Origin of the sequence: Streptomyces sp. NBC_01537 (assembly GCF_045040445.1) — a bacterium.
GTDB lineage: Bacteria > Actinomycetota > Actinomycetes > Streptomycetales > Streptomycetaceae > Actinacidiphila.
Genome location: NZ_CP109392.1, coordinates 1416320 through 1472645, shown reverse-complemented (window position 1 = coordinate 1472645; position 56326 = coordinate 1416320). Strand labels below are relative to the sequence as shown.

Here is a 56326-nt window from a genome sequence, read left to right as displayed (position 1 = left end):
GCGCGAAGGGCTGCAGGATCTCGTAGTCCGCGAACAGGGCGGACCAGACAGCCAGCGCGTCGCCCAGGTGCAGCGGGTGGGCCAGCCGAACGGCCGCGGCGTCGGGCATGGCGAACTCGTCGTCGGCAGCATCGGCGAAGGTGCGGTCCTCGGCCACCCGGAAGGCGGTGACGGCTCCGTCCGTCTCGCTCAGCCACACCAGGCGGCGCACCAGATGCCACAGCAGCGGGTGCCCCACGAACAACTCGCGGAACTCGGCCGCCGTCCACGAACGGCCGCCCACCATCGCGGACTCCAGCCGGCGCACCTGGTCGGACGCGATCGTCCGCACGTCCTTCTTCAGGGCCATGAAGCGCTTGCGTTCGGCGGGCGCCAGCTCCGCGTCGTCCCGGGCACCCGGCTGCGGCAGATCCTTGCGCCGCTTGCCGTCCTCGTCGAGGACATACGGGCGCAGTTGCTCGTCGAAGCCCACGGTGAAGCGACGGGTGCCGTAGTCGATGACCGTCGAGCCGTCCGGACCGAGCCCGAGGTCGGGCACCAGACGGTCGGCCAACTGCTCACCGGTCAGCCCGAGTCCCTCGGCCACCTCGGCGATCTTCTCCTGGGCGCGGACCTTCAACGCCTTGAACTTCACGCGCTGCGCGACCCCGTGCAGATGGAGCAGCGCGACATCCGTGCCGATCGCGGCCAGCACATCGAGCCCCTCCACCGCCCGGTGGTGCGCGCCCACCCCGGGCCATGTCCGCAGTACCGGGGTGAGCCGGCGCACGGTCCCGTCGTCGCCCAGCAGTCCCAGGCAGTGCAGTGCCCAGCTCTCCTTCGCCGGCATCCCCGCGAGCCGCCACTGCTCGAACAGCGCCCACCCGAACTCGGCCAGCGACCCGGCCTCACAGAGCTCCTTGAGCGCCGCGACCCCCGGGAACACCTCGCCCGGCTTGGAGATGGCCAGCATCGTGATCGCGTGCCGGGTCGCATCGGCGGGCAGCGCCCCTCCGGTACGCACCCGTATCTGCGGCAGCAGCACCGGCTCGGCCCACTCGACCGGCGCCGGCATCCGGGCGGGCAGCGCGCTCTCCAGCGGGTCGGCCGCGAGCAGCCCGTCGATCACGGCCGCCGCCTCCGGACCGTACCCGGCAGCGGCGGCGCGCACGGTGTCGTCGCCGTGCGCACCGGCGATCACCCGCAGCGCCTGCTCCGCGCGGCGTCGCGCGGGGCCGGCCTTGCCCACGGCGTCGGGCACCAGCAGCGCGGCGGCGTCCACGCCGTGCCGTACGAACCAGCTACGGGCCGTGGCGGCGGTCGACTTGAGCCGGATCAGCCAGTCGGCCATCAGCCGGGCGACCTCGGTATCGACATACGGCAGGAGCAGCGGCGCGAGGGCGCTCGGCTGCCGGGCGGCGACGCGCCGGAGGACGGGCAGCGCTTCCAGCTCGTAGGAGGCGGCAAGGGGCTTCAGCGCCGCCTCGCCGTCGTAGACGCTCTCCGGGTCCCACAGGCCGAGCATCGGCCGGATCAGTTCGACCGGTCCGTCGACGAAGAGCGCGGCCGATCTGACATCGCCGCGCAGCAGTTCGGATCGCAGCGTGGCCTTGTCCCAATTCGTCTTCTTGGACTTGATCCAGGACCAGTACCAGGACCGCGTGGCCGCCCACTCCTCCCGCTCGCCCGGCAGCCACGCGATACGCGGCTCCGCCATCGCGTCGAGCCCGCCGACCACCTTCGCCTTTCCGCCGGTGCGCTCGCGCGTCCACGGCGGACTGGTCAGCAGCGCGGGCAGCGAGTCGGCGGGCGCGTCCTCGATCCGGCCCTCGCGGTCTGCGGCCGCCGCGACGACGGCGGCGGTCCGCTCGTCGAGCAGCGGCAACGCGGCCTGCGCCAGCTCGTGATGGACGCCGATGTGAGCGGTGAGGAGCTGCTTCGCCATTGATCCGGGCGCCCCGGCCAGCATGCGCAGAGCGCGTACGGGATAGCGATGCGTCGCCTTGACGAGGGAGGGGCGGACGCGCTTGTCGTCCATGTGGGAGAGCAGCAGACCGAACGCCTCGTCGGCCGGCAGCTCCACGAGCGCGTTGGCCACCAGCTTGGCGCTGTCCGCGGTGAGATACGGATTGCCCAGCGGTTCGGCCAGCAGAGGCACGACGGCGGGGCCGATGCCCTCGGTGACGGTGGCGATCATGTCGAGCGGCCAGTCGAAGCCCGCCCGACCGCCCAGCAGGTCGACCTGCTCGGGGGAGTTGAGCGAGCAGAACAGCATGGACCGCACGGTGGCGTCGCCCTCGCCGCTCACCCCGGGATCGGCGCAGCACTCGGCCACCCAGTCCGCCTCACCGGGCACGAGATAGGACGCCACGATCCGCCGCCGCGCCCCGTCCCTGCGCTTCGCCAGGGCGGCCACCGACTCCCGGTACGTCTCCTCGTCGGCCTCGGCCAGCAGCGCGCGGATCCGGTCGGCCGGCGGGCGGTGCTGCCAGGACGCGTACCGCTGCGCCGACTCGGCGCGTTCGCCGAGCCAGGGGTCGTACCGCCTCGACCCGGACTGCGTGTAGTGCACCTCGATCTCGAAGTACTCCACCACGGCCTGGGCGGCGAACGCCAGTCCGTGGGAAGCGACCCAGGCGTCCGCCCAGATCTCCCTCGGCATCGGGTGGACGCCGACCACCGAGGCGAGCACCGCGGCACCGACCGCATCGCCCCTGCCGTCCAGCTGCGCCTGTGCCGCCTCGGCGAGCCGCGCATCGCTGCGTGGATCGGCGATGAACTCCCCTATCCACGACCTCTCCTCGGCGATCCGGCGCCCGGTCAGCTCCACCGCGTCCGCAACGGGCGGCGCCGCCGGGCGCCGTATGCCACCGCGCCTGGGATGTACGTGGCGCTGCCACGCACTGGGCATGCTGAACGAGTCCTCATCCGGGAACTGGGTGAACTCGCTCTCCCCGACAGCATTCCGCACGCGCAGCACGGTCCCCTCCTTGGTGGCCGACCCCGATTGACCCCGATTGATGATCAGTGGCTTCACCGTAGCGAGGGCCACTGACAATCGGCCGCGGCGGAGGCCGGCGGACTGCCGCACAATGGGCGCATGCCTCGACGTTCCGCCCTGCCGGCGACTTCGCCCTGCCCCTGCGGTCTGCCCGCCGCCTACGGCGACTGCTGCGGGCGCCTGCACAGCGGCAGGGCCGCAGCACCGACCGCCGAGGCGCTGATGCGCTCGCGCTTCAGCGCTTTCGCGGTCCGGGACGAGCCGTATCTGCTGCGGAGCTGGCACCCGGACACCCGCCCGGGGCAGGTGGACTTCGATCCAGGGATGCGGTGGGTGGCACTGGAGATCCTGGAGACGACGGAGGGCAGCGCGTTCCACTCGACGGGGACGGTGACGTTCCGGGCCAGATACAGCCAGGACGGGGCGAAGGGCGAGCTGGTGGAGCGGAGCCGTTTCGTGAGGCACGAGGGCGCGTGGGTCTACGTGGACGGGGTCTTCCCGGAGGGCGGGAGCTGACCGAGGGTCTGTCGCCGGACAGGCCCCAGGGGCAGGGTCACGGTGAAGACGGTGCGGCCGGGCTCGCTGGTGACGTCGGCGCGGCCGTGGTGGGCGGCGGCGACGGCGGTGACGATGGCGAGGCCGAGACCGCTGCTGCCGGCGGCGCGGGAGCGGGAGGCGTCGCCGCGGGCGAAGCGTTCGAAGACGCGGGGGAGGAGGGCCTGCGGGATGCCGGGCCCGTCGTCGGTGACGCGGATGAGGGCCTGGCCGTCGAGGCGGACGACGGCGGCGGTGACCGTGGTGCCGGGCGGGGTGTGGACACGGGCGTTGGCGAGAAGGTTGGACACGGCCTGGTGGAGGCGGTCGGGGTCGCCGGTGATGTGGACCGGGTCGTCGGGGAGCTCGATGAGCCAGTGGTGGCCGGGGGCCGCCGCGTGGGCGTCATGGACGGCGTCGGCGACGAGCGGGCCGAGGCCGACGTCCTCGCGTTCCAGCGGCCGGCCCGCGTCGAGACGGGCGAGCAGCAGCAGATCCTCGACCAGGGCGCTCATGCGTACGATGCCGGACTCGATCCGGCGCAGGGCGAAGGCCGTTCGCGGGCCGATGTCCTCGGGGCCGTCCCCGGTGCCGTCCACGGTGCCGCGCCGCACCAGCTGGGCGTAGCCGGCGATGGAGGCGAGCGGGGTGCGCAGTTCGTGGCTGGCGTCGGCGAGGAAGCGGCGCATGCGGGTCTCGGTGGCGTAGCGGGCCTCCAGGGCGCTCTCGACATGGCCGAGCAGCCGGTTGAGGGCGGCGGCGACCCTGCCGACCTCGGTGCCGGGGCCCGCGTCGGCGGCCGGGACACGTTCCAGGGCGGTGACCTCGCCGTGGTCCAGGGGCTGGCAGGAGACCCGGGTCGCGGTGGCCGAGACCCGGCTGAGCGGGCGCAGGTTGTAGCCGATGATGACGGCCGCCGCGATCGCCGCGAGCAGCAGCCCGCCGGCCGTCACGACCGCCTCGACGGCGACCAGCCGGCTGACGGTGCGGTCCACGTAGTCGAAAGGCAGCGCAGTGGTCACGGTGACCGGGCCGGCAAACGTGTCGGCGTGCACCGTCTTCACCCGGTAGGCCCCGAGCCCCGGCAGGATCAGCGTGTAGTGGTGGCCGTCGGCGTGCACCGACGACAGCACGGCCTGCTGGCGCGGCGAAGGCTCCAGCACCGCCCCGTCGCCCGCGACCATCCCGGCCTCGCGCACGACGCCGCCGGACCTCGCGACGCCCACCGTGCCGTCGGGCACGCCGAAGGCGGTGAGGTACGGCAGCTCCGTGTCCCGGGGCCCGAGGTCGCAGCTTCTGGGAGCCATCGAGTGGTCGGCCAGGGCGTCGAGCCGGTCGTCCAGACCGGTGATGAGATACGACCGCATGGCGAGCGTGGTGATCACGCTGACCACCACGCAGACCACGGCGAGCAGCAGCGTGCTGGACACGATCAGCCTGGTGCGCAGGGTCCGTGTCCGCGGAGTCCATGCCCTCATCCGGCGGGCTTGAGCATGTAGCCGACGCCGCGCACGGTGTGGATCATCGGGTCGTGGCCGCGGTCGATCTTGCGCCGCAGGTAGGAGATGTAGCTCTCCACCACATTGCCCTGGCCGCCGAAGTCGTACGACCATACGCGTTCCAGGATCTGGGACTTGCTGATCACCTTGCGCGGATTGCGCATCAGATACCGCAGCAGCTCGAACTCCGTACCGGTCAGCCGCACCGGAACGCCCGCGCGGTGCACCTCCCGGCTGTCCTCGTCCAGGGCCAGATCGCCGACCACGAGCACGGACTCGGAGCGGGCGGCGGCCCCCGAGCGGCGCAGCAGGCCGCGCAGCCTGGCCATCACCTCGTCGATGTTGAAGGGCTTGGTGACATAGTCGTCGGCGCCCGCGGTCAGGCCGCCGACGCGGTCGTCGACGCCGTCCCGCGCGGTGAGGAAGAGCACCGGGACATCCGGCTGCTCCTCCCGCACCTGCCGGAGCACTTCGAGGCCGTCCATGTCCGGCAGCATGATGTCCAGCACCATCGCGTCGGGCCGGAACCTGCGGGCGCAGCGCAGGGCCTCCGCACCATCCGCCGCGCGAGCGGGCTCCCAGCCCTCGTAACGCAGTACGACCGACAGCAGCTCGGTCAGATCCGCCTCGTCGTCGACCACCAGGATCCGCAGCGGAGCGCCGTCCGGTCTGCGGAGCGTTTCGCGGATCTGGCCGGCTGCGGGACCGGCGACGCTGCCGGAGGTCAGAGGTATACGCGAAGCCATGTGCCGGGACACTGCCCCTCTTTGCTGTGAATTCCCTGGGTCCGGGCTGTGGGTGGGCTGCCAAGGCGGCCCGAAGGCCTCGTCACTCGCCGCAGGAACCAGTGAAGACATCCACCGCGCCATCACTGCTGGCGGCCACTGCCACGTCCGCCACCCCGTCCCCGGTCAGATCGGCCGCCGTGGCGTCGTACGCGCCCGAGGCGGTCAGCTCGGCGAGCTGCGACAACTCGCCCCCGGCCGCGCCCTGATAGACGGTGACCGAGCCGCCCTTGAGCGAGGACACCAGCAGGTCCGCGCTACCGTCGCCGTCCAGGTCGGCGGCGCCTACCGCCACCGGGAGGGCGGGGGTGGCGTAGGTCGTCGCGGGCGCGAACGTGCCGTCGCCGTTGTCCAGGAGGACGTCCAGGGAGTTGGAGCCGTTGCTGACCGCGGCCAGGTCCGCGTCGCCGTCACCGTCGAAGTCGCCCGTGGCGAGGGAGTACAGGCGCGCGGTCGCCGAGTTGGCGGTGGCGGTGCCCAGGCCTCCCGACCCGTCGCCGGACAGCACGCTGATCCCCGCGCTGCCCGAGCTGGCCGTGGCGACGTCCGCCGATCCGTCGCCGTCGAAGTCGGCCACGACGATGCCGTGCGGCGACGATCCGGTGGCCGTGTCGCCCAGGTCGGTGAAGGTGCCGTCGCCGTCGCCGAGCAGCACGCGCACCGAGCTGGTGCTCTGCTGGGCGACGACGAGGTCCGGGTTTCCGTCCCCGTCCAGGTCGCCGGTGGCGATGGCGCGCGGGGACGCGTCCACGTCCAGGTTCACCGCCGCGCCGAAGGTCCCGTCGCCCTGGTTGATCAGGATGCTCACCTGCGCGCCGCCGAAGTCTGCCGTGGCCAGGTCCGGATGGCCGTCGCCGTCGAAGTCCGCCAGGACCGTCTGGTACGGATTGGTGCCGACCGCGTAGGCGGCTCCGGCGGCGAAGGTCCCGTCGCCGTTGCCCGGCAGGACCGTCAGGGAGTTGCCGCCGAGGTTGGTGGCGACGGCTTCCGTAGCGCCGTCGCCGTCGACATCACCCGTCGCCACATGGCGGGGGTTGCTCCCGGCGGTGCCTGAGGTGTCGAGCTTGGTGAACGACACCCCGTTCGCGCACGCGGCGGCCGGCCCCGGGGAGGCGGCGACCAGCCCCGCTATCAGTAAGGCTGCGCCGGCCACCCTGCGGCTCGTGGTCATGGCGTTGTCGTATCTGTCATGCCGAGGAGCGTCGTCCCGGAACCTGTGAGGACCATTGAGAGAACTTCCCGAGTCCATACGAGAGTTGTGAGCGAAGTGTCGTGTGAACCTCGTGCGCGCGGTTCACGCGAGCAGGCCCTGGACCGCCCGGCCGAACATCCGGCGCCCTGCCCATGCCGTCGGCCGGTCGAGGAACGAGGGGAGGAGCCGCAGTCGCAGATCCTCCGTCCAGGTGATCTCGGAGCCGTTGGCGGTCGCCCGTACGTCGATCTCGGCCCAGCCGGTGACGAAGGTGCCGCGCTTTTCGAGGCGGCAGTGGGCTGGCGGAGCCCAGCTGACGATCTCCATCGGGTCGTCGAAGGCCAGCCGGCCGATGCCGGTGCGGGCGACGAATCCGGATGGCGTCACGGTGATCGTGGTGAGCGGTACGTGGGCGGCGTGGCGGGGCCAGTCCGTCAGGCGGTGCCAGGCCTCGGCGGCGGGCAGAGGGGTCCGGGCCTGGATGCGGAAGGCGGTCACGGGGTGATCATAGAAGCGGGCTGGGGCCGTCGAGGATCCAGCTGTTGACCCACCGGTCCCGTACGGCGGGCCATTCGGTGGCGACGAGTGAGTAGTAGACGGTGTCGCACCAGGAACCGTCGACCCGGCGGAAGTGCCGGCGCAGCACGCCCTCACGGATACCGCCGATGCGGGAGACGGCGTTCTGCGAGGCCTGGTCGAGATCGTCGAGCTGCCATTGGACGCGGCCGAAGCCGAGGTCCTCGAAGGCGTGGTGGAGCAGGATGAAGTGGGTTTCCAGGTGGGCGGAGGTGCCCCACAGGGAGCGGTCCAGCCAGTTCCAGCCGATGTCGACGCGCTCGTCGGCGAGGGAGATGTCCAGATAGGCGATCCAGCCGGCCGGCCTTTCGGTGGACCGGGGCAGCACGGTGAACACGACGGCTTCGCCGGCCGCCTGCTGGGCGAGCCGCTGCTCGGCGATCGCACTCATCTCGGCCATGGAGCGGGGGGTGGTCGTCGGCAGCCATCGCCACACCGCGTCGTCGCCCCCGCCGGCGAGGTAGAGGTCCGGGACGTGGCTCAGCGCCAACGGAACCAGCCGGACGTACCGGCCGTCGAAGGCGACAGGAGCGGGGAACCGAACTGCCATGCCCGAACGCTAGGCCGAAAGTGCTCGGAGTTTGGTGGACTCGCGTATTTCCATGCACCCGACGATACGACCCGGAGGTTACGGGATCTCGCGAAGCACCCGGCAGGGGTTGCCCACGGCGACGACGCGATCCGGCAGGTCACGGGTGACGACGCTGCCTGCTCCGACCACCGTGTTCTCGCCGATCGTCACCCCGGGGCAGACGATGACCCCGGCGCCGAGCCAGGCGCCGTCGCGGATGGTGATCGGGGCGGTGGTCTCCCAGCCGGCGCGGCGGTCAACCGGGTCCAGGGGGTGGATGGCGGTGGCCAGCTGCACGCGCGGGCCGAGGGCGACCTCTTCGCCGATGGTGATGGGACCGCAGTCCAGGAGGATCGCGTCGTAGTTGATGAAGCTCCGGGCCCCGATCCGGATGTTGTATCCGTAGGCGCAGGTGAAGGGCGCCTTGACGTAGGCGCCTCCGGCGAGCTCGCCCAGCAGTTCGTGCAGCAGTTCGCGGGAGCCGGGCGCGTCCGCCGGGGCCGTGGCGTTGAACCGCGCGGCCATGTGCTCGGCGGACTGCCGGTCGGCGGTCAGCTGCGGATCGTCGCAGCGGTAGCGCTCGCCGCGCACCATGCGTTCCCGGTGGTCGCTCACTGTGTGCCGCTCCTGTCGCCCGGTGGTCGGTTCCCGGTAAGCCTGCCATTGACGGCCACCGGCACGCGGGCCGCCAGGAAGGACGTCCTGCGGCGCAGCCGGAATCCCAGTGCCTCGTAGAGCCGGATGGCGTTGGTGTTGTCCGCCGCCGCGTGCAGGAACGGGATCTCACCGCGCTCCCGGATGCCGTGGGCGACGGCAAGGACGAGTCGGCCGCCCAGGCCCTGCCCGCGATGGGCGTCGTCCGTGCACACCGCGCTGATCTCGGTCCAGCCCGGCGGGTGCAGCCGCTCGCCCGCCATCGCCACCAGCCTGCCCTCGCGGCGGATGCCCAGGTACACGCCCATCTCCACGGTGCGCGGCAGGAAAGGGCCCGGCCTGGTGCGCTCGGTCAGCGCCAGCATCTCGGGCACATCGGCCGGGCCGAGGCGTACGGCCTCCGGGTCCGGCGCGGCCGCGAGGCCGTCGTCGACCAGCTGAACGCCTTCGAGGTGGAACTCCACCTCCCAGCCGTCCGGCGGCGGCACGTCGACCGCGGCCAGCGGCACCAGTCCGCCCGGACCCGCGAGCGCCGCGATGTCGTCCCAGTCACGGGCCTTCGGCCGGTCCGGCAGCGCGGCCCAGGGAGACACGTCGAGCGGGTAGCGCAGTGTGTCGCCGAGTCGTTCGGCGAAGTGCGCGTGCGGGCCGGTCAGCGAGGAACGGGCGGGGTTGTCCAGCGGATGTGGCGCGCTCGTACTCATGGGCGGCCTGGCCTCCTGGGGTGTGATCATGCCGACAGGAGTGCCAAGCGTGCCCGGCGCGCGACTATTCCGGCCCCCTCGCTCGCGGCCCGCGCGAGACCAGCCGTATGAGCCGGGCCGTGTGCCCCCGGCGTCCCCAGGCGACCAGGCCCACCAGCACCATGACGATCAAGGGCGTGGCGGCGTTCTCACCGTCGAACACAGTGACCTGGGTGATGAACGCGCCGGTCATCAGCCCGATGAAGGCCAGCCCGGCCAGGCCGGACAGCAGCGGGATCAGCAGCGCGATCGCCCCGGCCAGCTCCAGTGACCCGATGAGGTACATGAACCAGTCGCCGAAGCCGATTCTGTCGAAGCCCTCCGTCGCCGAGGGATGGGCGATCAGCTTGGGGAGCGCGCTGGCCACCCCGAAGAAGAGCGCGAGCAGGATCTGCAGCACCCGCAGTCCTATGTCGGCGCGCCGCGCCCGGGTGGTGCCGGTCAGCGGTACCGCGGTTCCGGCGGCGGCGGTTGTCTCGGACATGGTGGTCTCTCCTTCTTCCGGCGTGCTGAGGTGGGGTGTTCACAGGGGCAGACGACCCCGCGGCACGGAACTCATCGGTGGCGGCCGCCACCGCAGCGGCACTGGCCGCAGTGCTCCTCCCAGGGCGCGCATGACGCACCGCAGCATGCGCAGACCGGCGGCGGGCTCAACGGCCCGCCCTGGGCGAGCAGTTCGTTGAGGCGCCGGACCACGGCGGTCTCGCCGGCGGCGGTGTCGGTGGGAGAGAGGCCGCCGAAGTCACCCAGGCGCAGCAGAGCGGAGCGCAGTTCGCGCAGCGTCCCGGCGTAGGCCTCCGCGTCCGGCAGCGCGAGGAGGGCGACGTCGGGGAGGGGGCGGAGCAGACCGGTGAGGGATCGCCCCGTGAGGAAGGCGGCGGCGATGCGGGGGAAGAGACCGTCGGGCCCGCCCGGCAGGGTGAGAAGCCGCCAGAGGGCGGGACCGTCGGCGGGCCAGGGGGCGTCGGCGGCGGGACCGGAGCCCGCGGCCATGCGGGCGGCCTGCCACTTGGCGGTCAGGGCCACCGGCCACTGGGCATACAGGCCGCGGTGGCCGGCGAGGGCGCCGGCAGCCGCCGTACGCCAGGCGGCCAGCGCGTGCGGGATCTCGCCGGGAGCGGGGCCGCCGAGATCCTCCCAGGCGGGCAGCAGCGGCAGCCGCCCACGCCCCGGGGCCGCGCCGCCGTCGGCCGCGGCCTCGACGGCGTCGCGCAGCAGGCGGCGGCCGGGCGGGGTCACCGGGACGGCCGTGCGGTACTCGCCCACGGTCCCGTCCGCGTACGCGGCCAGCCGGGCTGTCTCCCATCCGCCCGCCTCCGGGGCCTGGGCGAAGCGGACCGAGGCCAGTGGCGGCACGGGATCGCGGCCGAGGACCGGCGTGGTGACGACGATGTCGACCTCCCCGGCGGCCAGCCGGCGCAGCTGTTCGAGCCGGACGGCGGACGGCAGCGACTCGTACAGCACGGTCGCCGTACGCCCCGCGTCCAGCAGCTCGCGGTGCAGCGCGTGGACGCAAGCGCGGTCCCGGGCGACGACCGCCGTGCCGGGCGGCACCTCGCCGGGCCCGGCGGCGGGGACCAGGGGCAGCGGCGCGGCCCGCCGGTGACCGACGATTTCGAGGCGGGCCGACCCGGCCAGACAGACCCCGAGCAGCGCCTCGTCCCGGGGCACGCCGGTGACATGGACCGTGCGGTGCGCCCCGGACAGCAGCAGCCGGGCCAGTGCGTCCCCCTCCACGGCGTCGACGACCAGCACATCCCCCGTCGGCCGCACATGCCGGTCGGTGCAGCACAGCACCCGGGCCCGCCCGTTGACACTGCCTCTGTCGGTGGTCAGCCCGACCTGCTCCGGGCCCAGCCGGGCGCGCAGCAGCCCGTACGCCTGCAGGGCGTGCCCGGGCCGGGCCGTGGCGTACACCCCGGTGCCCGGGTGGGCGGCCAGCACCTCCACCACGGCACGGGTACGGCCCGAGCGCGGCGGTCCCAGATGCAGCACGGCCCGCTCGGGCGGTGCCGCGCCCAGGGCCCGTGCGGGCACCCGGGCCCGCACCCGTGCGGCGGCGGCACGCCGCAGCTCGGCCTGCCGCCGCCGTACGGCCTCCCGATCCCGGGCCTGCGCGCTGCGCCGCGCCGACCGGGAGCGGGCCCGGGCTTCCCGCGCGGCCGTCAGCGCGGCATGGAAGGGCTCGGGCCGGGCGACGATCTCCCGCAGCTGGGCTGGGTCGAAGGAGCGGGTGCCGGGATCCCTGCTCAGCAGGCCGTAGTCGACGGCGAGCTGGAGTTGCGGCCGGGAGAGGCCGAGGACTTCGCAGGCCTGTGCAAGGCCGAGGTGGTTGATCAGGTCCATGGTCGTGTCGCGCCGGGCGCCCGTCGACGGGAGCGGCCCGGCGCACCCCCCTTCGTCACACGATGTGCGGGACAGTGCTGCCGACATCACTCACCGTAATCGGAGGGTCTGACAATGCCCCCAGGCAAGCCGCCAGGCAAGCTGCCAGGCAAGCCCCTCGGGGTGTTGGCGCGAACACCTCCTGGCGACTGCCAGGCGCGCCAACTGGCGTGTTTTGTGGCACCTGTTAACAAAGTCTTGACATGAGCACAGCTTGAACTCGACACTCACGCACGCCAGTCATGTTCGCGCAAACACCGGATGGGACACCGTGATGCCGTTCAGCTTCCCCCGCTCCACCAGATCGCGCGCCCGGCTGCGTCTCGCAGCGCTGGCCGCGCTCCCGCTCATCGCCTCCGCGGTCACCGCCGGCCCTCTGGTCACCGAGGCGCAGGCCGCCACCTCGGCGCCCGCCCTCGTCACCACCCAGGCCCAGACCGTCGACGGCTTCGCGGCCTCGGGCGCCTGGTGGGTCAACGACCTCGCCGACTTCTCGTCGAGCGTCAAGAGCCAGGTCGGCGACCTCCTCTTCGACGAGTCCGGTCTCGATCTGAGCATGTACCGCTACAACATCGGCGGCGGCGGGACCGGCGTCACCGACCCCACCCGCGCCCCGCAGTCGCTGATGACCTCGGTCGGCGCCTACGACTGGACCCGCGACCCCGGCGGCAGCTACTTCCTGCAGTCCGCCTCCGACCACGGCGTCCCCACCCTCATCGGCTTCGTCAACAGCGCCCCCAAGGACTGGACCAGCAACGCCCAGAGCTGCGGCGGCACCCTGGTCTCCGGCACCGAGAGCGCCTACGCGACCTACCTCGCCGACATCACCGCCCACTGGGCCGCGAACGGCGTCGACCTGGACTACCTCAGCCCCATGAACGAGCCCGACAGCTCCTTCAGCGGCTGCGGCCAGGAGGGCATGGCCGTCCCCGTCTCCCAGCGCGCCGCCGTCATCAAGGCCCTGGGCTCCACGCTGGCCGCCCGTTCCCTCACCTCGACCGGGATCATCGCCGACGAGACCAGCCAGACCACCAACTTCGTCGCCAACACCCCCACCTGGATGAGCGACTCGACCGCCGCCGGCTATGTCAGCGCGCTCGCCCACCACACGTACGACTTCCCCGGCGACACCGCCCTGCGCAACGTCGCCGCTGTCGGCAGCACGTACAACAAACCCCTGTGGGCGAGCGAGATCTGCTGCCAGAAGACCGGCACCAGCGGCTGGGGGCAGCAGTACGACCCCACCATCGACGGCGGCCTCGACCTGGCCAACTACGTCTACCGCGACTTCACCCTCGCCAACGACCGCTCCTTCCAGTGGTGGACGGCGCTGTCCTCCGTGATCGGCTGCGACGTCGGCTCGGACGCTTCCTGCGCAAGCCAGGTCAACACCAGCGGCTGGAACGACGGCCTCGTCTACTACGACCCGGACTACGCCACCGACGGCAATCAGTCGCTCTACATGACCAAGCGCTATTACGCGCTGGGTCAGTACAGCAAGTACGTACGGCCCGGAGCCGTCCGCTACAACGTCAGCGGAGCGCCCGCCGGAGTCCAGACCATGGCCTTCTACAAGGACGGCGCCTGGAGCGTGGTCGCCACCAACACCAACACCGCCGCCTCCAGCCTGATCCTGGACACCAACAGCGGCACCCTCACCCCCACCGCCACCCACCGCACCAGCGCCACCGAGAGCCTGGCGAGCGTCACCAACCCCACCGTCAGCGGCTCGGTCCTCACCGCCGCCCTCCCCGCCCGCAGCGTCACCACCTTCCAGCTCACCAGCTCCGGAGCCCCCGGCAGCGGCGGCAAAACCAGCACCAGCACGCTGATCGGCGCCCAGTCCGGCAAGTGCCTGGAGGACCCGGCGTACTCCACCACCAACGGCGTCCAGGTGACCATCTACACCTGCAACGGCGGCACCAACCAGAACTGGACCCTCACCGCCGCCGGTGAACTGCGCGGCTACGGCAGCAAGTGCCTCGACGCCAGCGGCCAGGGCACCGTGAACGGCACCGTCGTCGACCTCTACACCTGCAACGGCGGCGCCAACCAGAAATGGACGGTCACCGACGGCGGCACCGTCGTCGGCCGGCAGTCCGGGCTCTGCCTGGACGTGACCGGCCAGGCCACCGCCAGCGGCTCACCGCTGGAGCTGTACACCTGCAACGGCGGCTCGAACCAGAAGTGGACCCGCGGCTGACCCGTTGAGCCCCGGCTCACCCCCGGTAGGTGTAGGGCCTGCGCGGTCCGTCTCAGGGGGTGAGCTTGGGGTCCTCGCCGTAGCGGTTGGCGCCCGGATCCCCTTCACGGACCAGGAGGATGATCAGAACGAGCGACCCGATGAAGGGGACCAGGTACAGCAGTACGAACACCCCGGAGCGGCCGTTGTCGTGGAGCCTGCGGGTGGTCACGGCGAAGAAGGGCACGAGCAGCGCGAGCGCGTAGATGCTGGTCAGGACCGAGTAGCTCCACACGAAGCCCTCCAGGAGTCCGACGAACCCCAGGGTGATCCAGGCGATCACGAGGAACAGCCAGAACTCCTTGCGGCGGGCGCGGCCGCTGAATACCGCGTACTTCTTCAGTGCTGCCAGGTACCAGTCCACCGTTGCGCCGTTCCTTTGTCGTTCCGCAGGAAACGCACATGCTAGCGGCGAAAAACCGGCAAGACGATCATCGGACCGCTGGTCGGCCGACCGGTGTCCGCCCTACGACGCCCCCAGGGCGGCCACCGTGCCGGTCGCGAGCCGGTCCAGATAGCCCTTGGGCAGCGGGGTGCGCATGACGGCCACCCGCCAGTAGAGCGGACCGGTGATGAGGTCGAGGGCGAGGTCGAGATCGGTGCCGACGGGGAGCTCGCCTCGGTCGACGGCCCTGCGCACGACGATGTCGGTGATACCGCGCTGCGTGCTGCGCAGGGCGTCCTGGAGGGTCTGCGCGATGTCGGGGCTGCGGGAGGCCTCCGCGAGCAGGTCGGCGATGATCTGCGCGGCCACCGGGTGTTTGAGGGCGCGGGCGCAGACCCCGAGCAGCATGCGCACGTCGCCCAGCAGGCTGCCGGTGTCGGGGGTGGGCAGGCCGAGGGTCGCGACGGCGGACACGACATCGAGGACGAGCGGCAGCTTGGAGCTCCAGCGGCGGTAGACGGCGGCCTTGCCGACGCCGGCGCGGCGGGCGATGCCCTCGATCGACATGCGGCCGTAGCCGACGGCGGCGAGCTCCGCGAAGACGGCGGCGCGGATGGCCTCGGTCACGTCGTCGCGCAGCACGGCGGCGCCCGCCGGGGTGCGACGTGGGGTTGGGGTCTCCGTTGCCATGTCTTGAGGGTAGCGTGATCCGGCGTGGGGACGGAACGGTTGCGTTCCATCGACTGAGTGGTCTAGCGTCGGTCCCGCGACGATACGGCACCGTTCCATCGAGCTGTTTCGAACTCTCCCCCCTGGATTTCCTGCCTCGCACGAAAGGCACCCCACGTGAGCCTTGACCTCGATGAGTCCCCTGCGGGGCTCGTCCCCGATCCGGGGCCGAGCGCACAGGAACTGGCGGCCCGGTACGGCCTCGCCGTCAGCGGCGCACGACCGGGTCTGCGGGTCTACGTACGGCAACTGTGGGCGCGGCGGCACTTCATCACCGCCTATTCACGGGCCAAGGTGAGCGCCCAGTACACCCAGGCCAGACTCGGCCAGCTGTGGCAGGTCATGACCCCGCTGCTCAACGCGGCGGTCTACTACCTCATCTTCGGCCTGCTGCTCGGTACCAGCCGGGGTGTGGACAACTACATCCCCTTCCTGGTGACCGGCGTCTTCATCTTCACCTTCACCCAGTCCTCGGTGCTCGCCGGCACCAAGGCGATCTCCGGCAACCTCGGCCTGGTCCGCGCGCTGCACTTCCCCCGGGCCTCGCTGCCGATCTCCATCACCCTCCAGCAGCTCCAGCAGCTGCTGATGTCCATGGGCGTGCTGCTGGTCATCGTCGTCATGTCGGGCGAGGTGCCCTCCACGTCCTGGCTGCTGGTCATCCCCGCGCTGATCCTGCAGAGCGTCTTCAATGCCGGCCTGGCGATGGCGATGGCCCGCCTGGGCAGCAAGATCACTGACCTGTCGCAGCTGATGCCGTTCCTCCTGCGCACGTGGATGTACACCTCGGGCGTCATGTACAACCTCAGCGCGAAGCTCCACGACGCCCCGCACATCGTCAAGTTCCTCCTGGAGATCAACCCGATCGCCATCTACATCGACCTGATGCGCTTCGCCCTCATCGACAGCTTCACGGCCGCCCAACTGCCCCCGCACGTCTGGCTGCTGGCCGGGCTGTGGGCGCTCTTCGCGGGCGTCGGCGGCTTCGTCTACTTCTGGAAGGCCGAGGAGGAGTACGGACGTGGCTGAGACACCGAAGGCGCAGAACGGCAAGGTCCCGACCGTCATCGTGGACAACGTGCACATCGTCTACACGGTGCGCGGCGCCGGCGCCCCCAAGGGCAGCGCAGTCTCCGCCCTCACCCGGATCGTCACCCGCAAGGGCAACCCGAACGTGCGCAAGGTGCACGCCGTACGCGGCGTCAGCTTCGTGGCGCACAAGGGCGAGGCCATCGGCCTGATCGGGTCCAACGGCTCGGGCAAGTCGACCCTGCTGCGGGCCATCGCGGGCCTGCTGCCGGCCGAGAGCGGCAGGGTGTACACGGAGGGCCAGCCCTCGCTGCTGGGTGTGAACGCCGCGCTGATGAGCGATCTGACGGGGGAGCGGAACGTCATCCTCGGCGGGCTCGCGATGGGCATGACCCAGGAGGAGATCCGCGAGCGCTACCAGAGCATCGTGGACTTCTCCGGCATCAACGAGAAGGGCGACTTCATCTCGATGCCGATGCGCACCTATTCCTCCGGGATGGGCGCCCGGCTGCGCTTCGCCATCGCCTCCGCCAAGAACCACGAGGTCCTGATGGTCGACGAGGCGCTTGCCACCGGCGACGGCAAGTTCCGCAGGCGCTCCGAGAAGCGGATCCGCGAGCTGCGCCAGGAGGCCGGCACGGTCTTCCTCGTCAGCCACAGCAACAAGTCCATCCTCGACACCTGCGACCGGGCCATCTGGCTCGAATCGGGGACCCTGCGCATGGACGGTCCGGCCGAGGAAGTTGTGGCCGCCTACGAGGAATTCACCGGTCAGAAATAGCGCACCCGAGTGGCATTGACCACAGAACGGGCACCCGGGCGGGGCCCCGCGACCTCACGGTGGCGGGGCCCCGCACCCATTCCGACCAGCGATGACGCGGCCAGGTCAAGGCGTCCGGCGCGGGCCGGCGGCCGGGCGGGGTGCACGGCGTTCAACAGGCGATTACGGTTAACGGTGGGTAAACTCCCTGTTCGCCGTGCGCGGAACGGGGATTCGCAGCGCACTCCACACGACCTACGGAGAGTGAGAGATGCGTACCTACGTCGCCGCCGAGCACCGGATCAGGGCCCTGACACCCGGCGGAAGGCGGCCCACCGCATGAGTGTGGCCACCGAGACCCCGGCGCTCCCCGATCCGCTCCTGGCCCCCGTCCCGGCCGTTTTCAGCGCCGCCGGAGCCGCCCCCGAGCGCACCCTCCTCGACATCCTCGACGCCACCGCCGACCGCCATCCGGACGCACTCGCCGTCGACGACGGCGTCACGCCGCTCACCTACCGTGCCCTGCTGGCCGACGTGGAGTCGCTGCGCCTGCGCATGACGGCCGAGGGCATCGGCACCGGCGACCGGGTCGGCGTGCGCGTGCCGTCCGGCACCGCCGACCTGTACGTGTCGATCCTCGCCGTCCTGGCCGCAGGCGCCGCCTACGTCCCGGTGGACGCCGAAGACCCCGACGAGCGCGCCGAGCTGGTCTTCTCCGAGGCCGCGGTGAGCGCCGTGATCGGCGCCGGCCGTGAGATCACGCCGTTCGCCCTGCCCAGCGGCGCCACGGGCCGCCCCGGCCCCGACGACGACGCCTGGATCATCTTCACCTCCGGCTCCACCGGCAAGCCCAAAGGCGTCGCCGTCACCCACCGCAGCGCCGCCGCCTTCGTGGACGCCGAGGCCGGGCTCTTCCTCACGGACGCGCCCCTGGGCCCCGGCGACCGGGTCCTGGCGGGCCTGTCCGTGGCCTTCGACGCCTCCTGCGAGGAGATGTGGCTCGCCTGGCGGCACGGCGCCTGCCTGGTGCCCGCCCCGCGCTCCCTGGTGCGCACCGGCCTCGACCTGGGCCCCTGGCTCATCGAGCAGGGCATCACCGTCGTTTCGACCGTCCCCACCCTGGCCGCCCTGTGGCCCGCCGAGGCACTGGACGACGTGCGCCTGCTGATCTTCGGCGGTGAGGCCTGCCCGCCCGAGCTCGCCGAGCGCATGGCCGTCGACGGCCGCGAGGTCTGGAACACCTACGGCCCCACCGAGGCCACCGTCGTCGCCTGCGCCGCCCCGCTGACCGGCGAGGGCCCGGTACGCATCGGGCTGCCGCTCGACGGCTGGGAGCTGGCCGTCGTGGACACCCGGGGCAAGGTCGTGCCCATGGGAGAGACCGGCGAGCTGGTCATCGGCGGCGTCGGCCTCGCCCGCTACCTGGACGCAGCCAAGGACGCCGAGAAGTACGCCCCGCTGCCCGCCCTCGGCTGGGCCCGCGCCTACCGCAGCGGCGACCTGGTCCGCGCCGAGGAGGAGGGCCTGCTCTTCGTCGGCCGCGCCGACGAGCAGATCAAGCTCGGCGGCCGCCGCATCGAGCTCGGCGAGATCGACGCCGCGCTGCAGGCCCTGCCCGGCGTCGCGGGCGCGGCTGCCGCGGTGCGCACGACGGCCGCAGGCCACCAGCTGCTGGTCGGCTATGTCGCCCCGGCCTCCGACGGCTCCTACGACCCCGCCGACGCCGTGGCCCGCCTGCGCAAGGAGCTTCCGGCCGCCCTCGTGCCGCTGCTGGCCCTCGTGGACACCCTGCCCACCCGTACCTCCGGCAAGGTGGACCGGGCCGCGCTGCCCTGGCCGCTGCCCGCCCTGGAGGAGGGCCCGGAGGCCGTCGCCGAGCTGACGCCCACCGAGGAGTGGCTCGCCGGGCAGTGGGGCGAGATCCTCGGCGCCCCGGCCACCACCCCGGGGGCGGACTTCTTCATGAGCGGCGGCGGCAGCCTGGCCGCCGCCCAGCTCGTCTCGCGGATCCGGGAGCGGTTCGCCGCCGGGTCGGTCAGCGACATCTACCAGAATCCGACCCTCGGGGCCCTCGCCCGGGTGCTCGACGCCGCGACGACGGGCGGCGAGGCCAGCCTGCGCAAGGTGCGTCCCACGCCGCGCCGCGCGGGCGTCGCCCAGGTGCTGCTGACGCTGCCGCTGCTGACGGTGGCCGGACTGCGCTGGGGCGTGGCGGCCGTCGCCGTCAGCAATGTGCTCCACCTGCCGTGGGCGCCCGCCGTGTCCTGGTGGTGGGTGGCGCTCGGCTGGCTGCTCGTCGTGAGCCCCGCCGGGCGGATCGTCATCGCCGCCGGGGGCGCCCGGCTGCTGCTGCGCGGGCTGCGCCCGGGCACGTACCCCCGGGGCGGCAGCGTGCACCTGCGGGTGTGGACCGCCGAACGCCTGGCGGAGCTGAGCGGCGCCACCAGCCTGGCCGGGGCGTGGCTGACGTACTATGCCCGGGCACTGGGCGCGCGGGTCGGCGAGGGCGCGGACCTGCACTCGCTGCCGCCGGTCACCGGCATGCTCCGGCTCGGCAGGGGCTGCGCGGTCGAGCCCGAGGTCGACCTGTCCGGGCACTGGCTCGACGGCGACCTGCTGCACCTGGGCACCATCCGGATCGGTGCCGGAGCCACGGTCGGCGCGCGCAGCACGCTCTTCCCCGGCGCCCGCGTCGGCAAGCGCGCCGAAGTCGCCCCCGGATCGGGCGTGACCGGCGCGGTGCCCGCAGGGCAGCGCTGGTCCGGCGTCCCCGCCGCCCGTGACGGCAAGGCCGCGCACCGCTGGCCCGACGCCCGCCCCGCGCTTCTGCGCCGCTGGACCGCCGCCTATGGGTTCACCTCGCTGCTGCTCGGCCTGCTGCCCGCGCTCGGCGCGCTGCCCGGCCTGCTGGTCATCAAGGCGTTCCTCGACCGCGAGCCGACGCTCGCCACCGCCCTGACCGCCGTGCCGCTCGCCACCGTCGTCAGCATGCTCGCGTACGCCCTGCTGATCCTGGGCGGCGTGCGCATGCTGGGTATCGGCCTGCGCGAGGGCTACCACCCCGTCCACGGCCGGGTCGCCTGGCAGGCCTGGGCGACGGAACGGCTGATGGACATGGCCCGCGTGCACCTCTTCCCGCTCTACGCGAGCCTGTTCACGCCCGTGTGGCTGCGGGCGCTCGGTATGAAGGTCGGCCGCCGGGTCGAGGCCTCCACGGTGCTGGCGCTGCCGACGATGACCACCGTCGGCGACGAGGCCTTTCTCGCCGACGACACCATGGTCGCGTCCTACGAGCTCGGCGGCGGCTGGCTGCGCATCGCAGAGGCCAGGGTCGGCAAGCGGGCCTTCCTCGGCAACTCCGGGATGACCGCCGCCGGACGCCGGGTGCCCAAGCGCGGCCTGGTCGGTGTGCTGTCCTCGACACCCAAGGGCGCCAAGGCGGGCAGCTCCTGGGTCGGCATGCCGCCCATGAAGCTGCCCCGGGCCGCCGAGCAGGGCGACCAGAGCCGCACCTTCGAGCCGCCCCGTCGCCTGATGTGGGCGCGGGCGGCGGTCGAGCTGTGCCGGATCGTGCCGGTCATGTGCGGCGTGGCGCTGGCCGTGCTCGCACTGGCCGCCTTCGGGACCGTCGCGGACCGGGCCGGCCTGCCGGCCGCCGTGCTTACCAGCGGGCTGATCCTGCTCGCGGGCGGAATCGCCGCATGCGCAGTGGCCATTACGGCGAAGTGGCTGCTGGTGGGCCGCTTCCGGGCCGTCGAACACCCGCTGTGGTGCTCCTTCGTGTGGCGCAACGAGCTCGCCGACACCTTCGTCGAGGTGCTCGCCGTGCCGTGGCTCATCGGGGCCGTCGGCGGCACCCCGCTGATGAACCTGTGGCTGCGCGCGCTGGGAGCCCGGATCGGACGCGGCGCCTGGTGCGAGACATACTGGCTGCCGGAGGCCGATCTCGTACGCGTCGGCGACGGCGCGAGCGTCAACCGGGGCTGTGTCGTGCAGACCCACCTCTTCCACGACCGCATCATGCGCATGGACGAGGTGGTCGTCGGCGACGGCGCCACCCTGGGCCCGCACGGCATCGCCCTCCCCGGCGCCGTCATCGGAGCGCGGGCCACGGTCGGCCCCGCGTCGCTGGTGATGCGCGGCGAGAACGTGCCCGAGGCCACCCGCTGGCTGGGCAACCCGATCGAGGCATGGAAGCAGGACGCACAAGCGTGCTGATGTCTCCCGGGGAGCGACCCCCCGTTCCCTCACGAAAAGCCAGGGTGCCGGTCCGGTCCGGCGTGACAACGCGAGGTGCGAGCACTTGAAGAACGGCGGCAAGCGGGGCGGCGTCGCGGCGGTGGCCGCGACGCCGGGGGCTGCCACCTCGGGCGACCCGTACTTCCCCCAGCACGGCAACGGCGGCTACCGGACCGCCGAGTACGACCTCGAGCTGGACTACCGCCCGCACAGCGGACGGCTCTCCGCCCGGGCCCGGATCACCGCCGTCGCCGAGCACGCGCTGTCCGAATTCGCCCTCGACCTGGGCCCGTTCCGCGTCGACCGGGTGCTGGTCGACGGCGCCCGCCCGGCCCGCTACACGCACCGCGCCGACAAGCTCCGGATCCGCCCGGCCCGGCCGCTGCCCGCCGGGGCGTCCTTCACCGTCGAGGTGCGCTACACCGGCGTGCCCAAGCCGGTGCGCACCCGCGACTGGGGCGACCTGGGCTGGGAGCAGTTGGAGGACGGCGCCCTGGTGGCCTCCCAGCCGACCGGCGCGCCCTCCTGGTTCCCCTGCAACGACCGCCCCGGCGACAAGGCGGCGTACCGGATCACGGTGACCGCCCCGTCCCCGTACACCGTGGTGGCCAACGGCACGCTCATCGCCCGTACGATCAGCGCCTCCGCCACGACCTGGGTGTACGAGCAGCCCGCGCCGATGGCCAGCTACCTGGCGACCGTGCAGATAGGCATGTACGAGCTGATCGACATCGCCGTCGGCCCGGTGCCGCAGCCCGCCGCCGTGCCGCAGCGCCTTCTCGCGGAGGCCAGGCACGACTTCGCCCGGCAGCCGCAGATGATGACGGTCTTCCAGGACTTCTTCGGCCCCTACCCGTTCGACGACTACGCGGCCGTAGTGGTCGACGAGGAACTGGACGTCCCCGTGGAGGCGCAGGGGCTGTCCATCTTCGGCGCGAACCATGTCGACGGGCGGCGCGGCCACGAGCGGCTGATCGCCCACGAGCTGTCCCACCAGTGGTTCGGCAACAGCGTCACCATCGCCGACTGGCAGCACATCTGGCTCAACGAAGGCTTCGCCAAGTACGCCGAGTGGCTCTGGTCGGAGGTCTCCGGCGGCCCCACCACCGCCGCCCACGCCGCCAAGTCCCGCACCCGGCTCTCCCTGATGCGCCAGGACATCCGCATCGCCGACCCCGGCGCGCGCAAGATCTTCGACGACCGGGTCTACCAGCGCGGCGCGCTCACCCTGCATGCGCTGCGCACGGTGATCGGGCACGCCGCCTTCGTCTCGCTGCTGCGCGAGTGGACCGCGACCCACCGCCACTCCACCGTCACCACCGAGGACTTCACCGCCATGGCGCAGCGGCACAGCGCGCACCCGCTGGGCGGGCTGTTCACGATGTGGCTGTACGACACGAGGCTGCCGACGCTGCCGCAGCCCCGCTGAAAACAACTGAATGACTGAACAGCCGATTTGATTTACACATGAACTGATTTACGCCTGGCCTTCACACGGGTGTCGCCCGCCGTACGCTCGTGGCTGTTTCCCTCTTGCGCATGGAGCACATCACTTTCCTGGTCGCCGTAGTGATCGTCACCGCTCTGGCCTTCGACTTCACCAACGGTTTCCATGACACCGCCAACGCGATGGCCACCTCCATCGCCACCGGCGCACTGCGCCCCAAGGCGGCCGTCCTCATCGCGGGCGTGCTCAACATCGTGGGCGCGTTCCTGTCCACCGAAGTAGCCAAGACCATCTCCGGCGGCATCGTCGACGACACCCTCGTCACCCCCGGCATGATCTTCGCCGGACTGGTCGGCGCCATCCTGTGGAATCTGCTCACCTGGCTGCTCGGCCTGCCGTCCAGCTCCTCGCACGCCCTGTTCGGCGGCCTGATCGGCGCCGTGTGGGTCGGGGCGGGGGAGCACGGCGTGCACTTCGACAAGGTGGTGGAGAAGATCCTCATCCCGGCGGTGGCCTCGCCGGTCGTGGCCGGGCTCGCCGCACTGCTGGCGACGTACCTCGCGTACCGGCTCAGCGCGCGCGCCCGCTCCGAGTCCGTCAGCCGGGGCTTCCGGCTCGGCCAGATCGCCTCCGCGTCCCTCGTGTCGCTCGCACATGGCACCAATGACGCGCAGAAGACCATGGGCGTGATCACCCTGACGCTGATCTCTGCGGGCGCCCTCGGCGCGGACGCCGGACCGCCGCTGTGGGTGATCGCGTCGGCGGGACTCGCCATCGGCCTGGGCACGTACATCGGCGGCTGGCGGATCATCCGCACCATGGGCAAGGGCATCACCGAGATCCAGTCCCCGCAGGGTTTCGCCGCCGAGACCGCCTCCACCGCGGTCATCCTCACCTCCGCCCACCTGGGCTTCGCCCTGTCCACCACGCAGGTCTGCTCCGGCGGCATCCTGGGCGCCGGGCTCGGCCGGCGGCTCGCCGAGGTGCGCTGGGGCACCGCCGGGCGGATGGCGGTCGCGTGGCTGGTGACGCTGCCCTCGGCGGCGGCTGTGGGTGCGGTGTCGGCGGGAGTGGTCGTGCACGGCGGCACGTTCGGCACCGTCCTGATCGCCGTGGCGGCGCTCGCGGCGGCGACGGCCATCTATCTCGCCTCGCGCCGCAACCCGGTGCACGCTGGGAACGTCAACGACCACCACGAGGTCGCGATGCGGCCGCAGCCGGCCGCAGTCGGCGTCTGAGCGTCTGAGGAGGACGTACACCATGAGCCTGGACTGGAGCGCTCTCGGTCAGGTCACCGTCGTCAGCATCGGCGCGACCGTCGCGGTCGTCGTGATCTTCACACTCGGCGTGCTCGCGCTCTCCCGGCGCGAGGACAGCACGGACACGGGCGGCGGTACGGCCGCGCTGGCCGGCGCGGGAGCGTGCTTCCTCGTCTGCGCCGCCGCCGTGCTGTACGGGCTGTATCTGATCATCCCGCAGTTCCACAACTGAGCCCGCCAGTGAAGTCAGGAGACGCCGTGACCACCCATGTCACATCCCCCGACCTGCTGCGGCAGGGCATGCGGGTCGATCACACCGACATCGACGACCCGATCCTCGTCCACTCCGACGGCAGCCCGGTCGACACCTGGCGTGAGAACTACCCGTACCCGGAGCGGATGAGCCGGCCGGAGTACGACCGGCACAAGCGGCTGCAGCAGATCGAGCTGCTGAAGCTGCAGTCCTGGATCAAGGAGACCGGCCAGCGCCTGGTGATCGTCTTCGAGGGCCGGGACGCCGCCGGCAAGGGCGGCACCATCAAGCGCTTCACCGAGCACCTCAACCCGCGCGGCGCCCGGGTCGTGGCACTGGAGAAACCGACCGAACGCGAGCGCGGCCAGTGGTACTTCCAGCGCTACGTCCACCACCTGCCGACCGCCGGCGAACTCGTGCTGTTCGACCGCTCCTGGTACAACCGGGCCGGGGTCGAGCGGGTCATGGGCTTCTGCTCCGACCAGGAGTACCGGCAGTTCACCCAGCAGGCGCCCGCCTTCGAGAAGATGCTGGTCGACGACGGAATCCAGCTCATCAAGTTCTGGTTCTCGGTCTCCCAGGGCGAGCAGCGCACCCGCTTCACCATCCGTCAGGTCGACCCGGTGCGGCAGTGGAAGCTCAGCCCCATGGACCTGGCCTCGCTCGACAAGTGGGACGACTACACGGCCGCCAAGGTCGCCATGTTCCGCGCCACGGACACCGAGCACGCGCCCTGGACCGTGGTCAAGAGCAACGACAAGAAGCGCGCCCGGGTCGAGGCGATGCGCAGCGTGCTCGCGCGCTTCCCGTACACCGACCGGGACGACGAGATCGTGGGACAGCCCGATCCGAAGATCATCGGTGCGGCGGCCAATCTCCTCGAAGCCGGCGAGGAAGGCGACGGCGAAGGGGACGGTCCCTGAGGGCGCGGCGCGTCTCAGAACCTTCTCACCCACTGCACAGAATCCCGAAAGACACATCAAAGAGTCACCTCAGAGCGCCCCGGCATTCTCAGGTCCATGACTACTCTGACGCTCCCATCACGCAGCGAGAACGAGGCTGCGCAGGCCCCCGCAGGGCCGCCCGCCAACCCTCGCTGGGTGCGGCCCGCCGTGCTGGGACTGCTCCTCGGCACCCTTGGGCTGTACCTGTGGAGCCTCAGCGCCTCGGGCTGGGCCAACAGCTTCTACTCGGCGGCCGTACAGGCGGGCAGTGAGAGCTGGAAGGCCTTCTTCTTCGGCTCCTCCGACGCCTCCAACTTCATCACCGTCGACAAGCCCCCGGCGTCCCTGTGGCCCATGGAGCTGTCGGTCCGGATCTTCGGCCTCAGCTCCTGGGCCATGCTGGTCCCCGAGGCACTGATGGGCGTCGCGGCGGTCTACGTGCTGTTCGCCGCCGTACGCCGCCGCTTCGGCGCGGCAGCCGGGCTGATCGCGGGCGCGGCGCTCGCGGTGACCCCGGTGGCGGCGCTGATGTTCCGCTACAACAACCCCGAGGCACTGCTGACGCTGCTCATGGTGTGCGCCGTGTACTGCACGCAGCGCGCCACCGAGCAGGCCCGCACCAAGTGGCTGCTGCTGGCGGGCGTCGCGATCGGCTTCGGCTTCCTCACCAAGACCTTCCAGGCCTTCCTGATCCTCCCCGGACTCGCCCTGGTCTACGGCGTGTGCGCGCCGACCCGCCTGCGCAGGCGGCTCTGGCAGCTCGCCGCCGCCCTGGGCGCGATCGTGGTGTCAGGCGGCTGGTGGGTCGCGATCGTCGAGCTGTGGCCGGCGTCCTCGCGGCCCTACATCGGCGGCTCGCAGGACAACAGCTTCCTGTCCCTGACCTTCGGCTACAACGGCTTCGGGCGGCTCACCGGCAACGAGACCGGCAGCCTGGGCGCCACCGGCAACAGCAGCGCGACCGGCGTCTTCCGGATGTTCACCACCGAGATGGGCGGCCAGATCTCCTGGCTGCTCCCGGCCGCGGTGATCCTGCTGGCGGGCGGGCTGTGGGTGACCCGCAAGGGCGGCCGCGCCGACGAGCGGCGCTCGGCACTGCTGGTGTGGGGCGCGTCGCTGCTGTGCACGCTCGCGGTCTTCGACTTCATGAGCGGCATCTTCCACGCGTACTACACGATCGCCCTCGCCCCCTACATCGCGGCGCTCGCCGGCATGGGCGCCGGGCTGCTCTGGGAGCACCGGCGCGGTCTGGCCGCCTCCTCGGTGCTCGGCGGCACGGTCGCGGTGACCGCCGTCTGGTCCTACGTCCTGCTGGGCCGCGCCTCGGCGGACTCCTACACCTGGCTGCGCTGGGTCGTCCTGCCCGCCGGGCTGATCGCCGCCGCCGGCATCGTGCTGGCGGGCCGCCTCAACCGCCGCCTCGCGCTGGCCGCCGCCTCGCTGGGCATCGTGGCCTCGCTGGCCGGGCCCTTCGCCTACACCCTGACGACGGTCAGCACCGCCCACACCGGCGCCCTGCCGACCGCCGGCCCCGGCACCGGCGGCATGGGCATGGGCGGCGGCGGAGGCAGGCCCGGCGGCGGCACGGGCGGCGGCAACGCCCCGACCGGCCAGGGCGGCCAGGCGCGTACGGGTACGCCTCCGCAGGGCAACACCGGTACTGGCGGCAACACCGGCACAACCGGTACGGCCCCGACAGGCGGCGGTGGCGGCGGCATGGGCGGCGGCGCCAACATCGGCGCTCTGCTCAACGGCGTCACCGTCAGCTCCAAGATGACGGCCCTGCTCAAGGCCGACGCCGACTCGTACACCTGGGCCGCCGCCACGGTCGGCTCCACCACTGCCGCGAGCTACCAACTGGCCAGCGGTGAACCGGTGATGGCGATCGGCGGCTTCAACGGCACGGACCCGACACCGACGCTGGCGGCGTTCAAGAAGTACGTGGCCGAAGGGAAGATCCACTACTTCATCGCCTCGGGCAGCTCCAGCAGCGGCACCAGCAACGCCGCCAAGATCGCGGCGTGGGTAGCAGCGAACTACACGAAGACCACCGTGGGCAGCACGACGGTCTACGACCTGAGCGGCAGCTGACCCGGCAGCCCGATCGGTACAGCCGACGGGACCGGTGCCAGGTGACCACACCTGGCGCCGGTCCCGTCGTGTCCGAGGGCGCGGCTCAGGCCGCCCGCACGGTCGCCGACTCCGCGAACAGCTCCCGTACGGCCGCGACGGCCGCCGCCACCATCGCGGCGTCGGCGCCCCGGCGGGCGTGCGCGCTCATCCGGATCGCCGGTACGGAGGGCAGATCGGGGCGCACGGCGAGTCCGTCCGGGCCCTGGCCGCCGACGGTGGCGAGCAGGGCCGTGCCGAGACCGGCGCGGGCGCCGTCGAGGACACCGGCCAGGTAGCCGGCGTCGCAGACCACGGTGGCGGGGATGCCGCCCTCGGCCAGGACGCCGAGGGCCCGGCGGCGGATGGCGCAGGGGTCCTCGATGGCGACCAGCGGCAGGGGCGCGGGGGCCGGGGGCGCGGTCCAGCCGGGGGCGGCGTACCAGGCCAGCGGCAGGCCGCCGACCGGGATGCCCTCGGTGCCGGCGGCTTCGGTGACGTACACCGCGAGATCGACGGTGCCCCGGTCCACGGCTTCGACCAGCCGTGCCGAACGGTCGATGCGGAAGCGCACCCGGCATTCCGGCAGCACGGCGCGGACGGCGGCGGTCAGCCGGGGCAGGATGTGGTCGGCGGCGTGCTCGGTGGAGCCGATGACGACCGTGTCGGCCTCCTCTCCGAGGAGGGTGCGCAGCGCCTCGTCGTGGACCGCGATGATGCGGCGGGCCTGCTCCAGCAGCAGCGCGCCCTCGGCGGTGAACCGGGTGCGGCGGCCGTCGCGCTCGACGGCCGGGCGGCCGAGGGTCTTCTCCAGCCGCCGTACGTGCTGGCTGACGGCGGACTGGCTGAGCGTCAGCGACTCGGCGGCGCGGTGGAAGCCACCGCAGTCCGCGACCGCGATGAGGCTGCGGAGCGCCACGATGTCGAGCACATGTGCCATGGCCGAAGGCTAACACCCGATCGATAAGGATTCGTGATCGGATCCGATGGCGAATCGTTGTTGGACGTGTGCAGGGTGCATCGGACATGCTGGGCACATGTTGCGAACAGCTCATGGGACGGCCGCCGCGCCGCGCCCCCTCGACGCCCGGCGGTACCCCGCCGCGGGCGGCGCGCTGTTGACGCAACGGCGTGAGGTCGACTTCGGCCTCGTCAACGCCATGTGTTGTCTCTGACCTGACCTGCAGCCCCTCGCCGCGATTCCGCCGAGCCCCGGGCCCAGGCTCCTTGTGCTGCCCTCCGGCCGGCGGCCGCCCGCTTCACCCCCTCGCCCCTTGACGCCTCGATCCTTTGATCCCTCGATCTTCTGATCGCGATCAGTGGTCGGCAGGGCTGCCCGCCGCACCCCATCCTTCCGAATCGAGGACCCATGACCTACGACCAGTCTGTCCACGCCTGGGACGAGCCCGAGGGCCTGGCCCCTCGCGGCACCCTGATCGTGCTGCCCGGACGCGGCGAACACGGCGGCGTGTACGAGCGGTTCGGCCGCCGCCTCGCCTTCGACGCCTACCGGGTACGCGTCCTGGGCGACGCCACCCGCGACCCGGCCGTCCCCGGGCAGGCCGCGAAGCTGCTGCTCGACGAGGCGGATCCCGGCCCGAAGATCCTGGTCGGCTCGGACACCGGGGCCCGCTACGCGGCAGCCCTGGCTGCGCATGAGGGAAATCGGGCCGACGCGCTGATCCTGGTCGGGCTGCCCACCTCCGACGCGGCCCTGACCGGCGCCGGCTGGGAGGCCGAACTCGACCTGCGCACCGCGTGTTCAACCCACCGGGGCCGCCTCACCGCTGACCAGGCGTTCCTGCGCGGAGCGCTGGCCGGGCAGCTCCCCGACGGGCTCCCGGCCGCCGACCTGGACCGCGTCACCGTCCCCGTCCTCGGCCTGCACGGCAGCGACGACGCCGTCAGCCCGCTCGCCGCCGCCCGGCGCGCGTACAGCGGCTTCCCCGGCGTGCAGCTGGTCGGCATCGAGGGCGGACGGCACGACGTGCTCAACGACGCGAACCACCGCACGGTCGCCGCCACCGTCGTCCTCTTCCTCGAACGGCTGCGGCTGTCGCCCGAACTGCCCGCCATCGCCACGCCGGAGGCCGCCGCATGACCACCGCCGTCACCATCACCCCGGGCGCCCTGGACCGCGCCCTCGCCTCCGGCGCCCCGCCCGTCGTCCTCGACGTACGGTGGCAGCTCGGTGACCCCAACGGACGCGAGTACTACCGCGTCGGCCACATCCCCGGCGCCGTCTTCGCCGACCTCGACACCGAACTGGCCGCCCCGCCGAGCCCGGAGGGCGGCCGCCATCCGCTGCCCGACCCCGAGGCGCTGCAGGCGGCCGCCCGCAGCTGGGGGATCAGCACCGGGCGGGCAGTCGTGGTCTACGACGACAACGGCAACACCGCCGCCGCCCGCGCCTGGTGGCTGCTGCGCTGGGCGGGCGTCGAGGACGTGACGATCCTCGACGGGGCGCTGGCCGCCTGGCAGGGCGCGGGCCTGCGCCTGGAGGCCGGCGACCCCGAAGACGTACAGCCCGGGGACATCACCCTCACCCCCGGCGCGCTCCCCGTCCTGGACGCCGACGAGGCCGCGGAGCTCGCCCGCAAAGGCCTCCTCCTCGACGCCCGCGCCGCTGAGCGCTACCGGGGCGAGACCGAGCCCGTCGACCCCCGGGCCGGCCACATCCCGGGCGCGCTCAGCGCCCCGACCGGCGACAACCTCACCTCCGCCGGAGCCTTCCTCGCGCCCGCCGAACTCCGCGCCCGCTTCGCGTCATTGGGTGCCAACGCCGCCGACCCGGCTGTACCGGCCGTCCCCGTCGGCGTCTACTGCGGCTCCGGCGTCACCGCCGCCCACCAGATCGCCGCCCTCGCCATCGCCGGCATCGACGCCGCCCTCTTCCCCGGCTCCTGGTCCGCCTGGTCCGCCGACCCCGCCCGCCCCGCCGTGACCGGCCCCCACCCGGGCTGACCCGAGAGGAACCGAGAGGACCCCTGATGCCAGCAGTCAAGGAGCACCCCGCCCCCGGCGCGGCCCCGCCGGAACCGCCCGCCCTGCCGGCCGCCGGCCGTCTCACCATCCGCCCCGCCCGCCAGGCCCGTCAGGCCCGCCGGATACCCCGCCTGCCGCGCGCCCTGCGCCGGGCCATCGGCCCGGTCGGCCTGCTGGCCGCCTGGTACCTCGGCAGCGTCACCGGGGTACTGCCTGAGAACGTCCTGGCCTCGCCCGTCGACGTCGTGCGCCAGGCCGTCGAGCTGACCTCCAGCGGCGAACTGCCGCGCGCCATCGCCGCCTCCGGGCGCCGCGCCGCGACCGGCTTCGTCATCGGCGCGGCCATCGCGCTCGTGCTGTCGCTGACCTCCGGGCTCTTCCGGCTGGGCGAGGACGTCATCGACGCGTCGATGGGCATGTTCCGGGCCATCCCCTGGGTCGGCCTGATCCCGCTGTTCATCGTCTGGTTCGGCATCGACGAGACCCCGAAGATCGCCCTGGTGGCGCTCGGCGTCACCTACCCCCTCTACTTCAACATCTATGGCGGCATCCGCTCCGCCGACTCCCAACTCGTCGAAGCCGCCCGGATGCTGGGCCTCGGCCGGCTCGGCCTGATCCGCTACGTCATCCTGCCCTCCGCCCTCCCCGGCGCCCTGGTAGGCCTGCGCTACGCGCTGTCCACCGCCTGGCTGGCCCTCGTGTTCGGCGAGCAGATCAACGCGGACGCCGGCATCGGCTACCTGATGAGCAACGCCGAGCAGTACTTCCGCACCGACGTGATCGTGCTCTGCCTCGCGGTGTACGCGATCCTCGGGCTGCTCTGCGACTTCGTCGTACGCCTGCTCTCCAAGCGCCTGCTGTCCTGGCGGGCCTCCTTCGACGGCGACGGGGCGTGACCGCGATGACCGACGTATCCGACGTGACCGCCCTGACCGACAGCGTGGAGATCCACGGCCTGACCCGCGCCTTCGACGGCCGCACCGTCATCGACGACCTCGATCTGACCATCGCCAAGGGCGAGTTCGTCGCCCTGCTCGGCCACAGCGGCTGCGGCAAGAGCACCCTGCTCCGCATCCTGGCCGGCCTCGACGACGAGATCACCGGCGAGGTCACGGTCCCCGCCCGCCGCTCCGCCGCCTTCCAGTCGCCCCGGCTGATGCCCTGGCTCAAGGTCTGGCGCAATGTCGTCCTCGGCCTGCCCGGCAGGGCCGACAAGGCGCTGGCCACCCGCTATCTCGCCGAGGTCGGCATCGAGGAGCGGGCCGGGGTGTGGCCCAAGACCCTCTCCGGCGGTGAGGCCCAGCGCGTGTCCCTGGCCCGTGCCCTCGTACGCGAGCCCGAACTGCTCCTCCTCGACGAACCGTTCGGCGCCCTGGACGCCCTCACCCGGGGCAAGGCACAGCGGCTGGTCGGGGAGTTGTGGCAACGGCACGGCTGCTCGATCCTCCTCGTCACCCACGACGTCGAGGAAGCACTCCTGCTCGCCGACCGGATCCTCGTCATGGACGCCGGCGGCATCGCCCACGAGCTGACCGTCGCCCTCCCCCGCCCCCGTGGCCTCGGCTCACCCGAATTCGTCGCCCTGCGCAGCCGCTTGCTCGGCTGGCTCGGCGTCCCCGTCGAAGCAGAGCACGTCACAGCACCGCACGTCACACCACAGCACGTCACAGCACAGCACCTGGAAGGAACCCCCTCATGACCCGCAGACTCCGGGCCCTCGCCGCCGCCCTCGCCCTCGCCGCCACGGCCTTCGCGGCCACCGGCTGCGGCGGCGACGCGGCCAGCGCGGACGCCTCGACGTCCGGCAAGGTCACCCTCACCATCGGCGACCAGGCCAAGAGCCTGCAGACCCTCCTCAACGCCTCCGGGGTGCTCAAGGGCACCTCGTACAAGGTGAAATGGGCCGAGTTCGAGGGTGCCGCCCCCCTCTTCCAGGCCCTCCAGGCCGGCGCCGCCGACACCTCCTACGCCGCCGACCTCCCCACCCTCCAGGCACAGAGCGGCGGCGTGCCGGTCAAGGGCGTCGCCGCCCTGCACAACGACGGCTCCGCCGTCGGCATCGTCGTCCAGAAGAACTCCGCCGTGAAGTCCGTCGCCGACCTGAAGGGCAAGAAGGTCGTCGTCTCCTCGGCCAAGGGCAGCATCGCCGAATACCTCCTGGCCAACGCCCTGCAGCAGGCCGGTCTGAAGTACTCCGACGTGACCGTGCAGTATCTGCTTCCCACCGACGCCCAGGCCGCCTTCACCGCCGGCAAGATCGACGCCTGGGCCACCTTCGGTGTCTACAAGGCCGTCGCCGTCCAGCAGGGCGGCCGCCAGATCATCGACGGCACGGACGGCCGCGTCAGCGGCTACGGGTTCATCGGCGCGTCGGACAAGGCGCTGGCCGACGCGGGCAGGAAGGCCGCGATCAAGGACTTCCTGGTCCGCCTGGACAAGGCCCTGACCTGGAGCGGCACCCACCAGGCGGCGTACGCGCAGGCCATCGAGAAGGCGAGCGGCGCCAAGGCGGCCGTGGCGCAGCTGATCGTCAAGCAGAGCTACGGCCAACTGGTGCCGATCACACCGGCGGTGACCAAGGCCGTCCAGGAGGTCGCCGACACCATGCACGGCATCAAGGTCCTGGACCCGAACGTGCAGGTCGCCGACTCGGTCGACACGAGCCTGTTCAAGTAGTCCGGCGCCTGAGGGCACCGCGCCCGGCACCCCCGATCCCGTCAAGGAGCCCCCATGCCCGTGGAATTCATCAGCGCCATCCACCCCAACCGAGCCTCCGACGGGGAGCCCGTCCTCGGCCTCGGCATCGACCCCGACCACACCCGCAAGTTCGCCCGCGCCCTCGACGACGGCGGCTTCGACTACACCCTGGTCGCCTACCACTCCTCCTCGCCCGACGCCCTCCAGCTCGCCCAGTTCGTGGTCAACCACACCGAGCGGCTCAAGCCGATGCTCGCCCACCGCCCCGGCGTGATCTTCCCGACCCACGCGGCCCGTGCCTTCGCCACCCTGGACCGGATCAGCAAGGGCCGGCTCGCGGTGCACATCATCTCGGGCGGCAGCGACGAGGAGCAGCGCCGCGAGGGCGACTACCTCTCCAAGTCCGAGCGCTACGCCCGCTCGGACGAATACATCCAGATCCTGCGCAAGGTGTGGTCCGCCGACGGCCCGGTCTCCCACGAGGGCGCGCACTACCGCTTCGAGGGCTTCAGCTCCCAGGTGACGCCCTATCAGACCACCATCCCGGTCTCCGTCGGCGGCTCCTCGCAGGACGCGTACCGCGTGGGCGGACAGCAGGGCGACATCTTCGGCCTGTGGGGCGAGCCGCTCAAGGAGACCGCCGAGCAGATCGCCTCCGTCAACGCCTACGCCGACGAGGCCGGCCGCCCCCGGCCACGGATCTGGGTGTCGTTCCGGCCGATCATCGCCCCGACCGACGAGCTGGCCTGGGAGAAGGCCCACCGGATCCTCGGCCAGGTGAAGGCCGGGCACACCGAGCGCGCCAAGAACACCCACTACCCGGTCTTCGGCACCGGCCGCCCGGCCAATGTCGGCTCGCAGCGCCTCCTCGACGTAGCGGCCCGTGGCGATCTGCACGACCGCGCCCTGTGGACCCCCCTGGCCACCGCCACCAACGCCTCCGGCTCCACCACCGCGCTGGTCGGCTCGCCCGAAACCGTGGCGAAGGCGCTGCTGGACTACGTCGACATCGGCTGCGAGCTGCTGTCCATCCGGGGCTGGGACCCGCTCAACGACGCCATCGACTACGCCCGCTTCGTCCTCCCGCTGGTCCGCCAGGAACTCGCCCACCGCGCCCAGACGGCCGCGTAGTCCGCCCGACCCGACATGAAGGAAACCATCACCGTGTTCCGCAGATCCGCCGTCGCCCCCCTGGCCACCCTCGCCGTCACCGCCCTCGGCCTCTCCCTCCTCACCGCCTGCGGCGGAGACGCCGACGCCAGGAGCAGCAGCTCTGGCGGCCTGTCCTCGGTCACCCTCAAGGTGGGCGACACCGGCTGGGCCCGGCTCCAGGCCGCCCTCAAGCTCGCGCACCTCGACGACACCCCCTACAAGGTGAAGTGGAGCGTCTTCCAGGGCGGTGATCTCCAGCTCCAGGCCGTACGCGCCGGAGCGCTGGACGTGGCGTCCTCCAGCGAGATCCCGCCGATCTTCGCGGCCTCCGACGGCAAGGCCAACTTCAAGGTCGTCGCCGTACAGAAGGGCAACACCCTGCTCCAGGAGGTCGTGGCCCCCAAGGGCTCGAAGATCACCTCCATCGCCCAGCTCAAGGGCCAGAAGGTCGGCTACGTCAAGAACACCACCGCCCACTACTTCCTCTACGAGCTCCTCAAGCAGGCCGGCCTGAAGTGGTCCGACATCAAGGCCGTACCGCTTCTCCCCAACGACGGCCTGGCCGCCCTCAACGGCGGCTCCATCGCCGCCTTCGCCTCGTACGGCGGGACCATCATCGCCGCCCACCAGCAGGGCGCCACGACCATCGGCTCGGGCAGGGACATCCTGTCCGGCAACTTCCTGTGGGAGGGGTCGGACAGCACCATCGCCGACAAGACCGAGCGCGCGGCGCTGGCCGACCTCATCGCCCGGGTCAGCAAGGCGTACGCGTACATCCGCGACGGCCACGAGAAGGACTTCGCGCAGGTCACCGCGACCGCCACCAAGCAGCCGGTGAGCCAGGCGCTGCAGCAGATCCAGGACGGGGAGAAGCAGCGCCCGACCGTGGCCGGGGTCACCGGCGAGGCCGCGATCGCGTCGCAGCAGAAGGTCGCCGACGTGTTCGAGGAACTGGGCGCGCTGAACCGGCCGCTGAAGGTCTCGTCGTTCTGGACCGACGACCTGAACACCGACCTGGAGAAGGCACTCGCCTCATGACGCAGAACCTGAACCTCCTGCACGACGTCACCGCGCGCCTGGCCGCGACCGCCGAGGAGTACGACCGCACCGCGGCCTTCCCCTCGGCGGGCATCCGGGCCGTCCACGAGGCCGGGCTGCTCACCGCGACCGTCGGCGAGCAGTACGGCGGCTCCGGCCTCGGGGTCGCGGGCACCGCCCGCATCCTGCACGCGCTGGGGGAGGGGGACCCGTCGGTCGCCCTGATCAGCGCCATGACGATCAACGTGCACGCCCTCCAGGCCCGGCGCCCGCACTGGCCCGAGGGCCTGTACAAGCGGATCCTCGCGGAGTCCGAGCAGGGCCCGGTGCTGCTCAACCACGCCCGCGTCGAGCCCGAGCTGGGCTCCCCGGCGCGGGGCGGGCTGCCCGCGACCACCGCCCGGCGTACGGGGACCGGCTGGTCCATCAGCGGCAGCAAGCGCTTCGTCACCGGAGCCGAGGGCCTGGACTGGTTCCTGGTCTGGGCCACCACCGACGAGCCCGAGCCCCGGGTCGGGACCTTCGCCGTCCCGGGCTCGGCCCCCGGCATCGAGATCAGCAGCCGATGGGACCACCTGGGCCTGCGGGCCAGCGGCAGCCACGACATCACCTTCCACGAGGTCGAGGTGCCGGACGAGAACCTGGTCGACGTGGCGCTCCAGGGCCCCGGCGCCGAACAGGACAACCGTGCCCTCGCCGCTCTCCACCTGCCGCTGAACGCCCTCTACCTGGGCGTCGCCCGCGCCGCCCAGAGCTACTTCCACCGCTTCGCGCACGAACGCGTCCCCAGCAACCTCGGCCACCCCGTCGCCGGCACCGAACGCTTCCGGCGCGCAGCCGGCGAGATCGAGCTGCTGCTCACCGCCGCCGAGCAGTTGGTCCTCACCGGCGCCGAACGCGTCGACGCCGGGGACGGCACCTACACCCCCGAGCAGGCGCTGGGCACCAAGGTGCTGGCCGCCCGGCACGCCCTCACCGCCGTGGAAACGGCCGTCCGGCTGCTCGGCAACCCGGGCCTGAGCCGCGCCAACCCCCTGGAGCGGCACTACCGCGACATCCAGTGCGCCCCGGTCCACGCACCGCAGGACGACATCGTGCTGCTGGCCCTGGGGAAGGCGGCGCTGAGCCGATGACCAGCGCCCTCACCACGGAGCGGGCCACCGCCGGAGCCCGCCTGCTCGGCCTGCTCGCCCGTGACCTCGCCCCCGACCGGCTGACCACCGATCCCGGCGGCACGGCCGCGTACGCCGCCGACCGCTCCGGCACCCGCCCGGACGGGCAGCCGCTGGCCGTCGTCCACGCCGCCCGTACCGACGACGTACGGATCGCGCTGCGCCACGCGAACGGCCTGCGCGTGCCGGTCGTGCCGCGCGGCGCCGGGACCGGGCTGTCCGGCGGGGCGACGGCCGATGAGGGCAGCCTGGTCCTGGACCTCACCCGGATGAACCGGATCTGCGAGATCGCGCCGGACGACCAGCTCGCGGTGGTCGAACCGGGCGTCATCACCGCGGACCTCGACCGGGCCGCCGCCACGCACGGGCTGCGCTACGCCCCCGATCCGGCCAGCGCCGCGATCTCCACCGTCGGCGGCAACATCGCCACCAACGCGGGCGGCCTGCGCTGCGCCAAGTACGGGGTGACGCGGGACAGCGTCCTCGGCCTGGAGGCAGTGCTCGCCGACGGCACGGTCATCCGCACCGGCCGCCGTACGGTCAAGGGCGTCACCGGCTATGACCTGACCGCCCTGCTGACCGGCTCCGAGGGCACGCTGGGCGTCATCACCTCGGCCACGCTGCGGCTGCGGCCCGTACCGGTCGCGACGGTGACCGTCGCCGCGTACTTCGGCACCTTCGAGGCGGCGGCGGACGCGGCCACCGCGATCACCGCGGCCCGGGTCGTGCCCGCGATGGCCGAGCTGCTGGACGGCCCGGTCCTCGGCGCGATCGACGACGCCCAGGGCTCCGGCCTGCGGGGGAGCGGCGAGGCGCTGCTCCTGGTCCAGTGCGACGGAGCCGGCGCCCTCGCGGAGGCCGAGGAGGTGGTACGGGTCCTGCGCAAGGCCCGGGCCGTCTCCGTGCGGCTCACCGGGGACCCGGCCGAGGCGGACGCGCTGCTGGCCGCCCGCCGCCTGGCGCTGCCGTCCATCGAGCGGGTCGGCCGCCCGCTGATCGAGGACATCGCCGTGCCGCGCTCCCGGCTCGCCGAGGCGGTGCGCGAGATCGCGGCCATCGCCGCACGCAACGACGTACGGATCTTCACCCTCGCGCACGCCGCCGACGGCAATCTGCACCCGATCCTGGTGGTCGATCCCGCGTTGCCGGGGATCCCGGAGGTCGCCTGGCGGGCGGCCGGCGAGGTCTTCGCCACCGCGCTGCGCCTCGGCGGCACGCTGACGGGCGAGCACGGGGTCGGGCTGCTCAAGCGCCGGTGGGTGGCCGACGAGCTCGGGCCCGACAATCACGCTCTGCAGCAGCGCCTGAAGGCGGCCTTCGATCCCAACGGCATCCTCAACCCGGGCAAGGCCATATAAGAGGCCGCAAATACCGCGATTGTCAGTGCCCGGTGCAAGACTGTTGGCGACCAGGGAAGCCCCCGTCAAAGGAGCACTCATGCTCACCACCAACTTCGTCTCCGGCGCCCCCAACTGGCTGGACCTGGGTTCGCCCGACCTCAAGTCCTCGGTCGCCTTCTACACCGGCCTGTTCGGCTGGACGCACCTCGACCTCGGCCCCGACGCGGGCGGCTACGGGTTCTTCCAGCTGAACGGCAGGACGGTCGCGGCCGTCGGCCCGCTGATGGCCGAGGGCCAGAACCCGGCGTGGACGGTGTACTTCCAGACGCCGGACGCCGATCTCAGCACCAAGACGGTCGAGCAGGCCGGCGGCACGGTCCGGGTGCCTCCGATGGAGGTCTTCACGGACGGCCGGCTCGCCCAGTACACCGACCCGGCGGGCGCCGAGTTCGCCGTCTGGGAGCCCAGGGACACCAAGGGCCTGCAGGTCGTCACCGACCCGGGGTCGCTGTGCTGGACCGAGCTGCACACCACGGACGCGGCCGCCGCCCGCAGCTTCTACCGCGCGCTCTTCGCGTGGGACACGCAGGACATGCCCATCCCCGGCGGGCTCACGTACACCGTCGTCTCCACCACCAACGGCGGGCAGGAGGCCTCGATCGGCGGCATCATGCAGCTCGGCGAGGACCAGCTCGCGGCCGGCACGACCTCGCACTGGCTGCCGTACTTCGAGGTGACCAATGTCGACGCGGTCGTCGCCAAGGCGGAGGCCACCGGCGGCTCGGTCCGGATGCCGGGAGTGGACATGGAGGGGGTCGGCCGCATGGCGGCGCTCGTCGACCCGTCCGGTGCGGCCTTCTCCGTCATCAGGAGCCAGCCGGCGGCCGGTGGCTGACCCCGAAGCCTGTCCGGAGGCCGCGCCTGTTACTCCGGCGGGGTCGGGGTGTCGTGGCTGGAGTACATGGCCTGGATGTCCAGTTCCAGCTGGATCGTCTGGCCGATGACCGCGATGCCCCGGGCGAGCATCTTCCTCCAGTTCAGCGTGTAGTCCTCCCGGTGGAGTTCGGTCCTGGCCATGGCGGCGCAGCGCAGCTCCTCGCCGTAACCGCCGGTCGCCAGGCCGAGGTAGTTCGTTTCGAGGCCGATCGAGCGGCTCACGCCGTGCAGGGTCAGATGGCCCTGCACGGTCCACTTCGAGCCGGCGCGGTGCACGAAGCGGTCGCTGGCGAAGTGGAGATAGGGGTATCTGTCGACCTCGAGGAAGTCCGGGGAGCGCAGGTGCTGGTCCCGGGTCTTGTTGCCGGTGTTGATGCTCGCGGCCGCGATGCGGACCTCGACCTTGGAGTCCTCCATCCGGTCCGCGACGTAGAGGCGCCCCTCGAAGTTGTCGAAGCGGCCGTGCACGTTCGCCATGCCCACGTGCTTGGCGATGAAGCGGATCGAACTGTGCGGCGGGTCGAAGATCCAGGTGCCGGGCGCGGGCAGCTCCTGCTGCGGCGAGGGCGCCAACTGCACCTGGCCGATGGGGGACTGGAGTCCCTCGGCTATCTCCACCGTGCCGCGGTACGGCTGCAGGCTGTCGGCGGTGATCGTCACGGTGTAGTTGCCGGGCGGCAGCGTGGCCAGGAAGGCGCCGTACGGGTCGCTGGTCGCCTTCACCCGGGTCCGGCCGCTGCCGATGTCGGTCACGGTGATCTCGGCGCCGCCCATCGGCTGGCCGATGGAGTCGACGACCTGGCAGCTCAGGAGTCCCGCGCCCGGGGCGATCGGTGGCAGCAGCCCGGAGCCCCCGCTGTCGGTCCTCGAACGCTTGCGCCGAAGCAGCGCGAATGCCATGGCAGCCTGACCTTTCGCCGGTTGCTCACCGGGGTGGGTGCGGAGGTCGAGCCAAACCCTAGAGGGTTACATCCCACATGTGTGAATCCATGTCATCCGACTTCATTCACCTCATCCGGTTACCAATCGGTATCACGATCACATCGCTATCCATGTCGCGAACCTATGGCGCAGGCGCAGGCCGGGGCTACGCTCCCGCCGTGACACTCATCGAGACCGAACGCCTGCGCCTGCGTCCGCTGACCACCGGCGACGTGGACGCCTTTGTCGCGCTGCATCAGGACGAGCGGGTGAACCGCTTCGTCGGTGCGTACACCCACCGCCAGGCGCTGGAACGGCTCAGCGGCATCGAGACCCAGTGGGCGACCCGCGGCCACGGGCTGTGCGCCGTCGAGCTCAAGACGACGGGGGAGTTCCTCGGCCGCTGCGGCCTGCACTACTGGCGGCAGTTCGACGAGACCGAAGCGGGCTGGACCCTGCGAGCCGAGGCCTGGGGCCAGGGCTACGCGACCGAGGCCGCCCGGGCCGTCGTCGACTGGGGCTTCGACTGCCTCGGGCTCGACCTGATCACCGCGATGATCCACCCCGGCAACACCGCCTCCGAACGCGTCGCCGCGCGGCTCGGCTTCACGCGAAGCCGCGAGGCCGTCCTGTTCGGCAAGCGCGTCGATGTGCATGTGCTCAAGCGGGGCGACAGCCACTGACCGGTGCTCGCCGGGCCCGTGGCGTGCGCTTACTCTGGCCGTCATGACCGAGAACTCCCTCAGCACCCTGGCCGACCGCCTGCGCACCGACATCGCCGAAGGGCGTGACGAAGCCGCCGTCCTGGCCCCCGGCAGTGTCTGGAACCTGTCGCAGACCGTCCAGCACTGCGCCCAGACCGTCGGCTACTCGGTATCCGGCTATCCCAAACTCAAGCCGGCCCTGGTGCGGGCCGTCATCGGGCCCGTCGTGAAGAAGGCGTTCCTGCGGCGCGGGGCGATGAAGCACCCGCTGGGCGCCGTGATCGAGGGGGCGCCCGCGCTCGATCCGGCCCTGCCGGCGGGCGAGGCGACGGCCCAGCTGGACGAGGCCGTGAAACTGTTCACCGCGCATGCAGGCGCGCACGCCCCGCATCCCACCTACGGGCGCTGCACGCACGAGGAGTTCGCGGCGCTGCATGCCCTGCACCTGGCCGAGCACCTGCCGGGACTCGCGGTCATCTGACAGTCATACTGGTTTTCGCAGTTGACGCAGGCAACCAGTTGTACACCCCACAAAGGACTGACTCCATGGCCAAGACCCCCGAAGTCGGCACAGCGGCCCCCGACTTCACCCTGCCCGGACTTCTCGTGGGCGCCGACGGCGAGGCCCCGCGCGGTAGTTACGCGCTCTCCGGGCAGCTCGGCACACCCCTGGTCCTGGCCTTCTACCCCGGTGACAACACGGCCGTGTGCACCAAGCAGCTGTGCTCGTACACCTCCGACCTGGAGCGCTTCAAGGACCTCGGGGCGACGGTCTGGGGGATAAGCCCCCAGGACCTGGACAGTCACGAGTCCTTCGCGCGCCGCCACGACCTGGCCTTCCCGCTGCTCGCCGACACCGACCGCGAGGTGGCGAAGGCCTACGGCATCGCCGTCCCCGGACTCGGCCTGCGCCGCTCGGTGTTCATCGTCGACGCGGCCGGGACCGTGCGCTGGAAGCATGTGGCCCTGGCCGGGCTGACCTTCCAGAGCACGGACACCCTCACCGAGGAGCTCACCAAGGCGCTAGGCCGCTTCTGATGGATCTCCGTGGCGTCGCGTGCCCTGGCGCCAGCGCTCGCGGCGTTGCCGAAACGCCCACAGGAAACCACCCTGTGGGCGCTCCGGCGCCTTGCGATCACAGGCGCCGCTGTGACATCAGCCGCTGGCGCGGCGGGCCGCTCCTTCTTCCACGGAGATCCATCAGAAACGGCCTAGCAGCGAGCTGAATCCAGCCCGTCCGGCGATGGGGCCGGCCGGCCCCGTCGTCACCTGTCGCGCACGGCGGCGAACACGCCGCCGTCGACGAGGATGTCGATGCCGTTGAGGAAGCTCGCCTCGTCCGAGAGCATGAAGGCGACGACGGCGGCGACCTCCTCCGAGGTACCGGTCCGGCCGAGCGGCGTCGCGGCGATGAGGCGCTGCATCGAGGCCTGCTTGGCCGCCTCCTGCCGCCCCTGCGGGGTGTCGATGATGCCGGGGGCGAGCGAGAGCACGCGGGCGCCGACCGAACCGAGCCGCACCGCCTCCTTGCGCGCGAACCGGGCAACGCCGTACTTGGCCCACGGGTAGGCCAGGGTGGACTGCTCGAGGTCCGGACCGACGGCCTCAAGGATCCGGTCGAGGAAGTCCTCGTGCAGCGGGTCGTCGAGGATCGCGCCGACGGCCGGCTCGGGGGCGACGCCCGCGAGCAGGGGGGACATCGAGGAGAAGTAGACGTGCGCGGTGCCCTCGGTGGCCAGTGGGCGGAGCGCCTCGGCCAGGAGAGCGGTGCCGATGAGGTCGACCTCGAAGATGCGGCGCCAGTCGGCCATGCTGGGCGAGATGCCCGCCGCGTGGGCGACGGCCCGCAGCGTGCCGGCCTGGGCTACGCGATCGGCGAGCCGGGCCAGGCCCTCGCGGTCGGTGACGTCCAGGCCGAACGCCTCGGCGGTGGCCCGGCTGCCCGCGTCGTTGAGGTCCTTCGCGACCGCGGCCGCTCCCTCCTCGTCCCGGTCGACGAGCAGCAGCACGTCCACCGTGTCGGCGAGCCGCCGTGCGCAGGCCTCTCCCATCCCGCGTCCGGCGCCGGTGACTATTCCTACGGTCGTCATATGTCTCTCCTCGGTGGAGTGGTGTTCTGTGCGTTCAGGGGAGTTGGGGGGAGTTCGGGGCGAGTTCGGGGGCGGGCGGGCCGGGGCTACTGGGCCCAGGCACGCTCCAGGGAAGGCTTGGCGGCCCTGCTGACCAGCTCGACCCGGAAGCCCGTCTCGCCGCCGCTGCGCAGGAACGCGAAGAACAGCCCGCCGTCGGGGCCCTTGCGGGTCGCCTCGATCACGTAACCGTGGCGCTCGAGTTCGGCGACGTCGGCGGCTACGTCGTCGGACCAGTAGCCGAAGTGGTGGATGCCGGAGCCGGGCGTCGGCTCCCACAGGGTCCCGGGGATACGCCGGACGATCTCCAGCAGGGGCGCCGAGGTCGTACCGGACGCCCGCGAGTACGCGCACCGGAAGTCGAGGCTGGTGTCGCCGTCCGGCAGGGCGACTTCGGTGGGCCCGCCCATGTCGTCGGACCACTCGAACCCGAACAGCTTCGAGAGCTGCTTCTTCGTCGCCTCGAAGTCTTCGGCGACGATGCCCACATGGAACTGGTCCGAGGGCCGCAGGGTGTTGGCCATGGGTACCTCCTCAAGGTCTCAGATCTCGTATGGAAGCGGGATGATCTGACGTTTCGCGGACGGCTTCCAGACAATTGCCGGACGTGACGGGCGTCACATCCGGATGACCTGAGGGCACCCGGGCCGGCGGCTCAGTCCCGCGGGCTCCCGAGCCAGTAGCCGAAACCCCTGCTCGTGTGGATCAGCACGGGCTCCCCATCCCCCCGGTCCACCTTCTGCCTCAGTCGGGAGACGAGCTTCTCGATGGCCTCGCTCGCCCTGAACTCGCCCCAGACCTGCCGGCTGATCTGCTCCTTCGACACCACGCACTCCGCGTTCGCCAGCAGGTGGCGCAGCAGCCGGTACTCGGCGGGGGTGAGGCCGAGCGGCCTGGGACCGCGCCGGGCCTGGCGGGTCGCGTCGTCCAGCAGCAGGTCGCCGTAGCCGGATCCCTCCGCGTCCCGCTCGGGACGCCGGCCCCGCAGCAGGACCTCGGCCCTGGCCAGGACTTCCGTGGTCCGCACGGGCTTGGTGACGTAGTCGTCCCTCCTCCTGCCGAGTTCGGGAAGGAGGGTGTGGAGGTAGTCGCAGGTGATCAGGAAGAGCAGCGGCGGCACGTCCACCAGGGCGGGCCGGCGGCCCCGGGCCAGGTGCTTCAGGTCCGGCAGCGTGGCGTCCCAGACCACCAGGTCGAACCGGCGCCGCTGCATCCGCGCGATACCCTCCGCGCCACTGCCCGCCACCCCGGCGACGTGGTAGCCGGCCAGTTCCAGCGTCGTGGTGAGCAGGTCGGTCTCGCCGGGATCGTTCACGACGATCAGGACGTCCCACCCGCCACGACGCAGCGGCGACGGCTTCTCGATGAGGTTCCCCATGACAAGACCTTCGGCGATCGTAGGCATGCGGTCACGGTAACAGGTGTTTGCCTAAGTCAAGTAAGAACTAGCGCACCATCTGGCCATCGAGCCAGTGCCGCCGGCCGAGGTACATCAGGTAGAGCTGCCGACGCGCGGTCCGCGCGATCCGGGCCTCCGCCTCGGTGTCCCCGGCCGGCGCCTCCATGAAGGCGGTGGCCGTCATGAGCATGCGGTCGACATAGAGCTCGGAGAGCATCCGCAGGTCGTCCGCGCTCCAGCCGGCCGACAGGGGCTGTGCGGCGAGCGCCGCGCCCACCTCGTCCGCGAACTGGCCGAGTTCGGCGGCGATCGCCTCCCGTACCAGCTGTACGCCGCCGTGCCGTTCCCGCGCGATGAAGCGGATGTGGGCGCGGTGCCCCCGTACGTGCGCGGCGATGACGTCGACTGTGCGCTGGATGACCTCGGCGGCGTCGTCCTGCTCGTCGAGAATCGCCTGGATCATCGCGTGCAGGCTGCCCAGCGCCTCCCTGACGAGGGCGACTCCGAGGTCGCCGATGCCCTGGAAGTGCCGGTAGAAGCCGGCCGGCGCGACCCCCGCGGCGCGGGTGACCTCGCGCAGGCCCAGGCTGCTCAGGCTCTGGTTCTCCAGCAGGCGCAGGCCCGCGTCGAGGAGGGCCTGACGGGTTTGCAGCTTTTGGGCCTGTCTGACCCCGAGGGTGTGACTCATGTCATCCAGTAAACAACCGTTCGCTGAGTCTGGCGAGTCCGGACGGGCCTAGACTCATAAGTCAGTGAACAAGTGTTTTTCCAATCCGGGAAAGGCCGGCTCATGACCCTCCTTGTCGTCCTGGTCGCCTTCGGGGTCCTCCTCGGCGCCGCCTCGTACACCTCCCTCCCCGTCCTGATGGTCGGCGTCGGAGTCGTCGGGGCCTGGCTGCTCGCCTTCGCCATCCGCGAGGGCATCTCGCACACCCGCAATCGCTGACATCCCTGGGGGAGACCATCATGAACACCTACGCACCCACCGAGCCCGCCCGCACCCTCCCGACGGAGCGCACCGAGAACACCGAGCGGGCCGACGGCATGGCCGTCGCCTCCTTCATCCTCGGCCTCATCGGTCTGCTCGCCTTCAACATCGTGCTCGGCCCCTTCGCGCTGGTCCTCGGCGGCATCGCCCTGGTGCGCGGCACCCGCCGCCCGGCGCGCGCCATCCTGGGCCTGTTCCTCGGCGCGGCCGACCTGGTCGTACTGGTCGTGCTGGTCACCATGCACCACGGCATCATCTGGCCGTTCGGTCTGTGAGCTCGCCGTCCAGCCGCAGCCACCGCGTGATCCCGACCCCCTCCAGGAACGGCAGATCGTGGCCGGCCACGATCAGCGCCCCCTGATACGAGGCCAGCGCGGCGGTGAGCCGGCGGACGCTCGCCAGGTCCAGGTTGTTCGTCGGCTCGTCGAGCAGCAGCAGCTGCGGCGCCGGCTCGGCCAGCATCAGCGCCGCCAGCGCCGCCCGGAAGCGCTCGCCGCCCGACAGCGTGCCGGCCGGCTGGTCGGCACGCGCGCCCTTGAAGAGGAACCGGGCCAGCCGTGACCGGATCTGGTTGTCGGTCGCGGCCGGCGCGAAACGGGCTACGTTCCCGGCGACGGTCAGCCCGTCGTCCAGGATGTCCAGCCGCTGCGGGAGGTAGCGCACCGGCACATGTGCCAGCGCCTCACCCGCCACCGGTGCGATCTCGCCCGCGATCGTACGCAGCAGGGTCGACTTCCCGGCGCCGTTCCGGCCGGTGAGCGCGATCCGCTCGGGCCCGCGCACATCGAGCCCGGCCGCCCGGGCCCCGTACCGCAGCTCCAGCCCGCGCAGCGTCAGCACGGTCCGGCCGGCCGGCACGGCGGTGTGCGGCAGGTCGACGCGGATCTCGTCGTCGTCCCGGACCGCCTGGGCGGCCTCGTCCAGCCGTTCCCTGGCCTCCTCCAGCTTCTCGGCGTGCAGGGTGCGGTGCTTGCCGGCGGAGACCTCGGCCTTCCGCCTCAGGCCATTGGCCACCATCTTCGGGACCACCTTGTTCTCGAAGCTCTTCTGCCCGTAGCGGGCCCGCCGCGCCAGCGTGACCTGGGCGTCGGCCAGTTCGCGCTTCTGCCGCTTCATGTCCGCCTCGGCGACCCGCAGCATGCGCTCCGCCGCCTCCTGCTCGACGGCCAGCTGCTCCTCGTACGCCGCCAGATTGCCGCCGTACCAGCGGACCTCGCCGTCGCGCAGATCGGCGATCCGGTCGACCAGGCCGAGCAGCTCACGGTCGTGCGAGACGACCACCATGACCCCGTTCCAGGCCGCGACGGCCTCGTACAGCCTGTGCCGCGCCTCCAGGTCCAGGTTGTTGGTCGGCTCGTCCAGCAGCAGCACATCCGGGCGGCGCAGCAGCAGCGCCGCCAGCCGCAACAGCACCGACTCGCCGCCCGACACCTCCCCGATGGTGCGGTCGAGGGTGATGTGCGGGAGGCCGAGCTGGTCCAGGGCCGCCCGCGCCCGCTCCTCCACGTCCCAGTCGTCGCCGACGGCGGTGAAGTGCTCGTCGGCCGTGTCGCCCGACTCGATGGCGTGCAGAGCCCTGCGGGCGGCCGCGATGCCCAGCGCCTCGTCGACCCGCAGTGCGGTGTCCAGGGCCACGCCCTGCGGGAGGTAGCCCACCTCGCCGGTGGTCCTGACCAGGCCGGCGGAGGGTGTCAGCTCGCCCGCGACCAGCTTGAGCAGCGTGGACTTGCCGGAGCCGTTGAGGCCGATGAGCCCGGTGCGGCCGGGCCCGACGACGAGCTGGAAGTCGTCGAAGACGGCTCTCCCGTCCGGCCAGGCGAAGGAGAGGTGAGAGCAGGTGATCGAGGTGGGTGAGTGCCCCATACGGGCCTCCTGGTTGCTCGTGGTGACTATGGCAACGCGTGGAGACACCGGGATACGGCGAGGAGGCAGGACAGGGACAGGGACACTGAAGGCGGCCCGCTGCCGAGGTCGACGTATCCGGACCGCGCGCGGGCGCGGTCGGTGTCTCATGACCTCAGACGAGCAACGGCCTTCTCCTATCGGCGGCAACAGGGCCGGGGGAGAAGTTACGGGCAGGACGCGGGGCCGTGCAACGCGTTTTCCCGCGCACCGTTCCCCGGCCCGTAAAAGCGATTTGGTTATGCGGCCCGCACCCCGTAGGGTTGTGTTCAACGACGCGGGGTGGAGCAGCTCGGTAGCTCGCTGGGCTCATAACCCAGAGGTCGCAGGTTCAAATCCTGTCCCCGCTACTGAAGTGGAGGGCCCGGAGGCTGCAGCCTCCGGGCCCTTTCACGTTGCTCAGCGTCTGTCCAGCGGCTCGTACGGGGGCACATCCGGCCCCGGCTGCCAGTGCGGGCCCTGCCGGATACGGTGCACGATCACCGCCAGATCCACCGCCGCGACCACCGCCACGACCCCCAGGGCGATCGCCCACCCGGGCTCGCCCACCACGGCGAACAGCACCGTCCCGGCCACGGCCCAGACCAGCCCCCACACCGCGAACACCAGGCGCATCCTCAGCGGGCTGCGCGCGTGTGCGGGCTCGTTTCCGCTACGGATGGGCATACGCACCTCCCACCGGGCTCTTACCCCGCCCGAGGCCGGTTATCGTGCTGATCATGCCGACCCCGCAGCCCCAGCCGCTCCTCCTTCTCGACGTGGACGGCCCGCTGAACCCCTACGCGGCCAAAGCACACCGCCGTCCCCCGGGATACACCACGCACCGCATGCTCCCCGGCGACTGGGTGGCGCGGCACGCCGCCCGGGGCGAACGGGCCAAGCCGCTGCGCGTCTGGCTGAACCCGGATCACGGTGCGGCCCTGCTCGGTCTGCCGTACGAGCTCGTATGGGCCACGACCTGGATGCATGACGCGAACACGCTGATCGCACCGCAGCTCGGCCTGCCCGGACTGCCGGTCATCGAATGGCCGCGGATGTTCCACGACGACGTGGACGGCATCCACTGGAAGACCCGCCATGTCGTCGACTGGGCCGCCGGACGTCCGTTCGCCTGGGTCGACGACGAATTCGGCGAGCGCGACCCCGAGTGGGTGCGCGAACACCATGCCGGGCCTGCGCTGCTGCATCACGTCGACCCACGCGTCGGCCTCACCGACCGGGACTTCGAGGTTCTGAAGGACTGGGCCTCGCACCGACTGTAGGGTGCCGCCGGTGACCCGACACATCGAGTTCGAGCGGCTCTACAACTTCCGTGACCTCGGCGGCTATCCGTCGGGCGACGGCCGTACGCTGCGGTGGGGACGCCTGTACCGGTCCGACGCGCTGTCGAAGCTGGCGGGCGAGGACCTGGCGCGGTTCCGGGCACTCGGTGTGCGTACGGTGATCGACCTGCGCTATCCGTGGGAGATCGCGACGCGGGGCCGGGTGCCGGAGAGCGAGGGGCTGGCGTATCACAACCTGAGCATCGAGCAGCGGCCGGTGGACCAGCCGGCGCTTGGCGCGGAGGTCGAGCCGGTGCGCTTCTTCGCCGATCTGCACGCGGAGGTGGCCCAGGACGGGGCCGGGGAGCTGCGGCAGGTGCTGGAGCTGATCGCGGCCGACGGGAACGGGCCGTTGGTCTTCCACTGCGCGGCGGGCAAGGACCGCACCGGGCTGGTCGCGGCGCTCGTGCTCGCGCTGATGGGTGTGGGGGAGGAGGACATCGTCGCCGATTACGCGCTGTCGGAGCCGGCGACGCTGCGGATGGTCGCGGACGGCGTGGCGGGCGGCAGGGATCCGCAAGGCGTTTGGCCGGGCTTCGGGCTGGCGCCGGCCGAGTCGATGCGGATGTTCCTGGCATGGCTGAAGGACGAGTACGGATCGGTGGAGGGCTACGCCCGCGAGCGGCTGGGGGCGGGACAGGGGCTGGTCGAGGAGCTGCGTACCAGGTTGCTGGAGTGACGGGCAAGCCAGGCGGCGAGTAGGTCAGTTGTTGCGGGGGTGGCGCTTGGCGGTTCGTTCGTTGCCGCGCTTGTAGTTGCCGGTCCAGCGAGCCATCACGAGCTGCGGGTCGCCGCTGCGAGCCTCCGCCAGGAATTCCTGCGCCCGCGCCCCGCGCAGCCGTGCGGCCACCCGGGACCCGTGGGTGACGACAACGGTCCCGTCAGGCCATTCCTCGTAACTGAACCCTGACGCTGCAGACAAGGCTCCCCCTCAGGCGCCGGATGTGGGACGGCGTCAGCGTCGCACATCCGGCATGGCCCCGGCCATCGGATATCGGGTCACCTGTCGTTTGTCAGAACTTGAGGCCGTGGACGGTCAGCCAGTCGCCGGCGGTGGGCCGGTAGCCGTAAACCGTGTTCAGGCCGCGTACGACGCCGGGCATGTGCGCGGCGCCGTAGACCACGGCGATGTCGATGGGCTCGCCCGCCCGCTCCTCGTGGAGGCGGGAGAGGGCGGCGACGAGCAGGGCGTCGCGGTCGCCGAGGATCAGGGCGTCGAAGTGGCTGTCGCTGAGCCAGTCCATGTTGTCCTCGATGTTGAGGCTGACGGACCGGGCGACGAATTTCCGGCCGCCCATCAGCAGGAGGACGAACACCGCGAGCGGCAGGGTGAGAAGGAAGAGCACGAACTTCAGGTAGGCGGAGAGCGGCCGCCGGACGCGCGACACGGCGTCCTCCGGCTCGGGATCGTGGGTGTCGGGCCAGATCAGGGGTACGCCGAGCGAGTCGTAGTCGATGTGCTGGTAGACCAGCTCCGAGGAGCGCGCGCGGTGCATGAAGCCGTAGAAACCGAGCCGGAGGCGGTTGAAGCGGCGCGGTGACTCGGGGTATCCCTCGGCGACGACCACATCGCAGTCGCCCAGCCGTGCCGCGATCTCGTCGTAGTACGCCTGCGAGCCGAAATGGAGCATGCAGAAGAGGTGGAACCGCAACGGCGTCTCCCGGCGCTGCAGTACCCATACCGCGGAACGGACGCTCAGCCCGGTCGCCTCGACGAACTGCACACCGGTTCGGACGAGCCCGGCCCGGCTCCCGGTTCCAGGAGCGCGGCGAGGTAGTTCTCCAGCCTTCCGGCGAGCACCTCGGCGGTCAGGTCGGCGCGTCCGAGTCGGCGCCAGGGCCCGGCGATCCGCTCGGCGTCGGGGGCGAAGCACAGGGTGTCGAGCAGCCGCCAGTACAGGTGGTCGGCGGGATCCTCGGTCAGCCGGCCGCCCTCGGCGGTGTAGCGGTCGACGAAGCGCAGGGCGGCGTCCGGGCCGTGCAGCAGTGCGAGGTTGGTCGAGCAGTGGGCCACGTCCAGATCGGCCGGACCCCAGGAGGTCTCGACCCAGTCGACGACACCGCTGATCCGGAGGGAGTCGCCCGCGCCGCTGAACAGGACGTTGCCGGGGTGGAAGTCGCGGTGCAGGAAGCGGCCTTCGTAGGCGGGCGGCGTACGCCGGAGGACATCGACAGCCCGTCGCCACAGCTCCGGGCGGCGGGTGGTTGCGGGGACCTGTACGCGCTCGGCGGAGGTCCAGGCCTGGTAGAGGCGAGGGCGGTCGGCTTCCGGGGGCCGGACGGTGTGGATCCGCAGGAGCTGGCGGGCCAGGAGGCCGATCCGCTGGTCGAGTTCGTCCTCGTCCAGCCGGACCGCGCCGGGGAGGAGGGACATCAGCAGCGAGGGATCGTCGCAACTCTCGCCGGTGGCGTCGACTGCGTGCAGCTCGGGTACCGGAATGCCGGTGCCGGCCAGCAGCGTGAGGATCTCCGCCTCGCGGGTGAGCAGGCCGGGAGCGTGATGGCGGAAGAACGGCAGGACGAAGGACCGAAGCACCAACTCCCGCTCCCCGTCCGGGCCCTGGACACGCAGGCGGCGCATGTGCGAGGTGATGCCGCCGTGCAGCCGGTACGCGTCGCTGACGCGCTCGCCGCCGGGGAGGCACTTCTCGACCCATGCCCGGGTCCGCGTCCAGCCCGGCCCGTCGGCTGGCCCTGTCCGGGCGATCAGGGGCGGATAGGCCGCGGCGTCTGGCGCGGTGCATCGCAAGGCGCCGGAATGCCCGCAGACTGGTTTGTCTGCGGGCATTCCGGCAACGCCGCGAGGCGCCGTGTCAGACGTCGCGGACCCGGCCATGATCGCCCGGACAGGGCCTAGCAGGGCGTCGACGAACCGCGCACGGTCCTCGGCGTTGTCGCGGAACCACAGCCCCAGCTGATGGTCCGCCTGTTCGAGGACGACATGGGTGAACCGTGCCCGGGTCTCCAGAGCGTCCGCGATCTCCTCCGTCACGGCCGGCGGGATCACCGCGTCGGTGGCCGGCACGGCGAGCACCGCCCGGCCCTCGTAGGCCCGGAACACATCGAGCGCCGCCGACCGCCGCCAGCTCTCCGGCTCCCGGATGATCCCGGTGAAGCCCGCGTCGAAGCGTACGGACCAGGCCTCGGCCGCGTACACGGCGGGCGCGCACAGCCCGAGGGCGGTCACGCGGGGGCCGTGATGCGCCACCAGATCGGCGACCGTCTGGCCGCTCATGCTGAAGCCGACCAGGATCAGGTTGTCCCCGGGCGGGACGTGACGGTCGATGACGGCGCAGGCCTGCCCGAAGCGCCGGGCCAGGCTCAACTCCCGCAGCTCGCCGGAGCTTTCGCCGTGGCCGGAGAAGTCGAAGGCGAGCGCCCGGCACCCGCGCGCCGCGAAGTCGTCCATCAGGGCGCCGAGCCGCCCCTTCTCACTGGTACCGGCGCCGTGCAGGAAGAGGACCGTCGTGCTCGCGTCCGGCCCGTGAGGGGCTCTGGCGGAGCAGCTCAGCTGTTCGCCGTCGCAGTCGAGGACGAAGTGTTCGGGCTCTGGTCGCATGAGTTCGATCTTAGGGACGGCGATGACGCCGAGTACCGCGCCGCCTGCATCTGGAACAGCTCCCGGTAGCGGCCCTCCGCCTGGTCCAGCAGCTCGTGGTGGCTGCCGTACTCCACCAGCCTGCCCTCGTGCAGCACGTAGATGATGTCGGCGTCGCGCACGCTGCTCAGCCGGTGCGTGATCAGGACGACGGTCTGCCCGTCCCCGGCCAGGCCCCGGATCCGGTCGAAGGTCTCCAGCTCGGCGCGCGGGTCCAGGGCGCTGGTGGGTTCGTCGCAGATGAGCAGGGGCGCATCGCGATAGCGGGCGCGGGCGATCCCGAAGCGCTGCCACTGGCCGCCGGACAGCTCGACCCCGCCGTGGAACTGCCGGGCCAGCAGGGTGCGCAGGCCGCGCGGCAGGGTGTCGGTGATGGCGTCCGCACCGGCGTACGCGGCCGCCCCGTCCAGCCGCTCGCCGTCGCCGGCCGGGGCTTCGGGCCGGCCGATGGCGATGTTGGTGCCCGCCGTGAAGGGCCATCGCTGGAAGTCCTGGGAGACCAGGGCGACCCGGCCGAACAGCTGGTCCCGGTCGGCGGTCGCGGCGTCGACGCCGTCCCAGGTGATCCGGCCGGAGTCGGGCGCGTAGAGCCCGGCCAGCAGCTTGGCCAGCGTCGACTTCCCGCTGCCGTTCTCACCGACGAGCGCCACGACCGTCCCGGCGGGGATGCTCAGGCTGACGCCGTCCAGGGCGGGGGTCCCGCGGCCCGGATAGGTGAAGCTGACCTCCTCGAACCGTATCTCCGCCGGTACGGCCGGCAGCCCGGCCCCGCCCGCCGGGATGGCGTACTGCTCGGCCTCCACGATCAGCTTCTCCAGGTCCGCCACGAACAGCGCCTCCTCGTACAGCCTGTTCACATGCGTCACCAGCGCCGCCAGGCTCGCCGAGCCGGTCCGTATCGCCAGCACCGCCGTCCCCGCCACCGACAACTGCATCCCGCCGGTCAGCAGCAGCCCGGCCAGCGCCCCGTACGTCGCCAGGGTCGCCGCCCCGCTCAGCGTCGCCGCCGTCAGCTCGGTGGCTGCCTTGCCGTCGGCCAGGCGGGTCTGCTCGGCCTCGGAGGCCTCCGACATGGCGCGGAAGTGCCCGAGCAGATACGACCCGACGCCGTGCACCCGTACCTCCTGGGCGGCGGTGTCGTCGATCAGCAGCTGCCCGAGCAGCCGCGCCGCCCGTACGTGCTCGATCCACGTCTGCATGGACGCGTACCGCCGCCGCGACACCCGCAGAGCACCCCAACTGCGCGGCAGCGCGATCAGTGCCAGCAGCGGCAGCAGCACCGGATGCAGCACGGTCAGCACCCCGGCCGCCGCCGCGAACGCGAACAGGCCGTTCACCACCGCCACGCACGCCCCGATCATGTGCCGCGCGGAAGTCGCCCCGTACTGCGCCGAGTCCAGCAGACGGTGGAACTCCGCGTCCTCGATCGCCGCCAGCTCCACCCGGGCCGCCCGCTCCAGATACCGCTCCGTGGCGACCCGTTCCACCTTCGGCTCCAGCCGCCCCGTCCCCGCCGTCGACCCCGAGGCCAGCAGCGCGTTCAGCACCGCGATCACGGCCGCCACCACCAGGGCCGGCAGCGCGTCCTTCAGCCGCTCCTGCGTACCCCCGCCCGCGAACAGCGCCCGCAGCACCTCGTTGGTCACCACCAGCCCCGCCGCCTGCACCACCCCCTGCCCCACCTCGCACCCGCCCACCACCAGCAGCGCCCGCCGGTCCGCCGCCCAGGCCAGCCGCACCGTCCCGCCCACCAGCCCCGGCAGCCTGCGCACCATCGCCCACAGCGACAGCTCCAGGAACGCGCGCTCGTGCTGCGACCACCCCGTGTCGTACCGCAGCCGGCCCCCGAACAGCACTTCCTCGCTCTCCGACACGGGCTGGGCGGCGCGCTTGTCGCGGCGTACGAAGAGGCTTGTGAAGGTCCGTGTGAAGGTCCGTCCCATCGCGCCATGGTGCGGGGGCGCGCGCGTGGTGCGGCAGGGAGCATTCACGGCGCACTGACCACGGGATGCCGTCCGCCGGATTGACCTTGCCCGTGGGAGAAGCGCGACGGTGGTGGCGAATTCGTTCACCGAACCGGAAGGGGGGCGGTCACCATGGCCGCGCGCTGCATCATCCTCGACATCGGCGGGGTGCTGGAGTACACACCCGCGACGGGGAACTGGGACTCGGGCCGGCGCGGCTGGACGCCTTCATGGCAGACCTGTGGGCGGAGTATCTCGGCTCGCCCAATGAGGAGTTGATCGCGTACGTACGCGGGCTGCGGCCGCGCTGCACGCTGGGGATCCTGAGCAACAGCTTTGTCGGTGCCCGGGAGCGGGAGGAAGCGGCGTACGGCTTCGGGGAGTTGGTCGACGAGGTTGTTTACTCGCACGAGATCGGCTTCAACAAGCCGGACCGTCGGGCGTACGAGGTGGCCTGCGCCCGGTTGGGGGTGCGCGCGCAGGACTGCCTGTTCATCGATGACTTCGCGGCCAATGTGGGCGCGGCGCGGGACGCGGGCATGCAAGCGGCGCTGTTCGAGGACAACGCACAGGCGATGGAGCGGATGGAGCGGCATCTCGGCTGATCACCGCACGATTACCGCAGTGCTCGTTCAAGGCGGGTGCGCAGTACCAGCGCGCGGGGTGACTGCGGGGGCAGGGCCTCGGCCGCCGCCTGCAGCATCTCCAGGTCGTCGTCATTGTCCGGGCGCTCGGTCCACTCCAGGAGCAGGCCGGGGTCGGCGTGACGGCGCAGGACGCGACGCAGCTCGCAGGCGAGTTCGTCGCGGGCCTCGGCGACGGCGGGCGAGAGGGAGCGGGGGAGGAGCGGGCCGGGGTAGCCGGCGAGGGCCCGGGCGGGGGAGCCATGGGTGAGGTGGGCGCGCACGGCATCGGCGTCCGTGGTCACCGGAAGCAGGAGGCGGTAGGGGCGCGAGGCCAGGAGAGCGGGGCCGAGCAGGCGGCGCAGCCGGGACATCTCGGCGCGGACGGTGACCAGGGCGCCGTCCTGCTCGTGGAGGCGGACCGCGAGCGCGTCGGCGGTGAGACCCCGGGGGTGGCGGGCCAGCAGGTACAGGATCTCGGAGTGCCGGGGGCTCAGCTCCAGGCTGCCGTTCGGGGTGGTGAGACGGGCCCGGTCGCGGCCCAGGACCTCCAGCAGGCGGACGGCCGGAGCCCGCGGCGCCGGGAGGACCCGCTGGAGCCGCAGCACACGGAGTTCGGACTCGACGGCGGCGACGGTGGCGCGGACCAGGGCCAGGGCGTGCGGGGCGGCGATGTGGTCGCCGCCGGTGAGGTCGACGACGCCCAGGATGGCGCCGGTGTCCGGGTCGTGCACCGGGGCGGCGGAGCAGCTCCAGGCCTGGACCGGGCGGCTGAAGTGCTCGCTGGCGTAGATCTGGAGCGGCCGGCCGAGCGCCAGGGCCGTGCCGGGCGCGTTCGTGCCGGCGGCCGCCTCCGACCAGTCGGCGCCCTCCGCGAAGCCGATCCGCTCGGCGCGCGCGACGAGGGCCGGCGCGCCCTCGACCCACAGCAGCCGGGCCCTCGCGTCGCCCACCGCCACCACCTGGTCGTCCTCCTGGGCGGTGTCGACCAGCAGCCGCCGTATGACGGGCAGCACCGCCGCCAGCGGGTGCCCGAGCCGGTAGTCCCGCAACTCCGGGGCGGCCAGCGCGGCGGCGCCCGGGCAGCCGGTCTCGGGGTCGACGCCCCGGTTGCGGGAGCGGCGCCACGAGTCCCGTACGACGTCGCGCAGCGGTAACCCGGACAGCGCCCCGGTGGTCAGGAAGCGCTCATGGGCGCGGGCGGCGTCCCGGCGCAGCACCGCCGGATCGCTGCCCGAGGGCCAGGCCCCGTACGAAGCAGTCATGTTCGGCCCCGACGTCATTGTCGATACGGACGAATGCGCCCGAGTCTAGGCCGCCCCGGCCCGGGTGCAACCCCGTTGCAACCTTCGGGCACCTACCGTCCCGGCCAACACCGCATCGATGGGAGGGCCGCCCCATGACCCGTTACGCCAACCCCGGCACCGAGGGCGCGATCATGTCGTACGCGCCGCGCTACGACCACTGGATCGGCGGGGAGTTCGTCCCGCCCGCCCAGGGCCGCTACTTCGAGAACCCGACCCCCGTCACCGGCCAGAGCTTCACCGAGATCGCCCGCGGCACCGCCGAGGACGTCGAGCGCGCCCTGGACGCCGCCCACGCCGCCGCGCCCGCCTGGGGCCGCACCTCGGCCACCGACCGGGCGAACGTCCTCAACCGGATCGCCGACCGCATGGAGCAGCACGCCGAGCAACTGGCGGTCGCCGAGAGCTGGGAGAACGGCAAGCCGGTCCGCGAGACCCTGGCCGCCGACATCCCGCTGGCGATCGACCACTTCCGCTACTTCGCCGGCGCGATCCGCGCCCAGGAGGGCAGCCTCGCCGAGATCGACGACGACACGGTCGCCTACCACTTCCACGAGCCGCTGGGCGTGGTCGCCCAGATCATCCCGTGGAACTTCCCGATCCTCATGGCGACCTGGAAGCTCGCCCCGGCGCTGGCCGCCGGCAACGCGGTCGTCCTCAAGCCCGCCGAGCAGACCCCGGCCTCCATCCACTACTGGATGAGCCTGATCGCCGACCTGCTGCCGCCGGGCGTCATCAACATCGTCAACGGCTTCGGCGTCGAGGCCGGCAAGCCGCTCGCCAGCAGCCCGCGCGTCGCGAAGATCGCCTTCACCGGCGAGACCACCACCGGGCGCC

The 56326-nt window shown here is 72.0% G+C and carries 53 protein-coding genes, 1 tRNA gene and 1 pseudogene (2 of these 55 cut by a window edge); 30 read left to right on the top strand and 25 right to left on the bottom strand.

What is annotated here, in order from left to right; all coding sequences use genetic code 11:
• Positions 1-2950: the 5' portion of a DUF4132 domain-containing protein gene (locus tag OG607_RS06895; protein WP_405720049.1), read on the bottom strand. The gene continues 389 nt to the left of window position 1, outside the view; the window shows 2950 of its 3339 coding nt (coding positions 1-2950); the start codon lies at positions 2948-2950; its stop codon lies off the left edge, out of view.
• A 129-nt stretch (positions 2951-3079) separates the two neighbouring features.
• On the opposite strand from OG607_RS06895, the gene OG607_RS06890 reads away from it, so the two are divergent.
• Entirely contained in the window at positions 3080-3496 is a 417-nt protein-coding gene (locus OG607_RS06890; RefSeq protein WP_405720047.1) for a YchJ family protein, read from the top strand.
• On the opposite strand, the gene OG607_RS06885 is transcribed toward OG607_RS06890, so the two are convergent.
• The 9 genes from OG607_RS06885 to OG607_RS06845 form a co-directional block, all read right to left on the bottom strand.
• Positions 3460-4944: a sensor histidine kinase gene (locus tag OG607_RS06885; protein WP_405720045.1), complete on the bottom strand. Its 1485-nt coding sequence runs from the start codon at positions 4942-4944 to the stop codon at positions 3460-3462. The genes OG607_RS06890 and OG607_RS06885 overlap by 37 nt on opposite strands.
• Before the next feature lie 44 nt (positions 4945-4988).
• Positions 4989-5759 (bottom strand): response regulator transcription factor, encoded by a 771-nt coding sequence (locus OG607_RS06880; protein WP_405720043.1) that lies wholly within the window; start codon positions 5757-5759, stop codon positions 4989-4991.
• An 82-nt stretch (positions 5760-5841) separates the two neighbouring features.
• Positions 5842-6969, bottom strand: coding sequence for an FG-GAP repeat domain-containing protein (locus tag OG607_RS06875; protein ID WP_405720041.1), 1128 nt, complete (start codon positions 6967-6969; stop codon positions 5842-5844).
• 123 nt (positions 6970-7092) lie between these two features.
• Positions 7093-7488 (bottom strand): SRPBCC family protein, encoded by a 396-nt coding sequence (locus OG607_RS06870; protein ID WP_405720039.1) that lies wholly within the window; start codon positions 7486-7488, stop codon positions 7093-7095.
• Positions 7489-7495: 7 nt separating this feature from the next.
• A complete protein-coding gene (locus tag OG607_RS06865) occupies positions 7496-8116 on the bottom strand; it encodes a GNAT family N-acetyltransferase (protein ID WP_405720037.1) in 621 nt (206 codons plus the stop codon).
• Positions 8117-8194: 78 nt separating this feature from the next.
• The gene (locus OG607_RS06860) at positions 8195-8752 is read right to left on the bottom strand and encodes a sugar O-acetyltransferase (RefSeq protein WP_405720035.1); all 558 of its coding nucleotides are present in this window, start codon (positions 8750-8752) and stop codon (positions 8195-8197) included.
• Positions 8749-9495, bottom strand: a complete 747-nt coding sequence (locus OG607_RS06855; RefSeq protein ID WP_405720033.1) for a GNAT family N-acetyltransferase — start codon at positions 9493-9495, stop codon at positions 8749-8751. The genes OG607_RS06860 and OG607_RS06855 overlap by 4 nt, the downstream gene beginning before the upstream one ends.
• Positions 9496-9559: 64 nt before the next feature.
• The gene (locus OG607_RS06850) at positions 9560-10018 is read right to left on the bottom strand and encodes a DoxX family protein (protein ID WP_405720031.1); all 459 of its coding nucleotides are present in this window, start codon (positions 10016-10018) and stop codon (positions 9560-9562) included.
• A gap of 71 nt (positions 10019-10089) precedes the next feature.
• The gene (locus OG607_RS06845; RefSeq protein WP_405720029.1) at positions 10090-11880 is read right to left on the bottom strand and encodes a hypothetical protein; all 1791 of its coding nucleotides are present in this window, start codon (positions 11878-11880) and stop codon (positions 10090-10092) included.
• Between the two features lie 313 nt (positions 11881-12193).
• Here OG607_RS06845 and OG607_RS06840 point away from each other — a divergent pair, with 313 nt between their 5' ends.
• Complete coding sequence (locus tag OG607_RS06840; RefSeq protein WP_405720027.1) at positions 12194-14122, top strand: glycoside hydrolase; 1929 nt, start codon at positions 12194-12196, stop codon at positions 14120-14122.
• A 52-nt stretch (positions 14123-14174) separates the two neighbouring features.
• Here the strand turns inward: OG607_RS06840 and OG607_RS06835 are convergent, their stop codons facing one another.
• Both OG607_RS06835 and OG607_RS06830 read right to left on the bottom strand, forming a co-directional pair.
• Positions 14175-14525 carry a DUF805 domain-containing protein gene (locus OG607_RS06835; protein ID WP_405720025.1) on the bottom strand — a complete coding sequence of 117 codons (351 nt, stop codon included), beginning with the start codon at positions 14523-14525 and terminating at the stop codon, positions 14175-14177.
• 102 nt (positions 14526-14627) lie between these two features.
• On the bottom strand, positions 14628-15236 hold the full coding sequence (locus OG607_RS06830) for a TetR/AcrR family transcriptional regulator (RefSeq protein ID WP_405720022.1): 609 nt from the start codon (positions 15234-15236) through the stop codon (positions 14628-14630).
• A gap of 156 nt (positions 15237-15392) precedes the next feature.
• On the opposite strand from OG607_RS06830, the gene OG607_RS06825 reads away from it, so the two are divergent.
• The 8 genes from OG607_RS06825 (at position 15393) to OG607_RS06790 (ending at position 27297) form a co-directional block, all read left to right on the top strand.
• Positions 15393-16304 carry an ABC transporter permease gene (locus OG607_RS06825; RefSeq protein WP_405720020.1) on the top strand — a complete coding sequence of 304 codons (912 nt, stop codon included), beginning with the start codon at positions 15393-15395 and terminating at the stop codon, positions 16302-16304.
• Positions 16297-17085: an ABC transporter ATP-binding protein gene (locus OG607_RS06820; RefSeq protein WP_405720018.1), complete on the top strand. Its 789-nt coding sequence runs from the start codon at positions 16297-16299 to the stop codon at positions 17083-17085. Before OG607_RS06825 ends, OG607_RS06820 begins: the two co-directional genes overlap by 8 nt.
• Positions 17086-17403: 318 nt before the next feature.
• Positions 17404-21282, top strand: coding sequence for a Pls/PosA family non-ribosomal peptide synthetase (locus OG607_RS06815; protein WP_405720016.1), 3879 nt, complete (start codon positions 17404-17406; stop codon positions 21280-21282).
• A gap of 85 nt (positions 21283-21367) precedes the next feature.
• Positions 21368-22732 (top strand): M1 family metallopeptidase, encoded by a 1365-nt coding sequence (locus OG607_RS06810; protein ID WP_405720014.1) that lies wholly within the window; start codon positions 21368-21370, stop codon positions 22730-22732.
• A gap of 110 nt (positions 22733-22842) precedes the next feature.
• Entirely contained in the window at positions 22843-23988 is a 1146-nt protein-coding gene (locus tag OG607_RS06805) for an anion permease (protein WP_405720012.1), read from the top strand.
• 22 nt (positions 23989-24010) lie between these two features.
• Positions 24011-24241 carry a hypothetical protein gene (locus OG607_RS06800; RefSeq protein WP_405720010.1) on the top strand — a complete coding sequence of 77 codons (231 nt, stop codon included), beginning with the start codon at positions 24011-24013 and terminating at the stop codon, positions 24239-24241.
• A gap of 68 nt (positions 24242-24309) precedes the next feature.
• Positions 24310-25185, top strand: a complete 876-nt coding sequence (gene ppk2 / locus OG607_RS06795) for a polyphosphate kinase 2 (protein WP_405736591.1) — start codon at positions 24310-24312, stop codon at positions 25183-25185.
• Between the two features lie 96 nt (positions 25186-25281).
• The gene (locus OG607_RS06790; RefSeq protein WP_405720008.1) at positions 25282-27297 is read left to right on the top strand and encodes an ArnT family glycosyltransferase; all 2016 of its coding nucleotides are present in this window, start codon (positions 25282-25284) and stop codon (positions 27295-27297) included.
• An 85-nt stretch (positions 27298-27382) separates the two neighbouring features.
• Here OG607_RS06790 and OG607_RS06785 read toward each other — a convergent pair whose 3' ends face one another.
• Positions 27383-28255 (bottom strand): LysR family transcriptional regulator, encoded by an 873-nt coding sequence (locus tag OG607_RS06785; protein WP_405720006.1) that lies wholly within the window; start codon positions 28253-28255, stop codon positions 27383-27385.
• Positions 28256-28684: 429 nt separating this feature from the next.
• Here OG607_RS06785 and OG607_RS06780 point away from each other — a divergent pair, with 429 nt between their 5' ends.
• From OG607_RS06780 to OG607_RS06735, 10 genes are all read left to right on the top strand, one after another.
• On the top strand, positions 28685-29416 hold the full coding sequence (locus tag OG607_RS06780) for an alpha/beta hydrolase (RefSeq protein WP_405720004.1): 732 nt from the start codon (positions 28685-28687) through the stop codon (positions 29414-29416).
• Positions 29413-30279 (top strand): sulfurtransferase, encoded by an 867-nt coding sequence (locus OG607_RS06775; protein WP_405720002.1) that lies wholly within the window; start codon positions 29413-29415, stop codon positions 30277-30279. The genes OG607_RS06780 and OG607_RS06775 overlap by 4 nt, the downstream gene beginning before the upstream one ends.
• Before the next feature lie 26 nt (positions 30280-30305).
• Positions 30306-31196, top strand: a complete 891-nt coding sequence (locus OG607_RS06770) for an ABC transporter permease (RefSeq protein WP_405720000.1) — start codon at positions 30306-30308, stop codon at positions 31194-31196.
• A 5-nt stretch (positions 31197-31201) separates the two neighbouring features.
• Positions 31202-31999 carry an ABC transporter ATP-binding protein gene (locus OG607_RS06765; RefSeq protein WP_405719998.1) on the top strand — a complete coding sequence of 266 codons (798 nt, stop codon included), beginning with the start codon at positions 31202-31204 and terminating at the stop codon, positions 31997-31999.
• Positions 31996-32976, top strand: coding sequence for an ABC transporter substrate-binding protein (locus OG607_RS06760; protein ID WP_405719996.1), 981 nt, complete (start codon positions 31996-31998; stop codon positions 32974-32976). Before OG607_RS06765 ends, OG607_RS06760 begins: the two co-directional genes overlap by 4 nt.
• Before the next feature lie 54 nt (positions 32977-33030).
• Complete coding sequence (locus OG607_RS06755) at positions 33031-34128, top strand: LLM class flavin-dependent oxidoreductase (protein ID WP_405719994.1); 1098 nt, start codon at positions 33031-33033, stop codon at positions 34126-34128.
• A 33-nt stretch (positions 34129-34161) separates the two neighbouring features.
• Entirely contained in the window at positions 34162-35187 is a 1026-nt protein-coding gene (locus OG607_RS06750; RefSeq protein WP_405719992.1) for an ABC transporter substrate-binding protein, read from the top strand.
• Positions 35184-36320 carry an acyl-CoA dehydrogenase family protein gene (locus tag OG607_RS06745; RefSeq protein ID WP_405719990.1) on the top strand — a complete coding sequence of 379 codons (1137 nt, stop codon included), beginning with the start codon at positions 35184-35186 and terminating at the stop codon, positions 36318-36320. The genes OG607_RS06750 and OG607_RS06745 overlap by 4 nt, the downstream gene beginning before the upstream one ends.
• Complete coding sequence (locus OG607_RS06740) at positions 36317-37717, top strand: FAD-binding oxidoreductase (protein WP_405719988.1); 1401 nt, start codon at positions 36317-36319, stop codon at positions 37715-37717. Before OG607_RS06745 ends, OG607_RS06740 begins: the two co-directional genes overlap by 4 nt.
• Before the next feature lie 79 nt (positions 37718-37796).
• Positions 37797-38594, top strand: a complete 798-nt coding sequence (locus tag OG607_RS06735; RefSeq protein ID WP_405719986.1) for a VOC family protein — start codon at positions 37797-37799, stop codon at positions 38592-38594.
• 29 nt (positions 38595-38623) lie between these two features.
• Here OG607_RS06735 and OG607_RS06730 read toward each other — a convergent pair whose 3' ends face one another.
• The gene (locus OG607_RS06730) at positions 38624-39535 is read right to left on the bottom strand and encodes a YceI family protein (protein WP_405719984.1); all 912 of its coding nucleotides are present in this window, start codon (positions 39533-39535) and stop codon (positions 38624-38626) included.
• A gap of 200 nt (positions 39536-39735) precedes the next feature.
• Here OG607_RS06730 and OG607_RS06725 point away from each other — a divergent pair, with 200 nt between their 5' ends.
• From OG607_RS06725 to OG607_RS06715, 3 genes are all read left to right on the top strand, one after another.
• The gene (locus OG607_RS06725; protein ID WP_405719982.1) at positions 39736-40239 is read left to right on the top strand and encodes a GNAT family N-acetyltransferase; all 504 of its coding nucleotides are present in this window, start codon (positions 39736-39738) and stop codon (positions 40237-40239) included.
• Between the two features lie 43 nt (positions 40240-40282).
• The gene (locus tag OG607_RS06720) at positions 40283-40741 is read left to right on the top strand and encodes a DUF1569 domain-containing protein (RefSeq protein ID WP_405719980.1); all 459 of its coding nucleotides are present in this window, start codon (positions 40283-40285) and stop codon (positions 40739-40741) included.
• Positions 40742-40806: 65 nt separating this feature from the next.
• Entirely contained in the window at positions 40807-41298 is a 492-nt protein-coding gene (locus tag OG607_RS06715) for a peroxiredoxin (RefSeq protein ID WP_405719978.1), read from the top strand.
• Between the two features lie 227 nt (positions 41299-41525).
• Here the strand turns inward: OG607_RS06715 and OG607_RS06710 are convergent, their stop codons facing one another.
• From OG607_RS06710 to OG607_RS06695, 4 genes are all read right to left on the bottom strand, one after another.
• Complete coding sequence (locus OG607_RS06710; protein ID WP_405719976.1) at positions 41526-42350, bottom strand: SDR family oxidoreductase; 825 nt, start codon at positions 42348-42350, stop codon at positions 41526-41528.
• An 86-nt stretch (positions 42351-42436) separates the two neighbouring features.
• Positions 42437-42913 (bottom strand): VOC family protein, encoded by a 477-nt coding sequence (locus tag OG607_RS06705; protein WP_405719974.1) that lies wholly within the window; start codon positions 42911-42913, stop codon positions 42437-42439.
• A 131-nt stretch (positions 42914-43044) separates the two neighbouring features.
• Entirely contained in the window at positions 43045-43794 is a 750-nt protein-coding gene (locus tag OG607_RS06700) for a response regulator transcription factor (protein WP_405719972.1), read from the bottom strand.
• Between the two features lie 40 nt (positions 43795-43834).
• On the bottom strand, positions 43835-44476 hold the full coding sequence (locus tag OG607_RS06695; protein ID WP_405719970.1) for a TetR family transcriptional regulator: 642 nt from the start codon (positions 44474-44476) through the stop codon (positions 43835-43837).
• Positions 44477-44578: 102 nt separating this feature from the next.
• Here OG607_RS06695 and OG607_RS06690 point away from each other — a divergent pair, with 102 nt between their 5' ends.
• Both OG607_RS06690 and OG607_RS06685 read left to right on the top strand, forming a co-directional pair.
• Positions 44579-44734, top strand: a complete 156-nt coding sequence (locus OG607_RS06690; protein ID WP_405719968.1) for a hypothetical protein — start codon at positions 44579-44581, stop codon at positions 44732-44734.
• Positions 44735-44754: 20 nt separating this feature from the next.
• Entirely contained in the window at positions 44755-45051 is a 297-nt protein-coding gene (locus tag OG607_RS06685) for a DUF4190 domain-containing protein (RefSeq protein ID WP_405719966.1), read from the top strand.
• Here OG607_RS06685 and OG607_RS06680 read toward each other — a convergent pair.
• On the bottom strand, positions 45029-46639 hold the full coding sequence (locus OG607_RS06680) for an ABC-F family ATP-binding cassette domain-containing protein (RefSeq protein ID WP_405719964.1): 1611 nt from the start codon (positions 46637-46639) through the stop codon (positions 45029-45031). The genes OG607_RS06685 and OG607_RS06680 overlap by 23 nt on opposite strands.
• A gap of 315 nt (positions 46640-46954) precedes the next feature.
• On the opposite strand from OG607_RS06680, the gene OG607_RS06675 reads away from it, so the two are divergent.
• Positions 46955-47028 (top strand) — tRNA-Met (locus OG607_RS06675).
• Between the two features lie 49 nt (positions 47029-47077).
• Here the strand turns inward: OG607_RS06675 and OG607_RS06670 are convergent.
• Entirely contained in the window at positions 47078-47344 is a 267-nt protein-coding gene (locus OG607_RS06670) for a DUF6343 family protein (protein ID WP_405719962.1), read from the bottom strand.
• A gap of 53 nt (positions 47345-47397) precedes the next feature.
• Between OG607_RS06670 and OG607_RS06665 the strand changes: the two genes are divergently transcribed.
• Together OG607_RS06665 and OG607_RS06660 are read left to right on the top strand one after the other, a co-directional pair.
• Positions 47398-47940: an HAD domain-containing protein gene (locus OG607_RS06665; protein WP_405719960.1), complete on the top strand. Its 543-nt coding sequence runs from the start codon at positions 47398-47400 to the stop codon at positions 47938-47940.
• 10 nt (positions 47941-47950) lie between these two features.
• Positions 47951-48679: a tyrosine-protein phosphatase gene (locus tag OG607_RS06660; RefSeq protein ID WP_405719958.1), complete on the top strand. Its 729-nt coding sequence runs from the start codon at positions 47951-47953 to the stop codon at positions 48677-48679.
• Between the two features lie 24 nt (positions 48680-48703).
• Here OG607_RS06660 and OG607_RS06655 read toward each other — a convergent pair whose 3' ends face one another.
• The 4 genes from OG607_RS06655 to OG607_RS06640 form a co-directional block, all read right to left on the bottom strand.
• Positions 48704-48922: a hypothetical protein gene (locus OG607_RS06655; RefSeq protein WP_405719956.1), complete on the bottom strand. Its 219-nt coding sequence runs from the start codon at positions 48920-48922 to the stop codon at positions 48704-48706.
• A 91-nt stretch (positions 48923-49013) separates the two neighbouring features.
• Entirely contained in the window at positions 49014-49724 is a 711-nt protein-coding gene (locus OG607_RS06650) for a hypothetical protein (protein ID WP_405719954.1), read from the bottom strand.
• Entirely contained in the window at positions 49697-51559 is a 1863-nt protein-coding gene (locus OG607_RS06645) for an alpha/beta fold hydrolase (RefSeq protein ID WP_405719952.1), read from the bottom strand. Before OG607_RS06645 ends, OG607_RS06650 begins: the two co-directional genes overlap by 28 nt.
• On the bottom strand, positions 51508-53541 hold the full coding sequence (locus tag OG607_RS06640; RefSeq protein WP_405719950.1) for an ABC transporter ATP-binding protein: 2034 nt from the start codon (positions 53539-53541) through the stop codon (positions 51508-51510). The genes OG607_RS06645 and OG607_RS06640 overlap by 52 nt, the downstream gene beginning before the upstream one ends.
• A gap of 153 nt (positions 53542-53694) precedes the next feature.
• Between OG607_RS06640 and OG607_RS06635 the strand changes: the two are divergent.
• Positions 53695-54167 (top strand): annotated as a pseudogene (locus OG607_RS06635) (HAD family hydrolase).
• An 11-nt stretch (positions 54168-54178) separates the two neighbouring features.
• On the opposite strand, the gene OG607_RS06630 reads toward OG607_RS06635, so the two are convergent.
• Complete coding sequence (locus OG607_RS06630) at positions 54179-55450, bottom strand: GAF domain-containing protein (RefSeq protein WP_405719948.1); 1272 nt, start codon at positions 55448-55450, stop codon at positions 54179-54181.
• 134 nt (positions 55451-55584) lie between these two features.
• Here OG607_RS06630 and OG607_RS06625 point away from each other — a divergent pair, with 134 nt between their 5' ends.
• Positions 55585-56326 carry the start of an aldehyde dehydrogenase family protein gene (locus OG607_RS06625; RefSeq protein WP_405719946.1) on the top strand. Its footprint extends 782 nt past the window's final position, so the window shows 742 of its 1524 coding nt (coding positions 1-742); the start codon lies at positions 55585-55587; the stop codon falls past the right edge of the window.

Bases quoted from the DNA above. Each gene is read 5' to 3' on its own strand.
- OG607_RS06890 (WP_405720047.1), top strand. From the start codon at position 3,080: ATGCCTCGACGTTCCGCCCTGCCGGCGACTTCGCCCTGCCCCTGCGGT.
- OG607_RS06880 (WP_405720043.1), bottom strand. From the start codon at position 5,759: ATGGCTTCGCGTATACCTCTGACCTCCGGCAGCGTCGCCGGTCCCGCA.
- OG607_RS06875 (WP_405720041.1), bottom strand. From the start codon at position 6,969: ATGACCACGAGCCGCAGGGTGGCCGGCGCAGCCTTACTGATAGCGGGG.
- OG607_RS06865 (WP_405720037.1), bottom strand. From the start codon at position 8,116: ATGGCAGTTCGGTTCCCCGCTCCTGTCGCCTTCGACGGCCGGTACGTC.
- OG607_RS06855 (WP_405720033.1), bottom strand. From the start codon at position 9,495: ATGAGTACGAGCGCGCCACATCCGCTGGACAACCCCGCCCGTTCCTCG.
- OG607_RS06850 (WP_405720031.1), bottom strand. From the start codon at position 10,018: ATGTCCGAGACAACCGCCGCCGCCGGAACCGCGGTACCGCTGACCGGC.
- OG607_RS06845 (WP_405720029.1), bottom strand. From the start codon at position 11,880: ATGGACCTGATCAACCACCTCGGCCTTGCACAGGCCTGCGAAGTCCTC.
- OG607_RS06840 (WP_405720027.1), top strand. From the start codon at position 12,194: ATGCCGTTCAGCTTCCCCCGCTCCACCAGATCGCGCGCCCGGCTGCGT.
- OG607_RS06830 (WP_405720022.1), bottom strand. From the start codon at position 15,236: ATGGCAACGGAGACCCCAACCCCACGTCGCACCCCGGCGGGCGCCGCC.
- OG607_RS06815 (WP_405720016.1), top strand. From the start codon at position 17,404: ATGAGTGTGGCCACCGAGACCCCGGCGCTCCCCGATCCGCTCCTGGCC.
- OG607_RS06805 (WP_405720012.1), top strand. From the start codon at position 22,843: ATGGAGCACATCACTTTCCTGGTCGCCGTAGTGATCGTCACCGCTCTG.
- OG607_RS06800 (WP_405720010.1), top strand. From the start codon at position 24,011: ATGAGCCTGGACTGGAGCGCTCTCGGTCAGGTCACCGTCGTCAGCATC.
- ppk2 (WP_405736591.1), top strand. From the start codon at position 24,310: ATGCGGGTCGATCACACCGACATCGACGACCCGATCCTCGTCCACTCC.
- OG607_RS06790 (WP_405720008.1), top strand. From the start codon at position 25,282: ATGACTACTCTGACGCTCCCATCACGCAGCGAGAACGAGGCTGCGCAG.
- OG607_RS06785 (WP_405720006.1), bottom strand. From the start codon at position 28,255: ATGGCACATGTGCTCGACATCGTGGCGCTCCGCAGCCTCATCGCGGTC.
- OG607_RS06780 (WP_405720004.1), top strand. From the start codon at position 28,685: ATGACCTACGACCAGTCTGTCCACGCCTGGGACGAGCCCGAGGGCCTG.
- OG607_RS06775 (WP_405720002.1), top strand. From the start codon at position 29,413: ATGACCACCGCCGTCACCATCACCCCGGGCGCCCTGGACCGCGCCCTC.
- OG607_RS06770 (WP_405720000.1), top strand. From the start codon at position 30,306: ATGCCAGCAGTCAAGGAGCACCCCGCCCCCGGCGCGGCCCCGCCGGAA.
- OG607_RS06765 (WP_405719998.1), top strand. From the start codon at position 31,202: ATGACCGACGTATCCGACGTGACCGCCCTGACCGACAGCGTGGAGATC.
- OG607_RS06760 (WP_405719996.1), top strand. From the start codon at position 31,996: ATGACCCGCAGACTCCGGGCCCTCGCCGCCGCCCTCGCCCTCGCCGCC.
- OG607_RS06755 (WP_405719994.1), top strand. From the start codon at position 33,031: ATGCCCGTGGAATTCATCAGCGCCATCCACCCCAACCGAGCCTCCGAC.
- OG607_RS06745 (WP_405719990.1), top strand. From the start codon at position 35,184: ATGACGCAGAACCTGAACCTCCTGCACGACGTCACCGCGCGCCTGGCC.
- OG607_RS06740 (WP_405719988.1), top strand. From the start codon at position 36,317: ATGACCAGCGCCCTCACCACGGAGCGGGCCACCGCCGGAGCCCGCCTG.
- OG607_RS06735 (WP_405719986.1), top strand. From the start codon at position 37,797: ATGCTCACCACCAACTTCGTCTCCGGCGCCCCCAACTGGCTGGACCTG.
- OG607_RS06730 (WP_405719984.1), bottom strand. From the start codon at position 39,535: ATGGCATTCGCGCTGCTTCGGCGCAAGCGTTCGAGGACCGACAGCGGG.
- OG607_RS06720 (WP_405719980.1), top strand. From the start codon at position 40,283: ATGACCGAGAACTCCCTCAGCACCCTGGCCGACCGCCTGCGCACCGAC.
- OG607_RS06715 (WP_405719978.1), top strand. From the start codon at position 40,807: ATGGCCAAGACCCCCGAAGTCGGCACAGCGGCCCCCGACTTCACCCTG.
- OG607_RS06710 (WP_405719976.1), bottom strand. From the start codon at position 42,350: ATGACGACCGTAGGAATAGTCACCGGCGCCGGACGCGGGATGGGAGAG.
- OG607_RS06705 (WP_405719974.1), bottom strand. From the start codon at position 42,913: ATGGCCAACACCCTGCGGCCCTCGGACCAGTTCCATGTGGGCATCGTC.
- OG607_RS06700 (WP_405719972.1), bottom strand. From the start codon at position 43,794: ATGCCTACGATCGCCGAAGGTCTTGTCATGGGGAACCTCATCGAGAAG.
- OG607_RS06695 (WP_405719970.1), bottom strand. From the start codon at position 44,476: ATGAGTCACACCCTCGGGGTCAGACAGGCCCAAAAGCTGCAAACCCGT.
- OG607_RS06690 (WP_405719968.1), top strand. From the start codon at position 44,579: ATGACCCTCCTTGTCGTCCTGGTCGCCTTCGGGGTCCTCCTCGGCGCC.
- OG607_RS06685 (WP_405719966.1), top strand. From the start codon at position 44,755: ATGAACACCTACGCACCCACCGAGCCCGCCCGCACCCTCCCGACGGAG.
- OG607_RS06680 (WP_405719964.1), bottom strand. From the start codon at position 46,639: ATGGGGCACTCACCCACCTCGATCACCTGCTCTCACCTCTCCTTCGCC.
- OG607_RS06670 (WP_405719962.1), bottom strand. From the start codon at position 47,344: ATGCCCATCCGTAGCGGAAACGAGCCCGCACACGCGCGCAGCCCGCTG.
- OG607_RS06665 (WP_405719960.1), top strand. From the start codon at position 47,398: ATGCCGACCCCGCAGCCCCAGCCGCTCCTCCTTCTCGACGTGGACGGC.
- OG607_RS06645 (WP_405719952.1), bottom strand. From the start codon at position 51,559: ATGCGACCAGAGCCCGAACACTTCGTCCTCGACTGCGACGGCGAACAG.
- OG607_RS06640 (WP_405719950.1), bottom strand. From the start codon at position 53,541: ATGGGACGGACCTTCACACGGACCTTCACAAGCCTCTTCGTACGCCGC.
- OG607_RS06630 (WP_405719948.1), bottom strand. From the start codon at position 55,450: ATGACTGCTTCGTACGGGGCCTGGCCCTCGGGCAGCGATCCGGCGGTG.